Source organism: Shewanella cyperi (assembly GCF_017354985.1).
GTDB classification, from domain to species: domain Bacteria; phylum Pseudomonadota; class Gammaproteobacteria; order Enterobacterales; family Shewanellaceae; genus Shewanella; species Shewanella cyperi.
Map to the genome: position 1 here is coordinate 1,879,439 of NZ_CP071501.1, position 56,875 is coordinate 1,936,313.

General features: G+C 56.7%; 51 protein-coding genes, 1 tRNA gene and 1 riboswitch (2 of these 53 cut by a window edge). Of the genes, 33 read left to right on the plus strand and 19 right to left on the minus strand.

Features of this window, described 5'->3' with window-relative positions; genetic code table 11:
* The 7 genes from recC to rmuC all read right to left on the minus strand — a co-directional run.
* Positions 1–2,297 carry the 5' portion of an exodeoxyribonuclease V subunit gamma gene (gene recC, locus JYB84_RS08085; RefSeq protein WP_207322892.1) on the minus strand. The gene continues 1,210 nt to the left of window position 1, outside the view, so the window shows 2,297 of its 3,507 coding nt (coding positions 1–2,297); the start codon lies at positions 2,295–2,297; its stop codon lies beyond the left edge, outside the window.
* A gap of 84 nt (positions 2,298–2,381) precedes the next feature.
* Positions 2,382–4,400: a transglutaminase TgpA family protein gene (locus tag JYB84_RS08090; protein WP_207322893.1), complete on the minus strand. Its 2,019-nt coding sequence runs from the start codon at positions 4,398–4,400 to the stop codon at positions 2,382–2,384.
* Positions 4,397–5,353, minus strand: coding sequence for a DUF58 domain-containing protein (locus JYB84_RS08095; RefSeq protein WP_207322894.1), 957 nt, complete (start codon positions 5,351–5,353; stop codon positions 4,397–4,399). Before JYB84_RS08095 ends, JYB84_RS08090 begins: the two co-directional genes overlap by 4 nt.
* Before the next feature lie 2 nt (positions 5,354–5,355).
* Entirely contained in the window at positions 5,356–6,282 is a 927-nt protein-coding gene (locus JYB84_RS08100) for an AAA family ATPase (protein WP_207322895.1), read from the minus strand.
* Between the two features lie 70 nt (positions 6,283–6,352).
* A complete protein-coding gene (locus JYB84_RS08105; protein ID WP_207322896.1) occupies positions 6,353–7,066 on the minus strand; it encodes an EAL domain-containing protein in 714 nt (237 codons plus the stop codon).
* Between the two features lie 98 nt (positions 7,067–7,164).
* A complete protein-coding gene (locus JYB84_RS08110; protein WP_207322897.1) occupies positions 7,165–9,075 on the minus strand; it encodes a transglycosylase SLT domain-containing protein in 1,911 nt (636 codons plus the stop codon).
* A gap of 83 nt (positions 9,076–9,158) precedes the next feature.
* Complete coding sequence (gene rmuC / locus JYB84_RS08115; protein ID WP_207322898.1) at positions 9,159–10,637, minus strand: DNA recombination protein RmuC; 1,479 nt, start codon at positions 10,635–10,637, stop codon at positions 9,159–9,161.
* 178 nt (positions 10,638–10,815) lie between these two features.
* On the opposite strand from rmuC, the gene msrP reads away from it, so the two are divergent.
* Both msrP and msrQ read left to right on the plus strand, forming a co-directional pair.
* Positions 10,816–11,838 carry a protein-methionine-sulfoxide reductase catalytic subunit MsrP gene (gene msrP / locus JYB84_RS08120; RefSeq protein WP_207322899.1) on the plus strand — a complete coding sequence of 341 codons (1,023 nt, stop codon included), beginning with the start codon at positions 10,816–10,818 and terminating at the stop codon, positions 11,836–11,838.
* Entirely contained in the window at positions 11,838–12,443 is a 606-nt protein-coding gene (gene msrQ / locus JYB84_RS08125) for a protein-methionine-sulfoxide reductase heme-binding subunit MsrQ (RefSeq protein WP_207322900.1), read from the plus strand. The genes msrP and msrQ overlap by 1 nt, the downstream gene beginning before the upstream one ends.
* A 1-nt stretch (position 12,444) precedes the next feature.
* Here msrQ and JYB84_RS08130 read toward each other — a convergent pair whose 3' ends face one another.
* The 3 genes from JYB84_RS08130 to JYB84_RS08140 form a co-directional block, all read right to left on the minus strand.
* Positions 12,445–13,773, minus strand: coding sequence for a diguanylate cyclase domain-containing protein (locus JYB84_RS08130; protein WP_207322901.1), 1,329 nt, complete (start codon positions 13,771–13,773; stop codon positions 12,445–12,447).
* The gene (locus JYB84_RS08135) at positions 13,770–14,762 is read right to left on the minus strand and encodes an ABC transporter substrate-binding protein (protein WP_207322902.1); all 993 of its coding nucleotides are present in this window, start codon (positions 14,760–14,762) and stop codon (positions 13,770–13,772) included. Before JYB84_RS08135 ends, JYB84_RS08130 begins: the two co-directional genes overlap by 4 nt.
* A gap of 309 nt (positions 14,763–15,071) precedes the next feature.
* Positions 15,072–15,389 (minus strand): hypothetical protein, encoded by a 318-nt coding sequence (locus JYB84_RS08140; protein WP_207322903.1) that lies wholly within the window; start codon positions 15,387–15,389, stop codon positions 15,072–15,074.
* A gap of 195 nt (positions 15,390–15,584) precedes the next feature.
* On the opposite strand from JYB84_RS08140, the gene JYB84_RS08145 reads away from it, so the two are divergent.
* The 3 genes from JYB84_RS08145 to JYB84_RS08155 are packed head-to-tail and all read left to right on the plus strand — an operon-like array spanning position 15,585 to position 18,495.
* Positions 15,585–16,076 carry a putative 4-hydroxy-4-methyl-2-oxoglutarate aldolase gene (locus JYB84_RS08145; protein ID WP_207322904.1) on the plus strand — a complete coding sequence of 164 codons (492 nt, stop codon included), beginning with the start codon at positions 15,585–15,587 and terminating at the stop codon, positions 16,074–16,076.
* Positions 16,077–16,096: 20 nt separating this feature from the next.
* Positions 16,097–17,914 (plus strand): AsmA family protein, encoded by a 1,818-nt coding sequence (locus tag JYB84_RS08150; RefSeq protein ID WP_207322905.1) that lies wholly within the window; start codon positions 16,097–16,099, stop codon positions 17,912–17,914.
* Positions 17,914–18,495 carry a BsuPI-related putative proteinase inhibitor gene (locus tag JYB84_RS08155; RefSeq protein WP_207322906.1) on the plus strand — a complete coding sequence of 194 codons (582 nt, stop codon included), beginning with the start codon at positions 17,914–17,916 and terminating at the stop codon, positions 18,493–18,495. The genes JYB84_RS08150 and JYB84_RS08155 overlap by 1 nt, the downstream gene beginning before the upstream one ends.
* Before the next feature lie 126 nt (positions 18,496–18,621).
* Here JYB84_RS08155 and JYB84_RS08160 read toward each other — a convergent pair whose 3' ends face one another.
* Positions 18,622–20,157 carry a LysM peptidoglycan-binding domain-containing protein gene (locus tag JYB84_RS08160; protein ID WP_207322907.1) on the minus strand — a complete coding sequence of 512 codons (1,536 nt, stop codon included), beginning with the start codon at positions 20,155–20,157 and terminating at the stop codon, positions 18,622–18,624.
* 104 nt (positions 20,158–20,261) lie between these two features.
* A complete protein-coding gene (gene gloB, locus JYB84_RS08165; RefSeq protein ID WP_207322908.1) occupies positions 20,262–21,068 on the minus strand; it encodes a hydroxyacylglutathione hydrolase in 807 nt (268 codons plus the stop codon).
* 158 nt (positions 21,069–21,226) lie between these two features.
* On the opposite strand from gloB, the gene JYB84_RS08170 reads away from it, so the two are divergent.
* A complete protein-coding gene (locus JYB84_RS08170) occupies positions 21,227–21,940 on the plus strand; it encodes a methyltransferase domain-containing protein (protein WP_207322909.1) in 714 nt (237 codons plus the stop codon).
* The gene (locus JYB84_RS08175; protein WP_207322910.1) at positions 21,937–22,839 is read left to right on the plus strand and encodes a LysR substrate-binding domain-containing protein; all 903 of its coding nucleotides are present in this window, start codon (positions 21,937–21,939) and stop codon (positions 22,837–22,839) included. The genes JYB84_RS08170 and JYB84_RS08175 overlap by 4 nt, the downstream gene beginning before the upstream one ends.
* Here the strand turns inward: JYB84_RS08175 and rnhA are convergent.
* On the minus strand, positions 22,824–23,300 hold the full coding sequence (gene rnhA, locus JYB84_RS08180; RefSeq protein ID WP_207322911.1) for a ribonuclease HI: 477 nt from the start codon (positions 23,298–23,300) through the stop codon (positions 22,824–22,826). The genes JYB84_RS08175 and rnhA overlap by 16 nt on opposite strands.
* A gap of 72 nt (positions 23,301–23,372) precedes the next feature.
* Between rnhA and dnaQ the strand changes: the two genes are divergently transcribed.
* The 12 genes from dnaQ (at position 23,373) to JYB84_RS08240 (ending at position 33,216) form a co-directional block, all read left to right on the plus strand.
* Complete coding sequence (gene dnaQ / locus JYB84_RS08185) at positions 23,373–24,101, plus strand: DNA polymerase III subunit epsilon (RefSeq protein ID WP_207322912.1); 729 nt, start codon at positions 23,373–23,375, stop codon at positions 24,099–24,101.
* 9 nt (positions 24,102–24,110) lie between these two features.
* Complete coding sequence (locus JYB84_RS08190) at positions 24,111–25,403, plus strand: TIGR03503 family protein (RefSeq protein ID WP_207322913.1); 1,293 nt, start codon at positions 24,111–24,113, stop codon at positions 25,401–25,403.
* A gap of 134 nt (positions 25,404–25,537) precedes the next feature.
* A tRNA-Asp gene (locus tag JYB84_RS08195) sits at positions 25,538–25,614 on the plus strand.
* 255 nt (positions 25,615–25,869) lie between these two features.
* On the plus strand, positions 25,870–26,394 hold the full coding sequence (locus JYB84_RS08200; protein WP_207322914.1) for a lipocalin family protein: 525 nt from the start codon (positions 25,870–25,872) through the stop codon (positions 26,392–26,394).
* A gap of 377 nt (positions 26,395–26,771) precedes the next feature.
* The gene (locus JYB84_RS08205) at positions 26,772–27,122 is read left to right on the plus strand and encodes a helix-turn-helix domain-containing protein (RefSeq protein WP_407696020.1); all 351 of its coding nucleotides are present in this window, start codon (positions 26,772–26,774) and stop codon (positions 27,120–27,122) included.
* Between the two features lie 145 nt (positions 27,123–27,267).
* Entirely contained in the window at positions 27,268–27,672 is a 405-nt protein-coding gene (locus tag JYB84_RS08210; protein WP_207322915.1) for a GFA family protein, read from the plus strand.
* Between the two features lie 111 nt (positions 27,673–27,783).
* Positions 27,784–28,515, plus strand: coding sequence for a glucose 1-dehydrogenase (locus JYB84_RS08215; RefSeq protein ID WP_207322916.1), 732 nt, complete (start codon positions 27,784–27,786; stop codon positions 28,513–28,515).
* A 95-nt stretch (positions 28,516–28,610) separates the two neighbouring features.
* Entirely contained in the window at positions 28,611–29,642 is a 1,032-nt protein-coding gene (locus tag JYB84_RS08220; protein WP_207322917.1) for a DUF2157 domain-containing protein, read from the plus strand.
* 122 nt (positions 29,643–29,764) lie between these two features.
* Positions 29,765–30,184, plus strand: coding sequence for a GNAT family N-acetyltransferase (locus JYB84_RS08225; RefSeq protein WP_207322918.1), 420 nt, complete (start codon positions 29,765–29,767; stop codon positions 30,182–30,184).
* A gap of 45 nt (positions 30,185–30,229) precedes the next feature.
* Positions 30,230–30,631: a GFA family protein gene (locus JYB84_RS08230; protein WP_207322919.1), complete on the plus strand. Its 402-nt coding sequence runs from the start codon at positions 30,230–30,232 to the stop codon at positions 30,629–30,631.
* 81 nt (positions 30,632–30,712) lie between these two features.
* Positions 30,713–31,234, plus strand: a complete 522-nt coding sequence (locus JYB84_RS08235; RefSeq protein WP_207322920.1) for a GrpB family protein — start codon at positions 30,713–30,715, stop codon at positions 31,232–31,234.
* 86 nt (positions 31,235–31,320) lie between these two features.
* Positions 31,321–33,216, plus strand: coding sequence for a cation:proton antiporter (locus JYB84_RS08240; RefSeq protein ID WP_207322921.1), 1,896 nt, complete (start codon positions 31,321–31,323; stop codon positions 33,214–33,216).
* Between the two features lie 119 nt (positions 33,217–33,335).
* On the opposite strand, the gene fadE is transcribed toward JYB84_RS08240, so the two are convergent.
* Positions 33,336–35,783 carry an acyl-CoA dehydrogenase FadE gene (gene fadE, locus JYB84_RS08245; protein WP_207322922.1) on the minus strand — a complete coding sequence of 816 codons (2,448 nt, stop codon included), beginning with the start codon at positions 35,781–35,783 and terminating at the stop codon, positions 33,336–33,338.
* A gap of 242 nt (positions 35,784–36,025) precedes the next feature.
* Here fadE and JYB84_RS08250 point away from each other — a divergent pair, with 242 nt between their 5' ends.
* Positions 36,026–36,814: a class II glutamine amidotransferase gene (locus JYB84_RS08250; protein WP_207322923.1), complete on the plus strand. Its 789-nt coding sequence runs from the start codon at positions 36,026–36,028 to the stop codon at positions 36,812–36,814.
* Between the two features lie 20 nt (positions 36,815–36,834).
* On the opposite strand, the gene JYB84_RS08255 is transcribed toward JYB84_RS08250, so the two are convergent.
* The gene (locus tag JYB84_RS08255; RefSeq protein ID WP_228289721.1) at positions 36,835–37,602 is read right to left on the minus strand and encodes a DUF3108 domain-containing protein; all 768 of its coding nucleotides are present in this window, start codon (positions 37,600–37,602) and stop codon (positions 36,835–36,837) included.
* A 13-nt stretch (positions 37,603–37,615) separates the two neighbouring features.
* Entirely contained in the window at positions 37,616–37,972 is a 357-nt protein-coding gene (locus JYB84_RS08260) for an MGMT family protein (protein ID WP_228290951.1), read from the minus strand.
* Between the two features lie 139 nt (positions 37,973–38,111).
* Between JYB84_RS08260 and imuA the strand changes: the two genes are divergently transcribed.
* From imuA to JYB84_RS08280, 4 genes are all read left to right on the plus strand, one after another.
* Positions 38,112–38,798, plus strand: coding sequence for a translesion DNA synthesis-associated protein ImuA (gene imuA / locus JYB84_RS08265; RefSeq protein WP_207322924.1), 687 nt, complete (start codon positions 38,112–38,114; stop codon positions 38,796–38,798).
* Positions 38,798–40,399 (plus strand): Y-family DNA polymerase, encoded by a 1,602-nt coding sequence (locus JYB84_RS08270; RefSeq protein WP_207322925.1) that lies wholly within the window; start codon positions 38,798–38,800, stop codon positions 40,397–40,399. Before imuA ends, JYB84_RS08270 begins: the two co-directional genes overlap by 1 nt.
* A complete protein-coding gene (locus JYB84_RS08275; RefSeq protein ID WP_207322926.1) occupies positions 40,399–43,497 on the plus strand; it encodes an error-prone DNA polymerase in 3,099 nt (1,032 codons plus the stop codon). The genes JYB84_RS08270 and JYB84_RS08275 overlap by 1 nt, the downstream gene beginning before the upstream one ends.
* Before the next feature lie 95 nt (positions 43,498–43,592).
* Positions 43,593–44,087: a DTW domain-containing protein gene (locus JYB84_RS08280; protein ID WP_207322927.1), complete on the plus strand. Its 495-nt coding sequence runs from the start codon at positions 43,593–43,595 to the stop codon at positions 44,085–44,087.
* 17 nt (positions 44,088–44,104) lie between these two features.
* Here JYB84_RS08280 and trhA read toward each other — a convergent pair whose 3' ends face one another.
* Complete coding sequence (gene trhA, locus JYB84_RS08285; RefSeq protein WP_207322928.1) at positions 44,105–44,764, minus strand: PAQR family membrane homeostasis protein TrhA; 660 nt, start codon at positions 44,762–44,764, stop codon at positions 44,105–44,107.
* Positions 44,765–45,317: 553 nt separating this feature from the next.
* Here trhA and JYB84_RS08290 point away from each other — a divergent pair.
* The 9 genes from JYB84_RS08290 to JYB84_RS08330 all read left to right on the plus strand — a co-directional run bounded on the left by JYB84_RS08290 (position 45,318) and on the right by JYB84_RS08330 (position 55,026).
* Entirely contained in the window at positions 45,318–46,454 is a 1,137-nt protein-coding gene (locus JYB84_RS08290; RefSeq protein WP_207322929.1) for a hypothetical protein, read from the plus strand.
* A gap of 152 nt (positions 46,455–46,606) precedes the next feature.
* A riboswitch (TPP riboswitch) is annotated at positions 46,607–46,705 on the plus strand.
* Positions 46,706–46,829: 124 nt separating this feature from the next.
* A complete protein-coding gene (thiC, locus tag JYB84_RS08295) occupies positions 46,830–48,824 on the plus strand; it encodes a phosphomethylpyrimidine synthase ThiC (protein WP_207322930.1) in 1,995 nt (664 codons plus the stop codon).
* Between the two features lies 1 nt (position 48,825).
* Positions 48,826–50,409 carry a bifunctional hydroxymethylpyrimidine kinase/phosphomethylpyrimidine kinase gene (locus tag JYB84_RS08300; RefSeq protein ID WP_207322931.1) on the plus strand — a complete coding sequence of 528 codons (1,584 nt, stop codon included), beginning with the start codon at positions 48,826–48,828 and terminating at the stop codon, positions 50,407–50,409.
* Complete coding sequence (locus JYB84_RS08305; RefSeq protein WP_207322932.1) at positions 50,396–51,208, plus strand: HesA/MoeB/ThiF family protein; 813 nt, start codon at positions 50,396–50,398, stop codon at positions 51,206–51,208. Before JYB84_RS08300 ends, JYB84_RS08305 begins: the two co-directional genes overlap by 14 nt.
* A complete protein-coding gene (thiS, locus tag JYB84_RS08310) occupies positions 51,189–51,392 on the plus strand; it encodes a sulfur carrier protein ThiS (RefSeq protein WP_207322933.1) in 204 nt (67 codons plus the stop codon). The genes JYB84_RS08305 and thiS overlap by 20 nt, the downstream gene beginning before the upstream one ends.
* A 1-nt stretch (position 51,393) precedes the next feature.
* Positions 51,394–52,161: a thiazole synthase gene (locus JYB84_RS08315; RefSeq protein WP_207322934.1), complete on the plus strand. Its 768-nt coding sequence runs from the start codon at positions 51,394–51,396 to the stop codon at positions 52,159–52,161.
* Positions 52,158–53,351 (plus strand): 2-iminoacetate synthase ThiH, encoded by a 1,194-nt coding sequence (gene thiH / locus JYB84_RS08320; protein WP_228290920.1) that lies wholly within the window; start codon positions 52,158–52,160, stop codon positions 53,349–53,351. The genes JYB84_RS08315 and thiH overlap by 4 nt, the downstream gene beginning before the upstream one ends.
* A gap of 101 nt (positions 53,352–53,452) precedes the next feature.
* Complete coding sequence (locus JYB84_RS08325) at positions 53,453–53,704, plus strand: chemotaxis protein (RefSeq protein ID WP_207322935.1); 252 nt, start codon at positions 53,453–53,455, stop codon at positions 53,702–53,704.
* Between the two features lie 5 nt (positions 53,705–53,709).
* Positions 53,710–55,026, plus strand: a complete 1,317-nt coding sequence (locus tag JYB84_RS08330; protein ID WP_207322936.1) for a putative metalloprotease CJM1_0395 family protein — start codon at positions 53,710–53,712, stop codon at positions 55,024–55,026.
* 14 nt (positions 55,027–55,040) lie between these two features.
* On the opposite strand, the gene JYB84_RS08335 is transcribed toward JYB84_RS08330, so the two are convergent.
* Positions 55,041–55,979, minus strand: a complete 939-nt coding sequence (locus JYB84_RS08335; RefSeq protein ID WP_207322937.1) for a LysR family transcriptional regulator — start codon at positions 55,977–55,979, stop codon at positions 55,041–55,043.
* 126 nt (positions 55,980–56,105) lie between these two features.
* Positions 56,106–56,875 carry the end of a M3 family metallopeptidase gene (locus tag JYB84_RS08340; RefSeq protein WP_207322938.1) on the minus strand. Its footprint extends 907 nt past the window's final position, so the window shows 770 of its 1,677 coding nt (coding positions 908–1,677); its start codon lies beyond the right edge, outside the window — the gene reads right to left on this strand; its stop codon occupies positions 56,106–56,108.

Below are 56,875 nucleotides of genomic sequence, written 5' to 3' on the forward strand. Positions count from 1 at the left end.
CAGCAATCCAGCAGCTCCGACACCAGCATGGACGGCAGGCGTTCGCTGTTATCGCGCTCGCTGTGACCGATATAGCTGATGTAGCACTGGCGTCTGGCGGACAACAGCGCCTCGAGGAACAGGTATCTGTCATCCAGACGGCGGGAGCGGTCGCCCCGTCTGGGGCCAAGCTGGGCCATCAGATCGAATCCCACGGGATGCTGCACTCTGGGATACAGGCCATCGTTCATGCCGAGCAGGCACACCACCTGGAAGGGAATGGAGCGCATCGGCATCAGGGTACAGAAATTGACCGCACCGGAGAGGAATCTTTGTCCTACTCGTGACTGACCCAGCTCAGAGCGGAAGTACTGGGCCATGACCGCCAATGGCAGCTCCTGGTCAAAACCACTGCCGCTGAGGTTGTCCGAGAGCTTACCCAGGCATTCACGGATGAGCTGCAGATCGTCGCGGCTGTCGTCGCTGTCCTGGTACAGTTGCTCCAACAATCCGGCCAGCAGCGCAAGACGCTCTGGCGCCCTGGCTTGCTTGGCCATGGACAGGCGGAATTCGTCGAGCATCTCGATAAAGTCCAAAAGCTTACCGAGCGCCTGTGCCTGCTGGCCTTCTATGCCGGACATGGGCAGATTGCCCAGATACAGCTCGCTGTCATCGCCCAGTGCGTAGCCCAGGATAAGGCGGCGTACCCCGAAGGCCCATGAATGCTTGTCAAAGGCCGGCAGCGCCAGGCGCTCACGACTGGCACCGTCGCGCCCCCAGCGTACCCCGGCATCGCGCAACCATTGGCGAATTCGTGCCAGTTCATCCTCATCCAGACGCCACCTGGCCATCACCGCCGGCACTTCCAGCATCCCAAGAATATCCGACAGACCAAAACGGCTGTTATCCAGGTCCAGGGCGGTCAAAAAGCTGTTGACCAGGGGGGATTCTTCGCGGGCGCCCCTGTCGGCAATGGCGTAGGGAATGGCGTGATCGCCGCGGCGGGAGGAAAAGACCGCATCTATGTAGGGAGCGTAGGCGGCGACATCCGGCAGCATCACCACTATGTCCTTGGGCGTTAAGCCTTCATCGGTGGCTAAGAGTGCCAGCAAATGATCATGCAGGGTTTCCACTTCCCTGAGGGGACTGTGGCAACTGCGGATGCAAAGGGAGCTGTCATCCGGGCGCAAGGGCCGGCGTTTGGCGGCCTGCTGGTACAGGTGCAGATCCGGCCCCAGCGGTTCATCGTCCAGAATTTGCATCTCCAGAATGTCCTGTTGCAGCAGGTGCAACAGGCAATCCTGACCCGGTTCCACATAGAGGGCTTCATCCGTATCCAGGTGTTGCTCCGGCAAGCTGAGGATAAGATCGAGCAGCTCGCGGCCCATTTTGCCGTTGGCCGCCAACAGCGGGTTGCCCACCTCCAGACTGTCTTCCCAATGCTCGGGCAAGAGTTTGTTTTCGCCGTATTTCAGCGCCAGACGGGCCCGCTGACGCGGATCCACTATATCGCCCCAGTATTGGCGACAGGGACTGAGATTAAACATCAGCACATCTATGCGCCCGGCAAGGGCGTGCAGCACCTCCAATGTTTGGGGCGCCATTGAGGAGATGCCAAAGACAAACAGCCGCTTGGGCAGTCCGGCCAGGGAGGTATTGGGATCGGCGAGGGCCTCCAGCAGACTCTGATGCAGATTGGCCCTGTGCCAGCGACTTTGGCGCAGGTGCTTATTGTTGAAGGCCTGTAATTGGCGCCACAGCGCCGGTTGCCACAGGGCGCTTTGCGGCAGGGACTTGCCATCGGGCAACGGATTATCCTGGCCACTTTCCCAGGCCAGGATCCAGTCCGGGCGGTACACCAGATATTGGTCAAAGATGTCGGCGATGCGCCCCGCCAGTTGATACAGCTTGAGCGGCTGGCTTGTTTGCTCAGTGGCCTTATCCTGCGTATCCGCTGCGGCCAAATAGTGCCCGAGGGGTTGGTATAAACCCTGGGTGTCGGCATCCAACAACCCCGGCAGCAATTGCATCAGCTTCCAGGTCATGGCCTCCTTGGTGAAGGCGTTGTCCATGGGTACCCCGGGCAGCAGGGTATGGCACAGTGACCAAATGAAACTCGAAGGCAGGGGAAAGGCCAGCGCCGCCGCTATGCCATTGTGGGCCGCCAGTTCCAATCTGAGCCAGGTGGCCATACCCGGGCTTTGCACCAGGATCTGCTCTTCGCCAAGGGGGGGGCTGCCGGGGGCTGGGAAGCGCACCAGATCCGCAAGCCGCGAAGACAGCACTTCCATCTGGTTGGATTGAATGAGTCTGAACATAAGCCCCGGCCAGTGAGATAAAAAATTTGAAAAATCATTCTAAGTGACTGACTTAACGCATTCAACCGCCGCGCAAAGCCTGGCTCAGGAATTGAGCTGTGCGTTTCTGAGCAGCAGCCGCAGCCGCCGGGTGTCACGTTTGAGTTTGCGCAGTGATTGATGGTATCCCCGCGGCAGTGCCGGGCCGTATCTGAGCCTCAGGAACAACTGCTGCCAGGCTTTGAGATCGTCGGCCATCGACGGGAAGGCGCTGATGGCCCGATCGCAATAGTCACGCGGCCCTTCGCCCTGGCTCCGTTTCAGTCCCCGCTTAGCCAGGCTCTGCTCCAACGCAGTAAAGGCGGCCAGCAGAGGGTCTTTCTTCTTTGGCTGGCGCAGCAGTCCGGCCTGCCAGGCCACCAACAGCAAAATACCGCCCAGCCCTATCAATACCAGCAATGCCAGGCGGGCAATGGAAAAACCGCCCAGCAGGTTGGACAGCAATTGCCGCTGACGATCACCGTCAAAACCCAGTACCCACAGGCTCCAGTAGTAATCCAGGCTGGCCATCCTCAGCCTTAATTCATTGAGCCAGGGATACTGCTTCAGATTCAACGGACTCAGGGGAGAATTTTGCAGATAGGCCTCATCCGGGTTGAATGTGGCGTCAAAGCCATCAAGGATCCGTGACGGCGCTATCATGGCGGTGGGATCCAGCCGCTGCCAACCACGGCCCTCAAGCCAAACTTCAACCCAGGCATGGGCCATATACTGATAGACGCTGAGATAACCGCCGACACTGTTGAACTCACCGCCCTGATAGCCCGTGACCATGCGGGCAGGAATACCTGTAGCCCGGGCCAGAAACACCAATGCGGAGGCATAATGGGCGCAAAACCCGCGCCGGGTGTTGAACAGGAAATCATCTATCTGTTCTTCGCCCAGGGTGGGTGGAGTCAGGGTGTAAAAAAAGGCTTCCTTGTTGAACAGGTTCATCATGGCGTCAAGCCTGGCGTTTGGGGCCGGATACTGTTCCTGAAATTGCTGCGCCAATGCCAATGTGCGGGGATTGCTGTCTTGTGGCAGGGCAAGGTTACGCTGCTTCACCCCAAGACCCAAGCGCGGATCCATGGCGGCAGTGGCCACTGAACTGACTTGATAATGGAAGCGTCCCTCCAGGGAACGGTGGGCATAGAGGCTGAAGTCCGGCAGGTTGCTGACGCCCTGGGTTGGGGAATAGGCTACATCCAGGCCGAAAAGCCAATGCTCGCGGCTCGCCTCGGCAATGATCTCATAATCCAGGCTTGTGCCCTTGTTGGCTTCGCGAAGGGGCGGCAGGAAGGGGGCATCCTTTTGCAACTTTCTGGCTTCCGGTGCCAGGCGCCATTGGCGGCCATCGTAGTTTTCCAGTACCAGGGCTCGCCAGTAAAGCTGCGGGTTGGCCGGGATCTGGCCCTCAAAGGTTGCCCGGAACGCCAGGGCATCGGATTTGGTTAACTTGGCGATGTCGCCGGGATTGACTGTGTCGCTGAGGCCGGTTTGGCCGGTTTTTAACTGTGGTACCAGCCACAGGGGAGCGAGTCGGGGCAGTACCAGAAACAACAACAGTGCCAGCGGCAGGCTTTGCAGCAGCATTTTGAATGCCAGTGGTTCCCTGAGACTCAAGCGGTTGTGATACAAGGTCAGCAGCACCGAAGTGTTGACCCCGGTTAGCATTAGGATAAAGGCGGCATTCAGTATGCTTTGACTGTCAATGAAATTGAGCGCAATCAGAAAATAACCGGCAAGTACCACCACGCGGACATCGCGACGATTACGAATTTCTATAAATTTCAGTGAATAACCCAGCAACAGCAGATTAATCAGTGCATTGAGCAGGCCGATTTCTTTCGCGATAAGCCCCAGGGTTACAGCGGAGCCTATCCCCAGGGTGGTTACCAGGGCTCGGGGGGGCTTGGCGACCTTGCCAAGATAAATTCCCAGACGCCAGATAAAGCAAATGGCACAGATCCCCAGGCTCCAGGGGGTGGCATTATCTACCAGTGGCAGCAGCAAACCAATCTGGGCCACCAACAACCAACGCAGGCTGTGTCTGGCTATGACTTCCGTGCCCAGGGTTTTCATGGCCGCTCCGGATAAAGGGCTATGGTCAATTGGCAGCCGATCCTGTGTTGCTCTCCCAGAGCCGGCTCCAGCACTGTGTCACCCAGACGAAGGCCGAAAATTTGCTTGCTCCGGGTCAGTTCATCTACCTGCCAGGCCAACTGGGACAGGGCCGTTTCCAATGGCTCGTTGGCAGGAAGCGCCAGCCATTGGGGCAGGCCCTGGGGCTCGGCAAAATCCTTGCTTAACATGCCCCGTCCCTGGGCCAACTGTTTCCAGGCTACCCGTTGCAGTGACTCGCCCGGAACATAGCTGCGCAGCCCGGCAAACTCGTCCACGCCCGCCACGTGCTTTCCAAGGTCACTGCTGCTTGAGGCATCGCTGTCGGCACCCAGATGCACAGGAGCGGGCAGTGGCGAGGCAAACACCGGATGCGCTACGTCCATATCAAGCCAGGACCAGGTACGCAGCAGCCCCAGGGGATAGCGGGATTCCACCAGCAGTCGTCCGGGAAGCAGCAGGCCGCGCTTGCGGGTTTTGACCGGCACCAATACTTTTTGGGGCTCTTTGCCGCAATCGCACACCACCACCTCATTGCCGGGATAGCTCAGGTTGACGGCCATGGCACCATGGGACGACGTCAGCTCCATGGGCAGGGCCAGGGTTTCGCCGGCATAGATGTGTGGCGGTGGTAATCGGCTCAGGTTAAGCCCGGCAAGATTGCGAAAGCTGTAGATAATGCAGCTTAAAAACAGGCTCAACAGCACCAGGGCCAGGCCAATCACCAGATTGTTTTGATAGTTGGTACCAAACAGGTAAAGCAGCAATACCAAGCCCAACCAGGCGAAGCCGAAACCGCTGGGGAAGATAAAGATGCTTTTATGGGACAGCTCCTGACTGCTGGCCGGTGGCAGACGCCGGTCAAGGAATGCATCGAATCGGCGCCGTAAGCGCTCCGGTACGCTGAGTGCCATGGCTAGCCTATGGGATTAACCTGGGACAACAGGGTTTCGGCCAAGGTCTGGCCCTGCAATTGACTGCTGGCGCGGATCCTGTGTTGGGCTACAGCGACAAACACCGCCTGAACATCTTCGGGTACCAAATAATGGCGGCCATCGAGGAAGGCCCAGGCCTTGGCGGCCTGCAACAGCGCCTTGGTGGCCCTGGGTGACAGGCCATAACCTTCGCTGTGACTTCTCGATGCTGTTACCAGTGCCAAAATGTAGTTGAGCAGGGCATCGGAGGCACTGACCTCATCCACCGCCTGTTGCAGACTGACCAGGCTGCTGGGGCTGATGCACTGCACCAGTTTGTCCTGGGCTATCTGGGTTTGGCGCAACATGGCCATTTCTGCTTCCTTGGCGGGGTAACCGATGGAAATGCGCATCATGAATCTATCGAGTTGGGACTCCGGCAGCGGAAAGGTTCCCGATTGTTCGGTAGGGTTTTGGGTGGCTATCACGAAAAAGGGGCGGGGCAGGAAATGGGTGTTGCCATCCACTGTGATTTGACCTTCGGCCATGGCTTCAAGCAGGGCACTTTGGGTCTTGGGACTGGCGCGGTTAATTTCATCGGCCAACACCATTTGCCGGAAAACCGGGCCGGGATGAAAGACGAATTGATTTTCCTGTTTGTCGAAAATGGAGACCCCGAGAATGTCCGCCGGCAACATGTCGCTGGTGAACTGGATCCTCTGGTAGCTGAGCCCCAGGCTGATGGCCATGGCATGGGACAGGCTGGTTTTGCCCATGCCGGGAAGATCTTCGATAAGCAGATGGCCTCGGGCGAGAATGCAGGCAAGTGCCAGGCGAATTTGCTCTGCCTTGCCCAGCAGTACCTTGTTGAGTTGATCCTTGATGGCCTGAATTTCGAGATGTGCTGTACCGCTTTGCCGATCGGCCATAATAAACTCCTCCAGACTGGTCTTTCTATCCTCTGGCAAAATCGCTGCCGATGCAAACCCGGCCAAACAATTAATCCGGCTGGGCCTGGAAATTCAGCTCCAGCGGCGTATCCGGAATTTGCCTGATAAATCGCTCACGGAACAGGAATCCCTGCACCATATCGAGTCCCAATCTGCGCGCCAGAGTCAGCTGTTCCTGGGTTTCAATGCCTTCCAGTACTGTGTTTTTGCCGGTTTCCCTGGCAAAGCCCAGCAGATGCTCAAGTAATGTACGCTGACAGTCGTCCTGCAGCAGATCCAGCCAGTGACGATCGAACTTGATGCAATCAACCTGTGCCAGCAAAGGCAGACTGAGCAGGGCATGGGGCGCACCGGCGTCATCCAATGCCACTCTGATGCCGTGATGCTGAAGCCTGTGCGCCAACTCAGTGGCTATCACAGCGTCATTGATGCAGGTATTTTCAATCAGCTCTATGGTGATATTGCCGCGCTGTGCCAGCGCCTCGAACCAGTCATCATCCAGTCCCTGCAGGCTGTGGGGATCGATATTGAGAAACAGCTTGTCAGCATGGGGGGCGTGCCTGAGTTGGCAGGCTTTGGCGGCCAGCTCAACCCTGGCCAGTTGCGCAGGATTGTGGTGCAGCCGTTCAAACAGGCTGTTGGGGGCCACAGCCTGACCCTCAAGGGTTTGAAAACGCGCCAGCGCTTCATAGCCAAGGGTATCGCCGCTGATGGTATCCACCAGCGCCTGATATTCGCATCCCATCAATAGCCTGGTTTTCATCGCCGCATTCCAATTTTATCGTGTAAATGCTAATTATTCGCATTTACTCGAGAAGATCAATCGCCCCGGCACTAACAGGCGAAAGAAACAGCGTACTGTCAGTAGCCGGATTGCAATTCCACCGAGTTGAACAGGGGCGTGTCTTTACCGCTGCGATGCTGATATATCATCCTGTAACTGAATACCGCCTGGACATATTCCCGGGTTTCCCTGAACGGAATCGACTCGATAAAGGCCATGGGATCCAGTTCCCCCTTGGTGCGCTTGCGCCAGGCATCCACCCGCTCAGGGCCGGCATTATAGGCCGCAGTCGCAAAAATTCGGTTATTCTTGTATCGCTTCAGCAGGCTGTTGTAATAGGCGCTGCCAAGGGCAATGTTGGTGGACGGATCGTCCAGTTGCTCAATCCGTTGATATGGGACGTTATGGCGTTTGGCCGTTTGCTTGGCGGTGGCCGGCATCAGCTGCATCAAGCCACGGGCACCCACGGAGGAGCTTGCCAAGGGGTAAAAGGCACTTTCCCGACGGGCTATGGCCATCAGTTCGGCTGCGTCCACCCCCAGACCTTTGGCATGGCGCTCGAAATGCTTCAGTTCGGCCGCGGGGAAGCGCATGGCCATATCGTCCCAGAGTTTGGCCTGGATAGAGGCATCCACCGCCAGGAAATCCCAGCCTCGGTCCATGGCCAGGCGTCCAAAATGGCCCTGGCGTTCCCGTGATTGACGGCCAAGCAACGACAGCCATTCACTGCGGGCATCCTGCAGGCGGCCGAGCGCCAGTAATTCGGTGATCCTGGCGAGCGCCGGCGTCGCCTCCAACGCCGCCCCCGGTTCTGCCGTCGCTGTGGGGATATCTTCCAGGTTAACGTTTTGGTTCAGCAATGCGGCTGCCTGGAAACCATAAAAGCTGCGTTGCTTCACCAGTTCCGACAGCAGCCGCTTTGATTCGGTTTTATCTTCGGTATTGACGGCAAGCCAGTACTGCCAGCGGGGCTCGGCGGCACCTTCACTGCTCAGCAGGGGTAAAAAGCGTTTCAGGGCTTCGGGATCATTGTCCCTCAATGCCCAGCGCAGGCGCATTTCCACCAGATCGTCGGAAACCAGCTGCGGCAACAGGGCATCGGCGAAGCTTTGCAGCTCCTGCTCCTGACGCAGCAAAATGCGCCTGCTTAAATGGCGCTGCAGTTGGCGACTGGTGAGCGGATTGAAGCGCTTGGCCTTGTCGTAGCGCTGAAACAGAGACACGGCTTCCTTGAGATCCCGGTATGACAGGCGCCTGAGTCCGGCCGCAACCATATCCGCCATCACCGGAGCCTTGTCTTGCCAGCGTTCCAGGTGCCGCAAGTTGCGCGGATCCCGGTAGATATCCAGCAAGCGTTGGGCTTCCTTGTGGTATTTGGTGACCTTTTTTGCCAGGAAGGCCAACAAGGAGCCTTCATCTGCCTCAAAGGCCAGAAACATGCGTGACCAGATCAGTTCCTGGGTGCGGTGGCCGGCTTTTACCCAGGCGGTAAACAGGGGATCGCATTCCTTGGGACGGGAATAGCCATAAAGCCACAGCTCCTTGGCCCCCTGGAATGCCAACTGCTTGTCGCCCTGGTGCAATTGGGCCTGATAGAAATAACACTGCAGCACCAGATCTTTGGGCTGGGTGGGGCTCATAGCCAAAAAGTCCTGCCAGCGATCTTCTTTGCCGGCCCTGCGCAGGTACCTGTGGCGGGCACGGGCCAAAAGCGGAGTGTCCTTGACCAGCTCCAGCTCTGGGCCGAGCTTGGTGGCGGGCAGTTGTAACCAGTGGTCAACCCTGGCGTTATAGTCGAGATAAATCGCCAGGGGGTAGCTGTCCAGCTTTTGCCGCAGCCGCTGGTAGTCCTGTCTTTTCCCTGCAACCAAGGCTCTTTCGGCGGCAAGAAAATCGGTTTGTTGCTGGGTCAGCTGCGCTGCCTGTGTGGTTGTGGCGGGCGCGGCCAGTGCCAGGGTGATCAGTATGCCAAAAAACTGCTTCAGCATGATGGGACTTTCTCCCGTAGTAGTGCCTTTAAGTGCCCGCCGGATGAGCGGGCGTTCCGATTTTGCGGCTTTCTGGCAACTAACTACTCGGGTGGCTGCATGGTCTCCAGTGTGTCATCCAATGCCTTTTCCAACAGGGCGCGTTCCAGTTGCTTGCTGGTGTCCACCCCGAGTTCGCGCATCTGGTGTGCCTGACGAACCAAATTGCCTTTACCGCTTACCAGCTTGCCCATGGCGGCTTGAAAACTTTTTTGTGAACTCTCAAGCGTCCGGCCCAATTTGTCCATATCATCCAAAAAACCGCACAATTTGTCATAGATCCTGCCGGCGGCTTTGGCTATCTGCTGGGCATGTTGATTCTGGTACTCATAGCGCCAGATATTGTGAATTGTCCTCAGCGCTACCAACAGATTGGTGGGGCTGGCCAGCATGATATTATGTTCCAGTGCGTAATTCACCAGGGTTGGATCCTGCTCCAATGCCAGCAAAAATGCCGGCTCTACCGGGATGAACATTAGCACATAGTCCAGGCTCTGGAGTCCATGCAACTGCTGATAATCTTTCAGGCTGAGCCCCTTGATATGGTTGCGCACCGATTGCACATGCTCCTTCAGGGCCGCCTGGCGGCTGTCTTCGTCGCTGGCGTTGAAACAACGCTCATAGGCCAGCAGAGACATCTTGGCATCGATCACCACGTCCTTGTTGCCGGGCAGGTGCACCACCACGTCGGGTTTGAACAACTTGCCCTTGTCATCTTTATGCTGTGCCTGGGTGTGATATTCGTGACCTTCACGCAGGCCGCTTTCACTGAGTACCCGCTCCAGTATCACTTCTCCCCAATTGCCTTGTTGCTTATTGTCCCCTTTGAGCGCATTGGTCAGGTTAATGGCATCCTGGCTCATACGCAGATTGAGTTCTTTGAGGGTTTCCAATTGGTGCTTGAGGGCGCTGCGCTCACTCTGTTCCCGTGAATAGGATTCATTGACTTGCTGCCTGAATCCTTCAAGTTGTTGCTTAAAGGGCCCCAGTAGTGCGTTGAGTTGTTGATTGTTCTGGCCTTGGAACTGATTTGCCTTGTCTTCAAAGATTTTGTTAGCAAGATTTTCAAATTGCTGATTCAGCCGGGTCTCGGCATTTTCAAGTAACTGCAGCTTATCCGCGAGTGCCTGTTTTTCTGCATCGAATTTGGCGCTCAGGGTTTGCTGCATGGCATTGGACTTGGACAGGGCCAATTGGCATTCCATCAAACGGCGGCGATTGTCTGCCAGTTCCTGTTCCAGTGCAGGTATCCGCTCGGCCTCTGCCTTGGCCTGGCCATAGCTCTGGTGCAGCAACTCAAGCTTGTGGCGAGCCAGCTCCAGTTGCTGCCTGCCGGTGCCCAATTCCTGATTGAGCAATTCTTCCCGTTCAGCCCATTGCAGTTGCTGACGTTCACTGAGCATATCCCAACGGCTGCGGGTCAGTTTTTGGTTCAGCAAGGCACCCAAAAGCAGTGTCAGAAAGGACAGGGCGGCGATGGCAATCCATTGGGAAATACTGAAGTCAAGAGCGCTGAAAGCCATGGAAAATCCGAATAAGTCAAAACCCGGTTGCCAGCATGGCATGTCGGCCATTGGGCTTCAAGCACGGGCGCGCCAAACGGGCAAGACTTGTGCAAATGTGGGTACGACTGAAAGCATTTTGGGTTTTATGCTGTCTTATTGTCACAGGTCGCAATTGTGGGGCGTAGGGATGAAGAAAATGACATTCAGCCGCGGGATACTGACACGGGCACAGTGGCAGGAATCGGAAGCCGCGGTGACACCGGAAGCCGTGTTTCGTGAACGAAGGGCGCTTATCAAGGCTTTGGGTATGGGCGCCGTGGGCGCCAGTTTACCGGGCCAGGTGCATGCCGGCATATTGGATTTGTTTGGTGACAGCAAGCCGAAGGAGTTCAGCACTCAGGCGCTGGAGTACGCCAAGGCGAGCGGCTTTGTCACAGATGAAGCGTTAACGCCGGAAACCAAGGTGATACGACACAATAATTTTTATGAGTTCGGCACCGGCAAGCAAGATCCTGCTGCCAATAGTCAGGGCATGCGGGTCGACCCCTGGCAACTGACGATCGAAGGTTTGGTGGATAAGCCTCTGACCCTGGGATTTGACGATCTGTTACGCCGTTATCCCCTGGAGGAGCGCATTTACCGTCTGCGCTGTGTTGAGGCCTGGTCCATGGTGGTGCCCTGGGTGGGGTTCCCACTGGCAGCGCTGCTGAAGGAGGCCAGGGTCAAGAGCGGAGCGACACATGTGGCCTTTGAAACCCTGTTTGACCCCGAGCAAATGCCGGGACAAAAGAACCGCTTGATGGGCGGCGGCATTCATTACCCCTATGTGGAGGGCCTGACCCTGGCCGAGGCGATGAATGAATTGACGCTGATGTCTGTTGGGCTCTATGGCAAGACCTTGCCACCACAAAACGGCGCGCCGATTCGGTTGGTGGTGCCCTGGAAGTACGGCTTCAAGAGCATCAAGTCCATAGTGAAAATCCGCGTGCTTGCCAAGCAGCCGCCCACCAGTTGGAATCGCCTGGTGCCCCACGAGTACGGTTTTTACGCCAATGTGAATCCGCAAGTGGATCATCCCCGTTGGTCCCAGGCCAGTGAGCGCCGCATCGGTCCCGGTGGCTTGTTCTCCGCCGAGCGGATCCCAACCCGCATGTTCAACGGATATGGTGACTATGTCGCCGAGCTGTATCGGGGACTGGATCTGAGGACACATTTCTGATGCGGCTGACGCCAAAGCAACTTCCCTGGCTCAAGGCCCTATTGCATCTTGCTTGCGCCTTGCCGCTGTGTTGGCTGATTTTTCAGGTGATGAGCGATAATGCCGGCGGCGATCCGGTGCAATTTATTATTCATTACACGGGCAAGGGCACCCTCAATGCGTTGGCGGCGACCCTGTGCGTCTCACCGCTGGCCCGTTGGCTCAAGTGGCCACTGTTGATCCAGTGTCGGCGCCTGTTGGGGCTCTGGTGTTTTGCCTTCGGCGTGCTGCATTTGCTGGCATTCCTCAGTCTCGATCTCCTGTTTGCCTGGTCGATGTTGTTGTCTGAAATCGTCAAGAGGCCCTATCTGGTGGTCGGTGCCAGTGGACTGCTGATCCTGACGGCGCTGGCGCTGACCTCATTCAAGGCCGCGCAGCGAAAGATGGGGCGCCGCTGGCAGCAATTGCACAATTGGGTTTATCTGGCGGCCATGCTGGGTCCGGTGCATTATTTCTGGTCGGTGAAATCGGAAATCATAGAGCCATCCATCTACCTGGGGGCTTTTATACTCTTGCTTTACTTGCGTCGCGATCGGTTGATGCGCTGGTTGTCTATTACCGCCTGACTCAATCCTGGCAATCGGGGTGAGGCAGGCCGTGGATTTTTCCGGGTCGATCGTCGTCGGCCTGGCTGCGTTTGGCCTTGTACATGTGGGAGTCTCCCACCTCCAGCAGTGATTCCAGATCTTTACCATCTCTGGGGTACCAGGCCACGCCTATGCTGAGGTTCAGCAGCAGTTGCAGATTGTCTATGCTGACGGCCTGGTGTAGCTGCTGCAAGATCTTGTCTATGACCTTGGTGAGTTCTTCTTCGTTTTGCAGATCATCGAGCCAAATCACGAATTCATCGCCACCGTAGCGGCCGACTATGTCCGAACGACGCACCGAGTGCTGCAGCCGCTCGGCCATGGTCCTGAGCACTATATCGCCAACGCCGTGCCCATACATGTCGTTGATGGGTTTGAATTGATCCAAATCCACAAACAAGAGTGCACCGCGACCACCGTTGCATTCGAGCCGCACCAGTGCCTGCTCTGTCAGTTGCTTGAAGGCATAGCGGCTGTGGACCTGGGTCAACTCATCGTGTTCGGCGAGGAATCTCAGCTGTTCTTTCTGGTTTCTCAGTTCCCTGGTTTGGCGTTCCACTTCTTTCTGCAACTCATCACGCTTGATGGTGGTCTGATTGAGCATATGCTTCATGTAGTTGAAATGACTGACTATGTCACCTATTTCATCCTTGTTGTAGGTCTTGACCGGATTGGCAAGATCACCATCAGCCATGGCATCTATGCCGCTGTCCAGGGATTGCAGGCTATGGCGGAATTGGGTCAGGGTGCTGAAGGTAAACAGGGTCAGGATCAGGCTTGCCAGCACCAACAGGGTACCGGCGATAAAGAGTAAATTGCGTTGATTGACCGCAGCGTAATCCATATGCAGTCTGCGGTAACGCATCAACTCTTCGTCGATAGCCTGGATACCTGTGTTGAACCTCGCGTGCAACATGCCCTGCGGACTGGTGATGGACATGGATGCAGTGTCTTGATCGTGTCTTAAATAAAGCTGCAACAGGGTGTTGAGATCATCGTTTTTCTTGATGATGTTATTGATCATTTCGTGACGCAGGTTGTAGCCAAAGCCCTGCATGAAGGCGAGCTCAGCGGCAATGGATTGGCTGAGCCTGATGGCGCCGTTGATGGCATCCATGTCCTGATATTGCTGCAGCTGCCACAGCTGGCTGCGCAGCGCGTCCACCTCTTGCTGTACCTTTTGCACCTGCATCTGATGCCGATAATCCTGACTGTGCAGTTGGCCTATCCGCAGTAACGACAGCAACACCAGGGCAATAATGGTGGCGGAAAACAGCACCATGGTCTTGAGGCGGCTGGAGATGGTCATAGGCCATCTCCCGGTGTATTGGATTGCTCTAAAGCCGATAACGCCCTGCTATCGACAAATCTGCGGAAATCTGGAACTTGAAGAATGCTGGTGTAGCCGGACTGGGTCGCCCAATGGGCCTGGATCAGCATGTTCGCAATCAGGGTATTATCCAGCGTCAGACTGAAAACGTAATCAGGCCAGGTGTGTTTCAACTCATCGTCCGAAAGCTGCAGATATTCGCCGACCATCTTTCGGGATAACTCGGGATTATCGTTAATATATTGAATAGCCTGCTCCAGTGCCCTCAGGACCCGAGCTTGTATTTGCGGACTGATGGCAGTGTTGCGTTTGGCCAATAGGTTGAAAGAAAGGTTGTAGTAGCCTCTGGCGGGAAAATGGAATCCCCTGTCGCCCAGGGAGTCCAATAGCTGGAAAGCATGGGGTTCCCAGATGGAAACGGTATCCACATCACCCGCCAGCAGCGCCGGTGCCAGCTCCTCAATGGCCTCGTATCCAATCACTACCCCCGGCGATGACTCCCCCGACAGGATACTGAATGAGTAGAGGAAAAACTCGCTGGCACTGCCACTCACCACGCCAACGCGTTTACCCACCAAATCCGGTACCGATGTCTGCCCCGGTTGTTTGAGGCTGATAAGCTTCACATCATTGTTGGATGTGGCAAAGCTTGCCAGGACACTGAAATCATCCCGACTGAAGGCATTGAACATGACCACAGACTCAGAGCTGGTGGCCATATCCACATTATCATTGATCATCATGTCAAAGGTTTTGTTGCCGCCGCGAACGGGCAACAGCTCGACCCTGAGGTCCTGGGCATCAAATAGCCCAAGATGGCTCGCAATTATCAAGGGTGCAGATAAGGGGGTGGTGGATATCGCAATCCTGACTGTCTGCACCTGATGCCCGGTAATGGGACGGTTCCACCAGAGCACTGCGATGGTGGCCAGTATCAGTAGACAACCGGGGATCAGCGTTTTTTTCATTCCCAATTCAATAGTTTGTTGGTAGGGGTAGACTAAAGTGTAGTGGGTTTTCTATCGCTTACCATGACGGCGGTAAGATTTTGTCTTTGGTGAGGGGAATGCCAGTGCGCGCAGGGGAGGTAAGACGTCGCAGGACGAAAAGACGATAAAGAAGGCCTGCCTTGGGCAAGCCTTTCATTAACAATATCCGCCTTCTATTAAAAAAGGAAAGTGGGTTTTACTTTCTTAAAAAAGGCTGTTGGTCTTCATCAATGCCCGACGAAGTAGAGATATATTAATTGGACTTCTAAAGGATTGAGGTCTGAGAAATTACCGCTTGTCCATTCGTGCCATTAACTCCAGCACTTCGTTATAGGACATGTTCAATTCGCGGCTTAAATTAATCACCTTGGTCTTATAGGTCTGGATATTTTCCTGCAAAGCCAATTGCGATTTCTTCTCTTCAACCAATTCGTTGACTGCTTCCTGAAGGATCAGCATACGCCTCAGGCTGTAATCCAAAGACTGTAAATATTTGAGCATTTGCTGCTTATTTCTGGCTTGTTCAAGATCCGTTGATAACTTCTTTTCATATCCATATTCATCAAGTGCAGCAATAGCAGATTGTAAATCGATGTCAGTTGTCATGTAAGTTTCACTTTGATGCGATATGTGGGTAACGCAGGTTTGGAGAATTAAATTTCCCGGGGGTTAAACTGATTATAGAGGGTATTTTTAGCCGGGAAAAGCCCTTTGACATTAAGGCTTGTCGCTTTAGGGGCATAAGGCTAAAGTAATAATGTAAGATGATGTTTATTAACTGAATATAACACGGAGTGTACTATGTTGGACCTGCTGCCCGATCTGTTCGATAGTTTTCCGGATGAATTAACTTTATTGCCTGCTACCTGGCAGCATTTCGGTTGTCCTTCGCCATTTTGGGGCGAGATAGTGACGGTTCGTTGCTTTGAGGACAACTCCAGGGTCAAGGAACTATTGGCTACTCCGGGACAGGGGAAGGTGCTGGTGGTGGATGGTGGCGCCTCCCTCAAGAGGGCATTGCTGGGTGACATGATTGCCGAATCGGCCCAAAACAATGGCTGGGCCGGTGTCATTATTTACGGCGCGGTGCGGGATGTGGCGACCCTGAGGACTCTGTCTCTTGGCATTAAGGCTTTGGGAGTCGTGCCCATTAAAACAGACCGGCGGGGTCTTGGGGAGACGGATGTCGTCCTTGATATTGCCGGTGTTGCCATTGAACCGGGTTGGTATTTGTATGCCGATGAAAATGGCGTGGCGGTTTCCCGTGAGTTATTGTCAATAACTGGGGCGTAAGACTGAAAAGGACTGAAGTGATGAAATTTTTTAAATGGCTGGCCATAGGTATTGTGGTGGTGCTGGCGACATTGGTGGCCTACGTTACCCTGATATTTGATCTTAACGACTTCAAACCCCGTATTGTGGATCAGGTTAAAAAGCAAACCGGACGTGAGTTTACCATTGCGGATCCCTTGGGATGGACTTTTTTTCCTTCTATTGGCATCAAGCTGGGGGGCATAAGTCTCGGCAATCCCCAGGGCTTTACTCCGGCCGATATGGTCCGGATTGACGCGGCGGTAGCCGAAGTCAAGTTACTGCCGCTGTTGTCGAAAGAAGTGGAAATCGCAGAAGTCAGGATTGAGGGCCTTGAAGTGAATTTGGTCACCCTCAAAAACGGCGCGTCAAGCCTGGATGGCTTGGCCGGGAGTGCTGAGGAGCCAAAGAGCGCGGACGCCGGCGACACAGGTACGCTCAGCTTGGAAAAATTCGATATCGGCGGTGTGACCATCGAAAATGCCCGTATCAATATCCGTGATGACAGCGCTGATTCCGAGTCAAAACTGGCGCTGGAATCCTTCCGGCTGGGACAGTTCAGCCTTGGCAGCTTTGCCGACTTTTCCTATCGCTTCCAGGCGGATTTGGGGGATATGACCGCCAGCAGCGACGGTAAAGGTCAGTTGCTGCTGAGCAAGGATATGGCGCAACTGCAGATAAAGGAATTTACCCAGGAGCAGCTTCTTAAAGGTGCAGCCCTGCCCAAGGGCGAATTGAGCGTCAATTCAAAAAGTGCCCTGACAGCGCAGCTCAAGGACAAGAGCCTGAAGTTGATCCTCGAAGAACTCAACATCGGTGATATATCTGCCAAAGGTCAAATCGGGGCCAACTATGGTGCCAAGGTACCGTCTCTGTCATTGGTTCTGGAAGTGGGGGATCTTGATGTCGATGCCTGGTTGCCCGCAACCTCCGAAGCAGAGGCCAAGGCCGGGGAAGCCAAGGTTAAGGCAGAAGAGCCCGATCTGCGCGGTATGAAGGCGGTGGATCTCACTGCCGACATCAAGGTCAGCAAGGTTAAGGTCATGGGCGTCAGCAGCAGTAATTGGCTGATGAAAGCCAGCCTCAAAGGTGGGGTGCTGAACATCAGCTCAATGACCGCCGATCTGTATCAGGGCAAACTCAAGGCATCGGCCTCCATCGATGGCCGTAAACCCGTTGCCAGTTACAACTTTGAAAAAACCATTGAGGGTGTGCAACTGTTGCCGCTGCTCAAGGACGCCGCCGATGTGGAGCTGCTCGCGGGTACGGCCCATATAGAGGTTAAGGGCAAGGGCTACAGTCTGCTGCCGGACAATATCAAGCGTAATCTGCTGGCCAATGGCAGCTTCGACGTGGCAGATGGCGCTCTCTATGGGGTCAACATTCCGCAGATGGTAAGGAGTGCCGAAGCCAAACTTAAGGGTGGTACAGAGGCCGCTCCGGAGGAGCGCAAGACGGACTTTTCCAAGCTCAGTGGCAGCTTGAATATCAAGGATGGGGTGGCAAACAATCCGGATCTCAGTATGTTGTCGCCTCTGGTTCGACTGAGTGGTTCAGGGAATGCCAAGTTGGTTGAACAGGAAATCGATTATCGCCTGATGACACGCCTGGTGGCGACCCTGGAAGGACAGGGGGGGGACAGTGCGTTGAGCGGTGTCGATATTCCTCTCGCCATCACAGGCAGTTTCCAGGATCCCAAGTTTGCCCTCGATACCCAGGCACTGTTTGATGCCAAGCTAAAACAGGAAGCGGACAAGGCCAAAGACAAGCTGAAGGATAAACTCAAGGATTCATTGCTGAAAAAACTGGGGGGTAACTGATGCGCAGCCTTGCAGTTCTGATGGCATTGCTTTGTGGTTGTCAACAAGGCCATGACACTGCCAAAACCGCGGAAACCGTCGCACCTGAGGCCAGGCAACCACCGGCGCGCATGGCGCCACCAAGAGCCGAGGCCGAGGTGGCACCTTTGGCCAGGGAGGTCACCATGAACAACAGCCAGTTGCATCCCATCAAGTTGCCAAAGCAGGGCAGTATCAAGGTGAAGGGCTTGCTTGAGGCCGAACTGGTTATCCACGGCCTGGAGGAAAAGGGCTTGAAGGTAACCCTGGAAGTGAGCAACCCCAACCAATACGGGGTGCCGCTGAGGTTTAATTCGGGCATGACCGCCGATCTTTGGCTGTTGGCGGCGGACGGCAGACGGCTGTGGGCCTGGTCAAATGACATGATGTTCACCCAGGCGCTCCGGGATCTGGTGATGGCTGCCGGTGCCAGCTATCGATTGACCTTTATGGTTCCCAGGAAAGAACTCAACAAGGGTGGGACCATGTTGAAGGCCGTATTTGCCGGCAAACCCACGGAAAGCCGACTGGAAGCCTTGCCGGAAATCCTGTTGCCGCTGTAAGCCGGATGGCTTGGAAATAAAAAGGGCAGCCTCGGCTGCCCTTTTTCAATTACGTTGTTTCATTTCACCGTTCAGACCATAACTCAAGCCATAACTTAAGCTATAACACAGGCCATAACACAGGGCTTAACTGCTGACCTCAATCACATCCACATAGAGCTTCAGCATTTGCCCAGGTTTAAGGTATTTGTCCTCGCCAAGGCCGTTCCAGCTGATGAGATCGGCCACCTTGACCTTGAATTTTTTGGCGATACGGGCCAGAGAATCACCGCTGCGCACCTTATAGTTGACCGTGCGCAACCTGTCTGCCGCAGTGTTGCTCTGCTGCCACAGCACCAGGGTCTGGCCCGGTCTGACCGTGCCCTTGGCATCCAGACGATTCCACTTGATCAGTTGCTTGACGCTGGTCTTATGCTGCTTGGCTATCAGCCACAGGGAATCCCCATTTCTGACCTTGTATTCCAACCTGACCTTGCCTTTGGGCTTGCTTGCAAGCTGTGGCAAGGGCTGGGTTTCGGCCCGGGCCGAGGCGGGCACCATCAGGTGTTTACCGGCGCGGATCTGATTGCTTTCCAACTGGTTCAGCGACTTGATAACCGCCGCCGTGGTGTGAAACCTGTCAGCTATGGTGCTCAGGCTGTCACCGGGTTTGATTTTATACCTGAGCCAACTGATGCGCTCGTCTGCCGGAATCGCGGCCAATGCTCCGGCGACTTCGTCGGCCCTGTCCACCGGCAGAACCAGCTTGTGGGGGCCCTTGGGCGGCGTGGCCCAGCGATTGAAACCTGGGTTAAGGGCCTGCAATTCGCCAAGACTCATGTCGGCGGCTTCTGCCACCAGAGCCAAATCAATTTGGCTGCCGACATCAACAACCTTGATGGTCGCCTCGTTGGCGATGGGCGCCAGGGAAATACCATAATCGTCACTGTGACGGATAACGTCGGCCAGGGCCAACAGCTGAGGAACGTAACGCTCGGTTTCGGTTGGCAAGCTCAGAGACCAGAAGTCGGTTGCCAAACCTTTCTTTTTATTACGCTGCACCGCGCTCAGTACCCGGCCTTCGCCCGTGTTGTAGGCGGCAATGGCATAAAGCCAGTTGTTGCCGGTTTTGCGATACAGGTATTCCATCATGTCCAGTGCCGCCAGTGTGGCTGCGGGCACGTCACGACGACCGTCATACCACCAGTTCATCTTGAGCCCGAAGTAGCGGGCCATGGGAGTGGTAAATTGCCACAGTCCCGAGGCGGCGCCATGGGAATAGGCCATGGGATCGAATGCGCTCTCAACGATCGGCAAGAGTGCCAGTTCCAGCGGCAGACCGCGTTTGTCGAGTTCTTCAACGATGAAATGCAGATAGGGTTCGGCGCGGGCCGAGACCTGCTCCAAATGCTTGGGATGCTTGCGATACCAATTGCGGTAGTCATTGACCCGTTTGATGTCGGGAACCGGCAGGGCCATGCCGTCCCTGAGTCTTTGCCACACATCGGAAGCGGCCACAGGAAAGCGGATTTCTTCCGGTTGGATCTCAACCTTGGCAGTTGATCCCTGTAGCTGAATGTCTTCTTCGGTATCGCGGGCGTCGTTTTTGCCCGACAAATCAAGTGATTGGCAACCGCCGAGCAGGAACAGACTTCCTGCCAATAGATAACAAGATACTCGCATTGAAAATGGCAACCCTCATTTATGGCGACAAAATTGTCACCGGCCCTCCTTATGGAAAGCTTTGTTTATTGTTTGTTCAGAAGGCGGCTATTCTAAATCAGTTTTCAGAAGATGTCTTTCCATTGGCGCAAAAGTGCCAGGGTGTGCACATCATCCTTGGGCTTTATACCGCTGTGGTGGGCGACGGCAGCACGAATGCTGTCTGTGCCGGTGCGCAGAAAGGGATTTATCGCAAGCTCCCTTGCCAGCGAGCTTGGCAGTGAAGGCAGTCCTTCGGAGCGTTGCTGTTTTACCCAGTCGGCGTAGTCGGCGAGTGCGGTATTTTGGGGCTCTGCTGTCAGGGCAAATTTGAGATTGGCCTCTGTGTATTCGTGGGTACAAAACACCCGGGTATCGCCTGGCAGGGCCTCGAGCTTGGCAAGGGATTCATGGAGCTGTGCCGCTGTGCCTTCAAAAAGCCGGCCGCAACCGGCGCTGAACAGGGTATCGCCACAGAAAAGTGCATCGCCTATCAGAAAGGCAATGTGGTCAAGAGTGTGGCCGGGAACCTCCAGTACCTTTATTGCTGTAGCTGTGTCGCCCTCGGAAATCGATCCTAAATGAAGCGAGTCACCTTCGCTGACCCTTTCACTGACGTTTGCGATGGCGGGATTTCGGGGCCCGATCACCCGAATTTTGTGGCCGCCCTGAGTGTTGGAGGCATAGTCCAGCAAGGCTTCAATGCCGCCGGTATGATCCCAGTGATGGTGGGTAACCAGTATGCCTTCCAGTGTCAGTCCCCTGGCTGCCAGTTCGGTAATGACAGGTGCAGCATCCCCCGGATCGACCACCCAGGCGATTGAGCTGCCGGCGCGATTTAACAGCCAGATATAGTTATCCTTGAATGCGGGAATAGGGTAGACCTGCAACATAGGGGCGTCCTGTTTTTTCTGCTTCTGACTGTCAGTGTACCCAGCGCAGACTGCGCAGCCAAGCGTATGTTATCTGTAGATTTGTGATTAGACGGGGTTAGCGAAGCCGTCCCTATGGGGTATGCTTGAGACTAACAGGAACCACAGGGACAGAATTCATGTCGCTCAGCCCGGCGCATTGGCAACAACTTCCGGCACAACCCATGCTGCAACAGGCGGTCGAGCGCGCCCTGTCTGCCTGGTGGCCCAGGGTGTTCGGCTACCATTTGCTGAAACTCGGCCCCCTGAGCAGTCATCTCGACAGTCGAGCCTGCACCATAGCACACCAGATCCGTATCCATCCCGGCGACAATGCCGGCCTGGTGGCAGACTATGGCCAATTGCCGTTGAAAAATGCCTGTATCGATGCGGTGCTGATGAACATGCTGCTGGAGTTCGAGGCCAATCCCTATCAAATCCTGCGTGAAACCGACCGGGTGCTGATCAGCGGTGGCTATCTGTTTATCATAGGGTTCAACCCCTTGAGCACGGCGTTTATGGGTAAGCTCCTGCCGCGGTATCGGGAGCAATTGCCCTGGTGTGGCCATTTCTTTTTGCCGTCGCGGATCCGCGATTGGCTGGGGCTGCTGGGCTATCAGGTGTTGGCCGATGAACGCTTTTTCTACCACCCCCTAATCGGCAGCCCCGACAGGTTTGGATTCTGGCAGGAATCCCTGGAGGCCTGGCTGCCGGGCGCAGGCAGTCTGTACATGCTGGTGGCGCGCAAATTGGATTCGCCGCTGACACCCATAATGGAAAAACGCCGGGTGCGGCAACCCAAATGGTCCACCGCCACCACGGCGGGGCGTGCCGGCAGGGTTCAGGAGCCATGAGAGTTACCCTCAAGCAGCTCAGTGTCTTTGAAGCCATAGCCACCTCGGGTCAGGTGGCCAAGGCCGCCGAACGTCTGGGCTTGTCCGGGCCTGCGGCGTCTATGGCCTTGGGGGAGCTTGAAAAACAACTCAATACCCGCCTGTTCGAGCGGGTCGGCAATAGGCTGCGGCTCAATGCCCAGGGCAGCCAGCTGCTGCCGCTGGCGAGCGATCTGTTGGCGCGGGCCGAACAATTGGAGCAGGTTTTTTGCGGCAGCCATGCCATTCAGGGTGAACTCAAGGTCAGTGCCAGCACCACCATTGGCAATTACCTGCTGGCACGGGCGGCGGTGGCATTTGGTCAGCAACACACGGATGCCATGGTAGATGTGGCCATTCACAACACCAGCCAGGTAATTACTGAGGTGGCGGAGTTCCAGGCCGAACTGGGGTTTATCGAGGGGCACTGCGTTGACAGGCGCCTTAATGTCAGCCCCTGGCTCAGTGACAATCTCAAGGTGTTTTGTCATCCGGCCCATCCGCTGGCGGGTAAAACCGTCAGCGCAGCGGAAGTGGCCCAAATGCCCTGGGTGCTGCGGGAAGAGGGCTCGGGTACCCGGGAGTATTTCGTCAATGCGGCCCACAGTTTGGGGATCCATCCCCAGGCCCGTTATTGTTTCAGCACGGCAGATGCCATCAAGCTGGCGGTAAAGCAGGGGGCCGGCCTGGGAGTCTTGTCTGAATTGGCGCTGGAGCGGGAATTGCTGCGCCGGGAGCTGGCGCTGGTGGATATTGCCGAGCTGTCACTGTCGCGCCAGTTCTTCCTTATCAGTCACAGAGGCCGCAGCCGCACGGCACTGGCCCAGACCTTTGTGACTTTTTGCCAGAACTTCTTCAATATTCCTCAGGCACCGGGCTGATAGCCCGTATCCTGGGCCACTGGGTTGGCTTCGGCAGCCTGGCGTGCCAGGGTGTCGCAGCGCTCGTTTTCCTCGTGTCCTGCATGGCCCTTGACCCAGCGCCAATCGATATGGTGCCCCTGGCAGGCCTTGTCCAGTCGCTGCCAGAGATCGACATTTTTCACCGGGGTTTTGCTGGCTGTCACCCAACCCTTTTTCTTCCAGCCGTGGATCCATTGGGTAATGCCCTGACGCATATACTGACTGTCGCTGGTCAGTATCACCCGGCAGGGTTCCTTGAGGCTTTCCAGGGCAATAATGGGGCCCAGCAGCTCCATACGGTTATTGGTGGTAAGGGCAAAACCACCGGAAAGCTCCTTGAGGTGCTGTTTGTATTTCATCACTATTCCATATCCACCGGGACCGGGATTGCCAAGACAGGAGCCATCGGTGTAGATCTGGATCAGTTTCAGTTCAGTCATCAAGTTGATACCATAGTCAAAATGCACGGCGAGTATAACCTCAATTGCCCCCCAAAAGGCGAGTAAAATCCTATGAATATCATTTCTTCTGCCGAGCGGCAGATCATCCTGGATACCGAAACCACGGGTATGAACCAAGGGGCCGGAGCGGTTTATCTGGGACACAGGATCATCGAAATAGGCTGCGTCGAGGTCATTAACCGTCGCCTCACCGGGCGCTATTTCCACCAGTACATCAATCCCGGTCAAGCCATTGACGAGGAAGCGATACAGGTTCACGGCATCACCAATGAAAGGGTGGCCAATGAACCCAGGTTTCACGAAATCGCCGGTGAATTTATCGAGTTTATCCGCGGCGCCGAACTGGTGGCACACAATGCCTCGTTCGACATGAGCTTTATCAACCACGAGTTCTCCATGCTCAGCCCCAAAGGGCCCGTGGTGACGGATATCTGCGAGGTGCTGGACTCGCTGGCCATAGCCAAGTTTTTGCATCCCGGGCAAAAGAATAACCTGGACGCCCTGTGTAAACGCTATGGCATAGATAACTCCCGCCGCGAATACCACGGCGCTTTGCTCGACGCCGAGATCCTGGCCGACGTTTACCTGATTATGACCGGCGGCCAGACCAAGTTTAATCTGGTGGAAGAGCAGGCCGGACAACAGGAAGGCGGCATAGTGCGTCTGCCACAAAATCGTCCCGCCCTTAAAGTGATCGCCGCATCGGCCGATGAACTGAGTAACCATGAACAACGACTTGATTTGGTGGCCAAATCAGGGAAATGCCTCTGGCGGGGATAAAGCCATAACATGACCTCACGACTCTTAAGCGTTTTGCTCTTTGCCCTGTGCTGCCTGACGGCCAGGGCCGATGTCGTGCCCAAGGAGCAGGCATCCGAGCTCAAGAACCGTTTTCGCATCGATCACATGGTGGATGAACTGACCCTGGTGGTGCAGCGGGAGTACGGCTCGGCACCTGTGATAGTCGTGCAGCCGGACGGCAGTAAATGGTATGCGAGCCGCCATCCGCAGGAGGTGAAGTGGGTGGATGGGATCACGGGTGACATTATCACCATACCCCAGCCCCAACCCGGTCCCTGGCAGCTGCTGGGCAGGGTCGTCAAAGGCTCCAGGATCCTCAAGGTCAGTAAGCTCAACATAGAAGTTGACCCTTTACCCCAACCCCTGTTCCAGGGGGAGCGCATCAAGGTGGTGGCCAAGTTGATGGGCGATGAGCAGCGATTGCGTATGCCCGGATTGGACTACCTGGTGGAATGGACCGCCCGATTTGTCAGCGATCATCAACCCGGCGATGAGAACTTTGCCGCCGGCACTGTCACCGTCGGCAGTTATAAGGATGATGGTGAGGCATTGGATGAGCGCCCGGACGATGGGGTATTCACCGGTGACATTAACCTCAATCAACCCTGGGGCCGTTATGAATTCCAGGTGCGGGCCCGTAACAATGTGTTTGAGCGTGAGCTCGAAATGCCCTTCGTGCTGTCACCCATGCCGGTCAGCGCCAGAATGCTCGATCCCGAAGATCCCCAAAGCGGCCACTACCAGATGGAGCTGAATGTGGACGACACCCAACTGCGATTGGAAGATACCCATTTTGAATTCGAAATGGTGGGGCCGGCAGGGTTGCAATTGCCGGTCAGCATGCATGGCATGCCTGCTTCAAAGGCTGTATTGGATTTGCCCGTGGTCAGTCTGTTTGGCAGTTATCGCCTCAAGGGCCAGGTCTTTTCCACCAGTACCACAGGACGCGAACTGGTGATCAAGCTGCCGGAAATGTTTTTTAACCTGATTGAGCCTCCGGCCCCGCCCCCGAGTCCGGAAGAATTGGCCGCCCGGGCAGCTGCGGCCGCGGCACTGGCCGAGGAGCAGGCGAGGGCAGTTGCCATCAAGTGGATCATAGCTATCAATATTGTGCTGCTGGTGTTGGGTATAGTGGGCATCATTTTCTGGCGTAAACGTCAGGCCATGTTGATGGCGCTGGCTGCAGCTGAGGCCAAGTTACAGGAAGAAAAGGCAGCCAAGCAGACCAAGTCCAATACCGAACTGCTGGATGAAATTGACCTGACCATGCCGGAAGACTGAGTGATTTAATTGGAATTTCACTGAGCTAAGAGACACTCTTGGGCGCTGGTTAAAAAATGACTGATTGATTCGGCCTTGAACAAAAAGCCGTTGACCTGAGTTGGCGCTCATTTGTAATATTGCCGCCATCGAGTGGAGCGGTAGTTCAGTTGGTTAGAATACCGGCCTGTCACGCCGGGGGTCGCGGGTTCGAGTCCCGTCCGCTCCGCCACTACATTAAACCTCACAATTGCTTGTGGGGTTTTTTGTTTTATCCCTCCTCAAAAATGCCTCCCATTTGCGGCTCAAATACCATTCCCACTATCCTTCTCTAATTGCTGGCATGTTCCGGACCATTGATATTCTTTTTTAGCTGCTACGCTGTTATTACCTGAGCGGCAGTAACTCGGAATGCATGGCGTTGCTGCTTACTGCCGTGAGAGCATACTGTCCTGAATGCTGATGTGAATGAGGCCTGGAGGTGTGGATGAAAAAACTGCTGCTGATTATTGTTTCCATCGTTCTTTACGGTTGTTTGGGTATGCCGCCAACGGTTACGCCGGTGACCGGATTCAATTTGAATCACTACTTGGGTAAATGGTATGAAATCGCCCGCTTGGATCACTCATTCGAGCGCGGTTTAAGCCGGGTTACCGCTGAGTACAGTATTAACAGTGACGGCGGCGTAAGGGTGCTCAATCGGGGCTTTTCGGATGTCAAAAAACAATGGCAGGAGGCTGAAGGCAAGGCTTACTTTGTGAATTCAAAGGACGAAGGATATTTGAAAGTGTCATTCTTTGGTCCGTTTTATGGTTCCTACGTGATTTTTGGACTGGATCATGACAACTATGATTACGCCTTTGTATCCGGGCCGAACACAGATTATTTATGGCTTTTAGCCAGAACCCCCACTGTTGATGCCGACGTCATTAAAAGATTTACAGAGATGTCGGCGCAACGCGGTTTTGACACCAGCCGTTTGATATTCGTTGAGCATACTCCATCCCAATGACGGAACGATACCGGCGTATTTGCGCAGGTCTTGCCGCCGATCTTATCTATCGCCTTGCTCTACATGGTATTTTATGTTGCTGTCATATGATTGGCGGCTGATTGTCGTCACCGACAACGCTTGTTTTTAAGCACATTTGCTTTCGTTACGAGCGCAGGGGGTGTTAAGAGAGCTGGCGTCGTTAAAAGTGCAGGAGTCGTTATGATTGTCAGGACGTTACGTGAGAGACACCATTGGTCGCAGGAGCTTATGTTGCTGTCATATGATTGGCGGCTGACTGTCGTCACCGACAACGCTTGTTTTTAAGCACATTTGCTCTCGTTACGAGCGCGGGGGGTGTTAAGAGAGCTGGCGTCGTTAAAAGTGCAGGAGTCGTTATGATTGTCAGGACGTTACGTGAGAGACACCATTGGTCGCAGGAGCAATTGGCGCAACTGTCAGGGTTAAGCTTACGTACCATACAGCGGGTTGAAGCCGGTAATAAGGCCAGCTTGGAAACGCTCAAGGCCCTTGCCTCTGTACTCGAAATCGATATATCGACGTTAACGGAGGAAGTGACTGTGATTGATAAAGACGCGGATTATTGGAAAGCAGAACCAATCTATATTCGATGGCTGCTTTGGGGAGTGAATAAGCGTCCCAAAGAAATGGCGTACATTGAATATTTGCTGTTTGCTTATATCAGCGCCAAAGTGGTTGCCTACATGGACAGTAAGGGCTATTGGTAAGCCTAATTCGTCTGGCTCAGTTTAGATGATAAGCGCTACACTGGGCCGTTGATTTATATTGACGCCGCTGTTGAGTATAACAACGGGCAGTAAGAACCGTTTGTTAAGAAAGTTAAGAAAGTTAAGAAAGTAAAAAAGGAAAATTATGTACCAGGGAAGTTGTCTTTGTGGTGAGGTGACCCTGACGCTGTCAGGGCCCATTGATGCCATTATTCATTGTCATTGTTCAAAGTGCCGAAAAAACAGCGGCACCGCCTACGCCACCAACGGTTTTATCCGGACCCAAGATCTGCTCATTACCACCGGGCTGGACGCCATAGGCTTTTTTGAAACCTCACCCGGAAAGCGGCGCCACTTTTGTAAACTGTGCGCCTCACCCATCTACAGCAGTAATGCCTTGGCGCCGGATAAACTCAGATTACGGCTGGGAATTTTGGACTCGGACATAGTCGAAAGGCCGCTATCCCATAACTTTGTCTCGTCAAAGGCAAACTGGGACGATTTGGACGCTGAGCTGCCCAGATATGACGCCCACGAACCTGGGCGTTAATCAATCTCATGCTGGTGGGATGCCAACAAATTGAACCATAAAACATTCAAATATAAAAAATTGAAATAAAAAGAGTTTAAGTCAAATAATTGCAATCCGGCAGGAGCAGAGATGGATAAAGTTGTCATAGTCACAGGTGGTGGCCGTGGAATAGGTGCCGCCACCTGCAAATTGCTGGCCGGACAAGGTTATGCCGTGTGTGTGAATTACCGCGCGGATAAGACCAGTGCCGAACAGGTGGTGGCCGAGATACGCCGGGCTGGGGGCAGGGCATTTGCGTTTCAGGCGGACGTGTCGCTGGAAGCTGAAGTGGAGGCCTTGTTTGATGCCACGCTTAAGACCTATGGCAGCGTCACTCATCTGGTGAATAACGCCGGAGTGCTGTTCACCCAGATGCCTCTGGTGGAGATGAGTCTTGAGCGTTTTAACAAGGTGATGGCGGCCAATGTTGGCAGCTGTTTTTTGTGCTCAAGGGCCTTCCTCAGAAGAGTGCAGGGGCCGGGAGCCATAGTGAACGTGTCTTCGGCGGCGGCGCGCACCGGCTCGCCCTTTGAATACGTGGACTATGCGGCATCCAAGGGGGCCATGGATACCCTCACCAAGGGGCTGGCGCTGGAGGTGGCGGGCCAGGGCATTCGGGTCAACGCCGTCAGGCCGGGTTTTATCCATACCGATATGCATGCCGACGGCGGCGAGCCCGGACGGGTGGAGCGGCTGGCGGCGCAGATTCCGCTCAAACGCGGTGGCCAGCCACTGGAGGTGGCCAATGCCATACTCTGGCTGCTGTCGGACGAGGCATCCTATGTGACCGGATCTTTTATCGATTTGGCAGGTGGCAGATAAGGGCCTGAAATAATGGCCAAAGGCATCAAACCGATGCAGTTATGTGAGATAGCCGGCTTAAATGTCAGAGCGAATGAGCTCAAGGGAGACAAACCATGCAAGTGACCCGCAAACAGCTGTCGGATGCCGTTGAGGCGCAGATTATTTCCGCCGGGCAGGCCGATGCCCTTTATGCCTTCCTTAGTGCAAGGTCACAGGACGCGCCCAGGTTTTCCTTCACCCATGTGCTTTATTACCTCGGGGGCATGATAGCCATAGGCGCCATGACCCTGTTTATGAATCTGGGTTGGGAAAACTTCGGCGGCGCCGGCATAGTGCTGATTTCAATTCTGTATGCGGCGATGGGATTAACCATCACCCACCAGCTTGCCGCCCGCAGCCTCAATATTCCCGCCGGTATTTGCGCGGTATTTGTGGTGTGCCTGACGCCGCTCGCCATTTACGGCCTGCAGCAATGGCTTGGTGTCTGGCCAGATGACAGTGTGTATCGTGATTATCACAGGTATATCCGTTGGCACTGGTTGTATATGGAGCTCGGCACCTTGGCTGTGGGCACCCTGGTGGCTTGGCGCTACAAATACCCCTTCCTTATCATGCCTATAGCGGCGACGCTCTGGTATATGACCATGGATATCAGTGCCATGATTTCCGGCGGCGATTTTGATTGGGAATTGCGGTCTCTGGTGTCCATGTACAGCGGCCTGCTGATGATAGCCCTGGCCTTTTGGGTCGATATCAGGGCCAGACACAAGGCCGATTATGCCTTCTGGATTTATATCTTCGGGGTTATCGCCTTCTGGGGCGGACTCTCGATGCAGGACTCAGACAGTGAGTTATCCAAGTTTCTGTATTTCTCAATCAATCTGCTGATGATTGGCATCGGTGTTATTTTGGTTCGGCGGGTATTTGTGGTCTTCGGTGCATTGGGCGCCTGCGGCTATCTGGGCTATTTGGCCTCCGATATCTTCAAGGACAGCTGGCTATTCCCGGTGGCGCTGACGGCCATAGGACTCGGGGTGATATATCTGGGGATCCTGTGGCAGAAGCATGAAAAGAGCCTCACCCACAGAGCCAGGCAGTGGCTGCCCGAATCCTTGCGGGAGTTATTGGAAGCCAGAAGCCTGTGACTTTTGGCTGGGCAGCATGGCTCAGCAACATGGCTCAGATGCAATTGGCCGGCGAAATTGTTGAAGGATTGCCCGGACACTGCGCCTTAAATCGATTGGCTTAAACAGGACAGGATAAGCGTATGACCTCAATGACTTTTGAATTCAGGGATGCACCACCGGCAGTCGCCGAGTTTGCGGCACTGCGCACCCTGGTGGGTTGGAACAATCCCACTGCCGACCTGTTGGCCGCCAGCATAGAGAATTCGCGATATTGGGTATCGGTTTTCAGTGAACGGCAGTTGGTGGGAACTGGGAGGGTTATAGGGGACGGCGCCATGTATTTCTATATTCAGGACCTCATTGTGCATCCCGCGTATCAGGGGCAGGGCTTGGGCAAGCAGATGATGGACAGGATAGAAGCCTATTTGGCGTCGGTGTGCCGAAGCGGTGCCACCGTAGGGTTGCTGGCCGCCAGAGGCAAGGAAGGTTTTTACGATAGCTTCGGTTATGCCAGGCGCGATGGCGAGTCGCTTGGTTTGGGTATGTGCCGTTTTGTTTAACCTGTTAATGCCGAAAGGCTGTCGAGCCTCAAGTTGGAGTAATGCATGTATCGAAAAATCGGTGACACGGAAATCAACCCCCTGCACAGGGCCAGCTGCCATTGCGGCGCGGTTGAGTTGGAATTGACCTTGCCCTTTGGCGTGGAAAATCCGCGCCGCTGCGACTGCTCCATTTGCCGCCGAAAGGGCGCCATAGTGGCGTCGGTTAAGCTGGACGGCATCAGGATTATCAAGGGCGCCGAGGTGCTCAAGCTGTACCAGTTCAACACCATGACTGCCAAGCATTATTTTTGCTCCATCTGCGGCGTCTATACCCATCATCAACGCCGCTCCAACCCTGAGGAATATGGCTATAATCTCGGCTGCCTGGAGGGAGTAAACCCATTTGACCTCGGTGACGTCGTGACCAATGACGGGATCAATCACCCGGCGGACAGAAGCTTATGATCAAAATGCGATGGGCTTATGCGATAGCGTCTTGGCTCTCAGCCGATTATGCATAGGATTGAGAGAGGAAGAGTTAAAGCAATGGGGCACAGAGAGATTTCGGTGGTGAAATATGACCCTGCCTGGCCCCGATTATTTGAACAGGAGAAAGTGGCTCTTCAGCAGGCACTTGGTACCAATGCCCTGGAGATCCACCATATGGGCAGTACCTCGGTCGAGGGGCTCGCCGCCAAACCCATATTGGATATTCTGATAGCCGTTCATTCTCTGGCTGAGGTTGACGGCTGCGAGCACGCCATGACGGCCCTGGGCTATGAGGCCAAGGGTGAGAACGGCATCCCCGGGCGGCGCTACTTCAGAAAGGGCGGTGCCAGACGGACCCATCATATCCACGTATTTCGGGCAGGCGATGCGCAAGTGCTGCGCCATCTGGCCTTTCGGGACTATCTGAGGGCACATCCTGATGTGGTGCAGGCCTATGCCGGTTTGAAAATGGCACTCGCCGCCGAGCACTGGCACGACGCCAAGTCCTATCAGGCAGGAAAAGATGCTTTCATAGGTCAACACGAGACCTTGGCGCTGGCTTGGTATACCCGCCGCTAACGAAACCGCCTGGTCCCGGAAAAAGCGAAAATTGTCATCAGCTTCTGCTATCTTGACCGCTGAAGGCTTTTTCAGGGAGAGACCCCATGGTCGAACGTATTACCGCCATGTTGGCACTGATAGGGGTACTGTCACTGCTGTGCCAGTGGCTGGGATGGAAGCTCAGGGTGCCGGCGATCTTGCCTTTGCTGCTGTGCGGTTTGCTGCTCGGGCCCGGTGTGGGACTGCTCGATCCCGATGCCCTGTTCGGTTATCTGCTGTTTCCAATAATTTCCCTTGGGGTTGCCGTCATACTGTTCGAGGGGGCGCTGACACTCAATTTCAACGAAATCAAAGACTATGGCCGGATGGTGACCCACTTGGTCACTTTGGGCATGCTGATCACCTGGGGCTGTATCAGCTTGGCTACCCGCATTTTTCTTGAGTTTGACTGGTCGCTGGCGCTCTTGTTTGGCGCCCTGGTGGTGGTCACAGGCCCAACCGTGATAGTCCCCATGCTGCGCAGCGTCCGGCCCCATTCCCAGCTGGCCGGGATCCTGCGGTGGGAAGGGATAGTCATAGATCCCATTGGCGCCATGTTGGCGGTGCTGGTATTTGAATTTATCAGTGTCAGCAACAATCAAACCACACATTTGCTCACCGCTCTGGGATCCATGCTGGGGCTGGGGATTGGGCTCGGTGTCCTGTCGGGCTATGGCATTGGATGGGTGCTGCGGCGGGATCTCTTGCCCCATTACCTGAAAAATACCGCGGTATTGACTGTGATGCTCGGCACCTTTGTCGGCTCCAACCTGCTGCAGGAAGAGTCCGGCCTGCTGACCGTCACCGTTATGGGGATTTGGCTGGCCAATATGCGCGGGGTGGACATTGAATCCATTCTGGAGTTCAAGGAAACCCTGACAGTGCTGCTGATCTCGGCGCTGTTTATTTTGCTGGCGGCACGGCTGGATTCCAATGCCATGCTGGATCTGGGCTGGGGCGGCTTGGCCGTGTTGTTGGTGGCCATGTTGATAGCCAGACCGCTGTGCGTGTGGGTGTCCGGCATAGGCACCTCACTGGGGGCGAGGGAGAAGTGGTTTCTTAGCTGGGTGGCGCCACGGGGGATAGTGGCCGCGGCCGTATCTTCCCTGTTCGCCATCAAACTGGAGGCCAGGCAGGTGCCGGGGGCCGACAATCTGGTGCCCCTGGTGTTCCTTATCATCATAGGTACAGTGGTTATTCAGAGTTTAACCGCCGGGCGCTGGGCGCGGATGCTGAATGTCAGGGCGGGTTCTGCTCAGGGGCTACTTATCTTTGGAGCCTCCTCTTTTGCCCGGGATCTGGCCAAGCTGCTGTTGGCGCGCAATATCCGTGTGGTGCTGAGCGACACCAACTGGAACAACATCCGCCTGGCAAGGATGGACAATATCCCTGTGTATTTCGGCAATCCCGCCTCTGAGCATGCCGAAACCTATCTCGATCTGACCGGCATAGGCAGGGTATTGGTGATGTCGCCCTACAAGCAGCTTAACCCCTTGGTCAGCTTTCATTTTCAGGACTATTACGGCCGTAACAAGGTGTTTGGCCTGAATAATATGGAACCCGGCAGTGCCCGTCATCAAGCCTCCGAGGCTTATATGAAGCGCCTGTGCCTGTTCGGTGAGGGGGTTTCTTACGCCAAAATGGCCAGCCTGATGGCCAAGGGCGCCATTATCAAGAGCACCAATTTGCGGGATAACTTTACCCTGAGCGATTTCAAACAGCGTTATGGCGATACAGTGCTGCCTTTGGTGTATCTCAAAAATGACAAACTCTTTGTCGTCACAGGCACGGAGCAGTTGCCGCAATCTGGCATAGAGCTGCTGAGTCTGATCCCACTGGAAGCTCAGCAGTGTGCCAAAGAGCAGCAGGAGAAACTGCAGCAGGAATTGGAGCGGACGCAGCAAACGGAGGTGGAGCAGGCAAGGGCGGAAGACAGGGAAGGACAGATGCCCGCCGGCTGAGTTCATTTGTTTGCTTTGGAGTGAGAGTGCCTGAATATAAAAGCGGCGCCCTGGGGCGCCGCTTTTTCTTCACTTCAACTTTTTACTTCAATCGGGCTTGGCTTGATTTGGGGTAGGGATCAAGCAGCCTGCTCCTGGCGTTTGCCTGGCAGGGTTTGGGCCATCAACTCTTCGGGCGCAAAGTCATCCACGTTGATGGACTTGAGGCGACCAATTTCGGCTTTTTCCAGCAGGGCGATTTCTGCATCGCTCAACACACCCAGAGCCTTGCCTTCGGCTGCAACCTTATCCAGCCACATGAAGGGCAGACGCTTGCCGGCGGCCTTGCAGACTTTCTCGTACAGCGGCTCGGCGGCCAGTATGTCCTTGAAGGTCTGTTCCTGAACACCGACAGGGTTATTGTCGCAGTTTTCCCAGAACTGACCTTGGCCAAGACGTTCACGGCTGGCGCAAGGGGTCTGCATTATCTTGGCGACCTTGTGATCCAGCACATCGCTTGGACGCTTCAGCGGACGGCCGAAGGGGAACAGCAGTACCCGCAGAACACCACCCAAACCGGCAGGGAAGTTGTCCAGCAGTTCATCCAGTGATGATTGCAGCTTGTGCAGCGCATCTTCCACGGCCCATTGCACCAGTGGCAGATCGTCGCTCTGACGGCCTTCATCCTGGTAACGCTTAAGGGTGGCAGAGGCCAGGTACAGCTGGCTTAGCAGATCGCCGAGACGGGCAGAAATACGCTCTTTACGCTTGAGGTTACCGCCCAGGGTCGCCATCGCCAGATCCGACAGCAGGGCCAGGTTGGCACTGAAGCGGTTCATGTGCTGATAGTAACGCTTGGTCTTGTCACCGTAGGGCGCGTTGGAGAAACGGCTGCCGGTCAGGCCCATCCACACGCTGCGCACCAGGTTGCTGATGGTAAAGCCGATGTGACCGAACAGGGCGGCGTCGAACTTGTTCAGGCCCTGACGCACGTCGGTATCAAAGGCGGATTCCATCTCGGCCAGTACATAAGGATGGCAACGGATGGCACCCTGACCATAGATGATCATTGAGCGGGTCAGGATGTTGGCACCTTCCACCGTGATGGCAATGGGAGCTGCCTGATAACCGCGGCCCAGATAGTTGTTGGGGCCAAGGCATACGCCCTTGCCGCCGTGGATATCCATGGCATCGATAACACACTTCTGCATGCGATCGGTCAGGTGGTACTTAACTATGGCGGAGATCACCGAAGGTTTTTCACCCAGATCGATACCCGTAGTGGTCAGGGCTGTTACCGCATCCATCAGGTAAGCGTTACCGCCGATACGGGCCATGGGCTCTTCAATGCCTTCCAGCTTGCCGATGGGCAGCTTGAACTGGCGACGAATGCGGGCATAGGCACCGGTTGCCAGGGCGGCAGTCTTGATGCCACCGGCGGAGTTGGAGGGCAGGGTAATGCCACGACCCACGGACAGACATTCAACCAGCATGCGCCAACCCTGGCCGGCCATCTTGGGACCACCAATGATAAAGCTTAAGGGTACGAATACGTCCTTGCCGAAGGTGGGGCCGTTTTGGAACATACAGTTCAGCGGGAAGTGGCGACGGCCGGTTTCCACGCCTTCCACGTCGGTGGGGATCAGGGCGCAGGTGATACCCAGCTCTTCCTCGCCGCCCAGCAGACGCTCGGGGTCACGCAGTTTAAAGGCCAGGCCCAGCACAGTGGCAATGGGGGCCAGGGTGATGTAGCGCTTGTTCCAGGTGAGTTTCATGCCGAGCACTTCTTCACCTTTCCACATGCCTTTGCAGACCACGCCGTAATCGGGGATGGAACCGGCATCGGAACCCGCTTCCGGGCTGGTCAGGGCAAAACAGGGCACTTCCTGACCCTTGGCCAGGCGTGGCAGGTAGTAATCCTGTTGCTCCTTGGTACCGTAGTGTTGCAGAAGCTCACCGGGGCCGAGGGAGTTGGGTACGCCCACGGTCGAGGCCAGCTCACTGGACACGCCGGCCAGCTTTTGCAGAACCCGGGATTGGGCATAGGCAGAGAATTCCAGGCCACCGAATTTCTTCTTGATGATCATGGCGAAGAAGCCGTTGTCCTTCAGGTATTGCCACACTTCGGGGGGCAAGTCCGCCAGCTGATGGGACACCTGATGCTCATTGACCATGCGGCACACAGTGTTGACCGGACCGTCGATAAAGGCCTGCTCTTCGGCGCTCAGACGGGCCACAGGGTAATTGTGGAGCTTTTTCCAGTTGGGGTTACCGGCGAACAGATCCGCTTCCCACCAGGTGGTACCGGCTTCAATGGCTTCCTTTTCGGTGGAAGACATTTCCGGCATGATGCCGCGGTACAGTTTAAGCAGGGGACGGGTAAACAGGCTTTGGCGAATGCTGCTGATATTCAGTGGCAGGGCGATGGCCAGGAAGATAATGCCGCCTGTGGTGCCAACCAAATCCAGGGTCCAGCCTGCGGTCATCATTATGGCTGCCGCGAAGGTGGCAGTCAGCAGGGATACCCGCAGGTAAGCGCAGGCACCCAAGACCGCGATAAACGCGATGATCCAGAGTAGGGTAATCACTGTAGTTCTCCTTGTAACGCGACCTGTGTCCACCACGGGTCTGCAAAAATTAACGCGCTTCTGATCACAATTATAGTCTGTGGTCAGACCTGTGTTGCAGTAAAATTAAACCCAAGCGCAAGGGAACACAAGTGATTTTCAAACAATTGTTTAAATTTTTTGGAGGGTCACGGCTTTCCGATAAACAAGCCCAGGGGTTACAATCAGTTAATTGCATTTTTGCTGACAGGGTTTTGGAAAAGATGTGTGAATTGCTGGCCATGAGCGCCAATGTGCCCACAGATATTGTTTTCAGCTTTACCGGCCTGGCCGAACGTGGCGGCGTGACCGGTCCCCATGTGGACGGTTGGGGTATTACTTTTTACGAGGGTAAGGGCAGTCGCACCTTTAAGGATGCCCATCCCTCCAGCCAGTCCCTTATTGCCAGACTGATCAAATCCTATCCCATCAAGAGCGAGGTAGTGATCAGCCACATTCGTCAGGCCAACCGCGGTGAGGTGGCATTGGAAAATACCCACCCCTTCAGCCGCGAGCTGTGGGGTCGCTATTGGACCTATGCCCATAACGGTCAGTTGAGTGATTATCTGCCACATTTTCCCGTCAGCCGCTTCCGACCCGTGGGCGATACCGACAGTGAGTTGGCGTTTTGCTGGTTGCTGGAGCAATTGGTCAAGCGCTTTGGCGATACCCCGCCCGAGGATATGCAGTCGGTGTTTCGTTATGCCGCGGCGTTGGCTGAGCAGATCCGCACCCTGGGTGTCTTTAATATGATCCTCACCGATGGCGAGCACCTGCTGTGTTTTTGCAGCAATAACCTGTGCCACATCACCCGCCGCGCCCCCTTTGGCAAGGCCAAGCTGATAGACACGGACGTGGTCATAGATTTTGACAAGGAAACCACCCCCAAAGACGTGGTGACCGTCATTGCCACCCGGCCGCTGACCGACAACGAGGCCTGGCAGCTGATGACACCGGGGCAGTGGAAGTTGTTTGCCAGGGGTGAGCTTTTGTGTGAGGGGCAGCCGGGCTAATGCCCGCTGCCTGCCAAAGATCAGGACGCGGGACTATTGGCCAGTTGGGGAGGCGTGTCGCTGAACTGGTGGCTCAGCAGTTGGATGTCCAGCTGTTTGTCGCCCTTTTCGAAGTGGGTCAGACGTACTGGCAGATAGGCCAGTGATGGGGCAAACCAGATAAAGGTCTGACGTTTTTTGCTTTTACGAATCACTTCCAGTTTGACCGTGTCATAGCTGCCACTGGCCAGGATCAATTGCTCCTTGCCCACCAGTTTGAACTCGTAATCGTCAATTTCATTGTCCTTAACCAGGCGATACAGCATGTGCTCCTTGCCGGCACTGAGATCCAATCTCAGCTGCAACTGCACCGTCATGGGATCGTACAGTTCGCCCTCGTAGGGCAGTTTGGCTTTTTCATCCTTATAACGGCTGTGTACCACACCTTGGTTCTTGAGAAAGGCGGCCTGCTCATTGAAAGTCGGTCCCGTACCTTCCCGCTGGTGCATAAAGCGCACCGGGGTCAGATTGTTGCCTTCCAGGGTAAATTCGCTGCGGATATGGCGCATGTCGCTCAGCACCAAGAGGCTCAGGCTGGAATCGAATTGGTACTGGTAGAAGTTGCCATCGGGCGGCGGCAGTATGTATCTGGCCTGACCCAGTTCGATGTCACCGTAAAATACCTTGTACTCGGCACTTTGGGGGGCCAGTGGGCTTTGGGCCCAGGCTGCTGGAAGTGCCAGGCTCAGCAGCGCGGTCAGCGCAAACACCAATGCACGCATAAAAGTACGTATATAAGTAGTACGCATAAAACTCCTTGAGTCAGAAAGGCATGGCCATGACCAGAGTCGCCAGATCCGGGCGCCACTCATACTCAGACAAGGCAATCTTGCCCCGGTTCACTGTCACCCCCTCGGCCCGCAGTAATTCCTGCTGCTCACGGAAACCCTCAGTGTCGAGTGGAAAGGAGATTTTGCCCTGGCTATTAATGACTCTATGCCATGGCAGCCCCAGTGCGCAAGGCGCCAGCTTGAGTGCCTTGGAAACGTGGCGGGCCCGGCCAGGCAGGCCGGCATAATCGGCGATCCGGCCATAACTGCAGACCTTGCCCTCGGGGATCATGGCCACTATTAACCAGATTTTTTCGTTCATACCCAGGGTGGGTAAAGAGGAGTCCATGGCTGTTCCCGTGCTGTTGTCCTGTGGCGGCAGTGTAGCGGCTGCCATCCCGGCTGCCTAGTCCTGCAAGGGGCTTGGCGTTTCATGTCTGCTTATCTATACTGTATATAAATACAGTGCTTGATTGATGGGAGCCGATATGGGAGAGCGACAGTCAGTGCATGCCTTGCCATCACTGTTGGCACGCCAGGATATCTGGGTTGGGCAAGAGATAGCGCCGCTGGTGCCCGGCCATGGCAGCGGCTTTGACAGCCTTGATGCCCTGTTGCCTGACCGCGGCTGGCCGCGGCAGGGGTTGTGCGAACTCATCTGTCCCCATCCCGGCCTCGGGGAACTGGCGTTGCTGTCGCCTCTGCTGGCCACGCTCAGCCGGCAAAGCGATGCCCTGATGCTGCTGGTGGCGCCGCCGCTGTTGCCCGTCCCCCAATACCTGTTGCAGCAGGGCATAGCCATGGAGCGGCTTTACTGGGTCGATAGCCTGGATCGCAAGGAGCAGCTGTGGGCCATGGAGCAGGCGCTGAGTAGTGGCGGCTGCCAGCTGGTGCTCGCCTGGCTGACGCACCTGAGTCTGAGTGAGGCAAGGCGTCTGCAACTGGCCAGTGAAAAAGGCCAGAGTCTCGGCATAGTCTGCCTGCCATCCCAGCAAGAGGCCCATCCGGTGCCGCTCAAGCTGGCGCTGGAGCCCGGCGAAGGGGCGCAGGTGCGGCTCCGTCTGCTCAAGCGCCGTGGCGGCGCTGGGGAGGTGTCACTGAACCTGGCGCTCCATGACAGGCTGCTGCCCGCCAATGCACCTGTGGGCCAATTGATCCGGGGACCCTGGGGCTGATGCTGTTTCTGGCGCTGTACCTGCCTCATTGGCAGCTGGACTTTCTGCGCTATCGCCACGGTCTGGACTCATCCCGGGCCATGGTGCTGTACGACCCCGCCAAAGCCCGCATTGTGAGTCGCTGTGATATCGCCCGCGCGGCCGGTATAGCGCCGGGTCAGAGCATGGCTACCGCAGCCCTGCTGGCCCCGGCGCTGGAGGCCTTTCCCGGGTCGGCGGCTCTGGCGCAGCAGGCGCGGGAATTTCTTTGTCGCCAGGCCTACAGTTTCAGTGCCCGGGTGGTGCCCCCGGGGCAGGAGGGCCTTTGCCCCGACAGCCTGCTGCTGGAAGTGGGGTCCATGGTGCAGATCTTCGGCGGTCTCCCGCCCTTGCTGTTGGCTTGTCGCCGCCGCTTCGAGACGCTGGGGTTCAGCGTGTCCCTGGCGCTGGGGCCCACGCCGCTGTCGGCCCAGTTGCTTGCCCGTTACTGCCCCTTGACTGCATACGGCTTTGGCAGTGGTGCTGACAGTGGCTCAGGCAGTGGCTCAGGCAGTGGCTCAGGCAGTGGCTCCGGCAGTGGTTCCAGAGGGGGCTGGTGGCCGCCGGAGTCCAAATACCTTACCGCCGCCGATGCCGCACAAGCGCCGCCAAACGATTTCGCAGCGCAGGCAAAAGCGCTGACAAGGGCGCTGGGATCCGTGCCGGTTGAGATGCTGCCGCTGGACGATGACAGCCTGGCGCGTCTTGCCGGCATGGGCATAGTGCAACTGCAAACGCTGCTGGCGTTGCCCGCCGCCGAGCTTGGGATCCGCTTCGGCCCCGGGCTGCCCGGGCTGCTGGCCAGGATCCGGGGCGATCTGCCCCAGCCCCTGGAGTATTACCGCTTGCCGGAGCATTACAGGCACAAGCAGGAGTTGCTGTTCGAAGCCTGTGAATTGCAGGGACTGGTGTTTGTGCTGGGGCGCATGTTTACCGAACTGGCCCTGTACCTGCGCCAGCGGCAGTTGGCGCTGCAACAGCTGACGCTGAGCCTGCATTACCGGGATCCGGACACCGCCCCTTTGCAACTGGAGCTGAGCTATCCCTTTGCCGAGTATCAGGCCGAGGCGCTGCTGAGTCTGTGCCGGCTGCAACTGGAACGCCACAGCCTGAGTCAGCCCGTGGTGGCCCTGACCCTGGCGGCCAGGCGCTTTGTTCCCAGACGCCAGTTGACCAAGAGCCAGGGGCTGATGGCCAAAGAGCAGCAGCAGGAGATCCTGCTGGCGCGGCTGGAGGCAAGGCTTGGGGCCCGGAGCCTGAAGCGCCTCAGTTTCCGGGATGCCCTGTTGCCGGAATCCGCCTGGCAGGCACACGCTGCCGGGGAACCCTGCAAGGGTGGCGGACTCAGTTCCAGACAAAGACTGGCCTGTCGCCCGGCCTGGCTCTTGCCTGCGCCGAGCCCCATTGCCGCCGACGACATAACATTGCTGCGGGGGCCCGAGCGTTTTCGCAGCCCCTGGTGGCAACAGCAACCACAACAGCGTGACTATTACCTGGCCCGCCATCGGGATGGTGGCCTGTGCTGGGTGTTTCGCAGCCGGATCGACGGCGATCTCGGCCTGTACCTGCACGGGTGGTTTTGATGTACGCCGAGCTGCATGCCATTTCCAACTACAGTTTCCAGCGCGGCGCCTCCCATCCTGCCGAGCTGGTGGCCGAGGCGGCGCGCCTGGGCTACCGCGCCCTGGCGCTGACCGACGAATGCTCTGTGGCCGGGGTGGTCAAGGCCCATGAGGCCGCCAAAGATGAGGCCGCCAAGGGGCTCGATATCAAACTCATCATTGGCGCCCACTTTCGCCTGCCCGAGGGCCTGCTGGTGCTGCTGGCCACCAGCCGCCTGGGCTATGGTCAGCTGTGCCGCCTGATAAGCCTTGCCCGGCGCCGGGCACCCAAGGGGGAATACCACATTGCCCTGACGGACTTTGTCGCCGATGGCGAGGCCCTGAGCCAATGCCTCTTGCTGTGGCGACCGCCCCGGGATTGCCTGCAGGCCGGGGAGGCCCTGCCGGCCACCTGGTTGGAAACGGCCGCAAGCCTGCAGGAGGTATTTGGCGAGCGGCTGTCGCTGCTGGCCGAGCACAGCCTGGCCGCCGCAGATAGCCTGGCATTGACGGCGCTCAAGACCCTGGCGGCCCGCAGCGGCATCGAGTGTGTGGCCGGCGGCGATGTGCGCATGCACTGCCTGGCACGCCAGCCCCTGCTGGATGTGCTGACCTGCATCCGTCACGGCACCAGTCTCGATCAGGCCCAGGGGCTGCTGAGTCAGAACGGTGAGCATTATCTCAAACCCTTATCCCTGCTGGCTCGGCGTTATCCCGCCCCCTGGCTGGCCCGCAGCCTGATGTTGGCCGATCTCTGTGACTTCAGTCTCGACGAGCTGAAGTATGAGTATCCCGGCGAGTTGGTGCCCCCCGGTATGAGTGCCGCAGCTTACCTGGCCCGGGAGGTGGCCCGCGGCGCCAGGCGCCGCTTTGGCCTCAAGGTGCCGGCGGCGGTGCGCAGCCAGTATCAACACGAGCTGACCCTTATCGCTGAGCTGGGGTATGAGTATTTTTTCCTGACCATTTACGATCTGGTGCGCTTTGCCAGGCGGCGCAGGATCCTGCACCAGGGCCGGGGCTCGGCGGCCAATTCCGTGGTTTGCTATTGCCTGGGGATCACCGAGGTGGATCCGACCCGGGTCAATATGTTGTTTGAGCGCTTTATCTCCCGCGAACGCCAGGAGCCGCCGGACATAGACGTGGACTTTGAACATGAGCGCCGCGAAGAAGTGATCCAGTACATTTATCGCAAGTACGGCCGCGAGCGGGCGGCCCTCGCCGCCAGCGTGATCAGCTACCGCTTCAAGAGTGCCATGGCCGATGTCGGCAAGGCCCTGGGGCTGGACCGGGAACTGCTGGCGCGGCTGGTGAAGGCGGTGGACAGGCGCGATCCCGCTAACCCCTGGCAACAGCAGCTGCAAGCCCAGTTGCCGGGGCAGGGGCCCGAGGCCCTGTTGCCGGGTTTGGTGTCCCAGCTGCTGGGCTTTCCCCGGCACCTGTCCCAGCATGTGGGCGGCTTTGTGATCTCCGCCGGTCCCCTGTGCGAGCTGGTGGCGGTGGAAAACGCCGCCATGGCGGACAGAACGGTGATCCAGTGGGACAAGGACGATCTCGAAAGCCTGGGATTGCTCAAGGTGGATGTGCTGGCGCTCGGCATGCTGACAGCCATAGGCAAGTGTTTTGCCTTGCTCAGGCGCCACGTTGGGCCCTTTGGTATGGGCAGCATAGTCCCGGAGCAGCCCGAGGTGTATGAGATGCTGAGCCGTGGTGACAGCATAGGGGTGTTTCAGGTGGAATCGCGGGCGCAGATGTCCATGCTGCCGCGGCTGCGGCCTGCCTGCTATTACGATCTGGTGATCCAGATAGCCATAGTCAGACCCGGGCCCATCCAGGGGGATATGGTGCATCCCTACCTGCGGCGGCGCAAGGGATTGGAGCCCGTGTCCTATCCCAGCGAGGCGGTGCGTGAGGTGCTGAGCCGCACCCTGGGGGTGCCGATATTTCAGGAGCAGGTGATCAAACTGGCCATGGTGGCGGCCGGTTTTTCCGGTGGTGAGGCGGATCAGCTGCGCCGTGCCATGGCCAGTTGGAAGCAGAGCGGCAAGCTGGAACTGTTCGAACACCAGCTGCTGAAGGGCATGCAGTCGCGGGGCTACAGCGAGGACTTTGCCCGGCAGATCTTCCGCCAAATACGCGGCTTTGGCGAATACGGTTTCCCCGAGTCCCATTCCGCCAGCTTCGCGCTGCTGGCCTATGTGTCTGCCTATCTCAAGCACCATTTTCCGGCGGCCTTTTGCTGCGCCTTGCTCAACAGCCACCCCATGGGCTTTTACAGCCCGTCGCAACTGCTGCAGGACGCACGGCGCCATGGGGTGACAGTGCTGGATGTGTGCATCAATCACAGCCAGTGGGATAACGATTTAACGCCGATTGCATCTGGTTTTGCCATCCGCCTCGGCTTTCGCATGGTCAAGGGCTTGAGCCGCCGAGCCATGGCAGCCGTGCTTGATAAGCGCCCTGCGGCCGGATTTGAGCAGTTGTCGCAGCTTGAACCCCTGCTTGGGCGCCGCGAGCTGGAGGCCCTGGCGGCAGCCGATGCCTTCAAGGCGCTGGCGGGGCACAGATACCAGGCCCGCTGGCAACTGGCTGCCCGCCAGGCGTCGTTGCCGCTGTTCGATGAGCCTTTGTCACGGGATACCCGGGTGCAGCTGCGGGCGCCCGATGAGGTGCACTGTTTACGGGCCGACTATGACAGCAAGGGTCTGAGCCTGGGACGCCACCCCATATTACTGCTGCGCGAGCGCAATCTGTTATCAAAATGTTTGACTGCAAAAGCGCTTGCAAACTGCCGTCACGGCCAGGTGGTGCGGGTGGCCGGTTTGGTGACCGGAAGGCAAAGGCCCGGCACTGCATCGGGAGTCACCTTTATTACCTTGGAGGATGAGACGGGCAATATTAATCTGGTGGTCTGGATGGGTACCGCCAGGGCCCAGAGAAAACCTTATTTGACATCAACAATTTTGAAGGTAGATGGGGTGGTGGAACACGCCGATGGGGTGACCCATGTGATTGCCGGGCGCCTGGAAGATATTTCCGCCCTGATGGCCGATTTGCTGGTAACATCCCGGGACTTTCATTAGCCGCAGGCGGGCCCCAATACCCTGGCTGCGACCATTCAACGGCTGATCCCATTCAATGACGGAGCCCTTTCAATAGCGGAGCCAAAGAGGAGCAAATGGAGATACTCTTGCTGACCCATGAGCGGGAGCTGGGGCGCAGCGACAACAGTGCGCAACTGGCGCTGCAGTTGTTTCCGCAGTTGTGTCGCCGCCTGCTGTGGCAGCGGCGTCAGCCCTTGGTGTTGCCAACGTCAGGCACCTATCTGCTGTATCCGGCCGACGCCGATGAACCCAGGATTGCAGCCGATGAATTGCGCGAGACGGATCAGGTGATCATTCTCGATGGCACCTGGCAGGAGGCCCACAAGATGCTGCGCCAGAGCCCCTGGCTGCAAGTGTTGCCACGGGTCAGCTTAAGCCAGCTGCCGCCGTCAAGATTCAGACTGAGGCGCAATCAAAGGGAAGATGGCCTCTGTACCGCCGAGTGCATCGCCGCCCTGTGGCAGGCCAGCGGTCGGCAGCAGCAAGCCCTGATCTTGATGGATCAGTTCGAACTGTGGCAGTTAAAGATGCAGGGCCAACCCAGTAAAGAGCCAGTAAAGAGCCAGTAAAGCGTAAAGCAGGGCGGTCAGACGGCGGTGGGCAGCACCGTCAGATAGATGCACAGGAAGTGGCTCAGGGCCCCCAGCAGCACAAACAGGTGCCAGATGGCGTGATTGAAGGGAATGCGTTTAACCGCATAGAAGATGACCCCCAGGCTGTAAAATAAGCCGCCACTGAGCAACAGCTGGAATCCCAGCGGGGAAAGCCCGGCAATCAGCTCATCCAGCACAGTCATGCACAGCCAGCCCATCGCCAGGTACAACAGCAGACTGATGGCCTTGAATCTGTGCAGAAACAGCACCTTGAATCCTATCCCTCCCAGGGCCAGCAACCAGATGGCCAGCAACACCCAGTCGGCGTTGGCCTTGGCCAGGCTTATCATCATCAGCGGGGTGTAGGTGCCGGCGATCAGCAGATAGATGGCGCAGTGATCCAACAATTTAAGTTTCTGTTTACGCGCGGGATCCTTAACCGAGTGATAAGCGGTGGAACAGGCAAACAGCAGCACCATGCTCAGACCATAGATAAACACACCCAGCAATTGGGCAGTGCTGAGCACGGACGAGCCCCGCAGCAGCATCAGCGCCGTGGCCGCAAGAGCGGCCAGTACCCCAAGGCCATGGCTCAGGCTATTGGCCAACTCTTCCCTGGGTGAATAGGCGGCCTGGGCCTTGGTTGGTGTCATGATGATCCTTATGGAATGTCTATGGGCTGGCGATGCCTTTGGGCTAACAAACCTGGCAGCAAAGTTACACAGTAAAAAAAGCCACACGGTAAAAATAGAGCAATGAATCTAACACCGACGGCGCCGCGGGGCAAGAATTAAGCTTACAAGTGTACGCTTAAATTTGGGCTGTGTCTTGTCTGAGGCAAATGGCTGGTTTTGCCATTGGTTGATAACTCGGACGAGTGCCTTGCACTTTCTATTCGGGATGCAGGACGGCTGCGCTATGGTTTCCCATTCGCTTCCCAAACAAACTGATTTTGTGGGTAAAAATGTGACCGCCCCATAGCGGCTGAACTTTTCTGCTTAAGTTGACTCGAACACCAGACTCAAGGAAAAAGGACAAGGAACCCCGAATAGCCTCACAGCTCCTGCTGACAGTTGGCCTTCAGTGCAATGCGTTTAAAGCAATTGGCTTTAAAGCCATTGGCTGTCAACGCAAGCAGTTCAATGCACGGCCTATGAATGTGTGGCTCAGCGCTGTGGCCTGGGGAAATTCGGGAAAGACGTTATTATGCGGACAAGCGTGTTTGGATTAATCAAGGACGACATAGAGGCAGAAATAGAGGCTGACACCGTCCTGCTGCCTGAGCATCTGCCAGCGGATCGGCTATCGCCCGGTTCAAACCGGCATATCGCCTTTGCAAGCGATGATGGACCAATCCTCAATCCCGCGGGCTTGAATGTCACTTTGCTGCCCATGGCTATTGGGGGCGATGAGCCAGAGCCCTTACATCCGGTGCCTTTACATCCAGAGCACGCATTGCCCGACTTGCAGCAAGAGGCTGAAGTGCAAGGGCCTGGGGAGGCAAAGCCGGCGCTAAAGATTTTTGGCAAAGGCCAATTGCTGGCCTTTTCCGCCTTGGCGCTGCTGCTGCACCTTGGCATTGTGGCTCTGCTGTCCACACTCAACTGGCAAATACCCCAATCCCTATCAAAGCAACAGCCAAAGCCCCCACCCCTGAAATCCTATTTGTATGTTGCGCCGCCTGCGCCAGTCATTGCTGAATTGCCGCCTGAACCTTCGGCGCCATTGCCGAACGAAGCACCAGTTGAACCCATTCAAGCCGATGCCAAGCCTGAGGTTGAGACTGAGCCCAAGCCCAATCCCAAGCCAAAGCTGGAGACTAAAAAGGCAGCCCAAATAGTGACTCAGGTAGAGGGGCTGGTGCAGGAGCAAGAGCCATTGCCGGAAGCGGAGCAGGACAAGCAAGCAGGGCAAGCGGCAGCGCAGAATCAATTTGCCCGAACGCCCGTGGATGCCCAGCCAAAGCTGGACTTTTCCACCTCCGCCAGTCGCTTCATTGCCAAACAAAATACCCAGGCGTTGACGGCATCGGGGCAGGAGTATGCAGACCGAAAGACCACTCCCGGCGGTATGTCCGAGATGTTGCCTGACATGGAGGTGCTGGAGGTGCCCAATGCCGATGACATTTATAAACCCAGTACCCTGGATCACAGACTCGATCCCAATCGCATTATCAAGAAAGGGGATACCTGCTATCGGATAGTGAAGGTGCCAACGCCGCTGAATCCCCATGCGGAAAATCCCGGCTTCCCCTTTAACTGTGGTGGAGACAAGGTAAAACAGGCCATCAAGGAAGGCATCAATCGCCATCTGGAGCGCATGGGGCGGAAAATAAACAGGTGAAACAATTAGATTGCAACATTCATATTGCATTAAATGATTTGTTTATTGCTATAAAATACAATGCGATAAAGGCTCTAAAAATTAGATTGGTTTATGATTTTTGGCGGCGCATAAACCCCCTTGTGTTTTAATTGCGCCCATGGTTATACTGCGGCCACTTGTCGGAGTGCCTTAGGGCTGAGACCGTTAATTCGGGATCCGTTGAACCTGATCGGGTTAAGACCTGCGAAGGAAACAAGCTGGGATCCCCCTGCAATGGGGGATCATTGGGATAAAGCCAACGGGCGCAATGGCCGTGGATTTTTCCCGACGCTGACTCAACTTCTCTCTGTTCCCCGACAAGCAAATTCATCTTTCAAAAGAGTGAGCTTGCTTATGTCAAACCGTCGTGAAACCCGTGCCGCCGCCCAGGCTTTTATTGAAAACCTCAAGCCGCTGGCCCATCCCAATTCAGAAAAAATCTACCTGCAGGGCTCCCGTGCCGATATCCGGGTTGGCATGCGGCAGATCCACCAGACTGATACCCGCATTGCCGCCGCAGATGGCAGCATTCGTTTGGAGCCCAACCCGGCAATCCGGGTTTATGATTGTGCCGGCGCCTACAGCGATCCGGCCGCCAACATCAATGTCCGTAGGGGACTGGCTGCACTGCGCAGCCCCTGGATCCTGGAACGGGATGATACCGAGGTCCTTGAAGGTGTCAGCTCCCAATTCACCCAGCAACGCCTTGCCGATGAGGGACTGGATCACCTGCGCTTCGATGCGCTGCTCAAACCGCGCCGCGCCAAGGCCGGCAAGAGGGTGACCCAGCTGCATTATGCCAGAGCGGGGATCATCACCCCCGAAATGGAATACATAGCCATTCGGGAAAACCTGGCCCGGGCCGCTGACACAAGCGGCGATGGGTGGGATGAACAACTCACGCGACGCAAACCCGGTGAAGCCTTCGGTGCTCTGGTGGGCCAGCCTATCACCCCTGAATTTGTCCGTGACGAAGTGGCCCGCGGCCGCGCCATCATCCCCGCCAATATCAACCACCCCGAGGCAGAGCCGATGATCATCGGCCGTAATTTCCTGGTGAAGGTCAATGCCAACATAGGCAACTCGGCGGTGACCTCATCCATCGAGGAAGAGGTGGAAAAACTGGTATGGGCCACCCGCTGGGGCGCAGATACTGTGATGGACTTGTCCACCGGTCGCTACATCCACGAGACCCGCGAATGGATAGTGCGCAACTCGCCGGTGCCGATAGGCACAGTGCCCATCTACCAGGCGCTGGAGAAGGTAAACGGCATAGCCGAGGATCTCAGCTGGGAAGTGTTCCGTGACACCCTGATTGAGCAGGCGGAGCAGGGGGTGGATTACTTTACCATTCACGCCGGTGTGCTGCTGCGTTACGTGCCCATGACGGCCAAGCGGGTGACAGGCATAGTGTCCCGCGGCGGCTCCATCATGGCCAAGTGGTGCCTGAGTCACCACAAGGAAAACTTCCTCTACACCCATTTCCGCGACATCTGTGAGCTTTGCGCCGCCTACGACGTCTCCCTGTCTCTCGGTGACGGAATGCGTCCCGGTTCAATCGCCGATGCCAATGACGAGGCCCAGTTTGCTGAGCTGGAAACCTTGGGGGAACTGGTGAAAATCGCCTGGGAATACGATGTGCAGACAATCATTGAAGGTCCCGGCCATATCCCCATGCAGCTCATCAAGGAGAACATGGACAAGCAGCTTGAGCACTGCGCCGAAGCGCCGTTTTATACCCTGGGTCCCCAGACCACAGACATAGCCCCGGGCTACGATCATTTCACCTCCGGCATAGGGGCGGCGATGATAGCCTGGTACGGTTGCGCCATGCTTTGCTACGTGACGCCGAAGGAACATCTCGGGTTACCGAACAAGGAAGACGTCAAACAGGGCCTAATCGCCTATAAGATTGCCGCCCACGCCGCGGATGTGGCCAAGGGCCATCCAAGCGCCCAGTTGCGGGACAATGCCCTGTCGAAGGCCCGATTTGAGTTCCGCTGGGAAGATCAGTACAACCTGGGGCTGGATCCCGACACGGCCCGTGCCTATCACGATGAATCTTTGCCCCAGGAGTCGGCCAAGGTGGCCCATTTCTGCTCCATGTGCGGTCCCAAGTTTTGTTCGATGAAGATCACCCAGGACGTGCGTGACTACGCCGCCGGCTTGGAAGCAGCCAAGACGGCTGGAACTGCATCACAGGCCATCGAAGTGCAGGCCATAGCTGTGCAGAGCAGCATTGCCCGGGACGGCATGGCGAAAATGTCCGGTGCCTTCCGTGATGCCGGTGGTGCCCTGTACAGCGAGCATCATGTGGATGGGGTGCTTGAGCCCATTTCAGGGGAATAGCATGGAAGCCAAAGCCAAATCCATTCCCGAGGCCTTTAAGAAACCGATAGTTTGGACCATAGCCGGTTCCGACAGCGGCGGTGGCGCCGGTATTCAGGCGGATCTGGCGACCATCAATGCCCTGGGTTGCCACTGCTGCACAATAATCACGGCGCTGACCGCCCAAAGTTCGGTGGCCGTGACCCTGGTGGAGCCGGTATCCGATGCCATGTTGCTGGCCCAGCTGGAAACCTTGCTTGCCGACATGCCGCCCGCTGCCATCAAGATTGGTCTGTTGGCAAATCAGGCCCAGCTCAACTTGCTAGCGGATTGGTTGGCTACCCATGTGCCCCAGGTAGCCTTGGTGCTCGACCCCGTGATGGTGGCCAGCTGCGGCGATACATTGCAACAGGGCAGTGGTCGGCTCGATTTCAGTCCCTTGTTCGAGCTTGCCACCATCATCACCCCCAATGTGGCCGAACTGGCGCAGATGACGGGCAAGGAAAAACTTCAAAATGAGGTCGATTGGCACCAGGCGGCCACAACGCTCAAGGCAAGGATCGGGGGCAGCCTGTTTGCCAAGGGTGGCGATCTTTCCCTTCATGGGCGATTGGCCACCGAGGCCGAAGATCTGATGTTGCTGGGCGAGCTCAATGACTGCTCGCCGCTGCACAGCAACATGGGCTTCAGGCTCACCAACCCAAGGGTACAGACCGATAACAATCACGGCAGCGGCTGCACCCTGGCGAGCGCGGCTGCGGCCTTTTTGGCCCAGGGCTATGTGGTGCCCGATGCCCTGGTGCTGGCCAAGGCCTATATCAACCACGCATTGGCGCTGGGTTACAGATCAGGCGCAGGCCCCGGGCCCTTGGGTCGTCCGGGTTGGCCTGAGTCCCTGGAAGATTTCCCGGCCATTTCGCCTTTGGCAATCGATGGAGCCCCCAAAGGGCAAACGGTAAACGAAGTGCCCTTTGCCACGCTTGAGGCCAATCTTGGGATCTATCCCGTGGTGGCCGATATTGAGCAGCTAAAAGTACTGTTGAAGGCGGGGGTGAAGACAATTCAGTTCAGGCTCAAACAGGCTGCCACCCCGGGGTCAGAGGCGGAGCTGGCCGTTATTCGAGCCATTGAGTTGGGACGTGAATATGGTGCGCAACTCTTTATCAACGATCACTGGCAGCTCGCCCTGGAGCACGGCGCCTTCGGGGTCCATTTGGGCCAGGAAGATTTGGCCGGGGCGCCCTTGGGCAGGCTTGCCGAGGCGGGGCTGGCCCTCGGCCTATCCAGCCACGGCTACTTCGAGGCCCTGCTGGCACTGGCTAATCAGCCGAGCTACCTGGCCCTTGGGCATATTTTTCCAACCCCCACCAAGACCATGCCCTCCAAACCCCAGGGCCTTGAACGGCTGAGGCGTTATGTGGCCACCTTTGCCCCAAGGCTGCCGACCGTGGCCATTGGCGGAATAGACAAGCATAACCTGGTGGATATCCGCGCCACCGGCGTCAACAGCGCCGCCGTGGTGCGGGCCATCTGTGCCCACGGTGCACCGGATGAAGCCCTTGCGGAGCTGACCGCTTTGTGGGAGGACGGCCATGGGACTTTCTGACCGGGATTTTATCCGCTATTCGCGGCAGATATTGCTGCCGGAATGCGGCGAGGCGGGGCAAGTGCGTCTGGGGCAAAGTCGCATCGCCATAGTGGGCTGTGGCGGTTTGGGCTGCTCTGTGGCCCATCAGTTGGCCGCCGCCGGAATTGGCCACATAAGCCTGTTTGATGGCGATACGGTTGAACTGTCCAACCTGCCGAGGCAGTTGGCCTATGACGACAGGGATCTGGGCCAAGGGAAAGCGCAGGTGCTGGCCGCCAGGCTCGCTCACCAGTACCCGGGGGGCACGCTCAGCGCCGCCGGTGCCATCACTGCGGAAAACGTCGATTCTGCACTTGCTGGTAATGATTTGGTGCTCGATTGCTGCGACAACTTTGCGACCCGCCACAGGGTTAACGCAAGTTGCCAGCGTTTGAATCTGCCCCTTATCAGCGCCGCCATCAGCGGCTTTGAAGGGCAACTGCTCCTTGTTACACCCGGTGAAGGACCCTGTTACCAGTGCCTGTATCCGGAAGATACCCAAAGCGCCGGCAATTGCGCCGCCCAGGGCGTGCTGGGGCCCGCAGTGGCTGTGATGGCCTCGATGCAGGCGCTGCTGGCGCTGCAGTTGTTGCTGGGGATGGACTACGCTGCCGGGCGTCTGCTGCGTTTCAATGGCCTAAGCCTCAGTTGGCATGAGGCCAGGCTGGAACCGGATCCCCTGTGTCCCATTTGCGCCTTAAGGCTTGGTACTTCTAAAACCCCAGACTCACAAGTTATCCCCCAAGGGAGAAAGAACCATGTTGACCATTCAGTTTAACGGCGAGTCGTTGCAGTTGCCTGCGGGACTCAGCCTGGATGCCTTTCTAGAGCATCAAGCAATCCGGCCCCAGCAGGTGGCCCTGGTGCTGAACGGTACTGTGGTGCCAAGGCATCGCTGGACGCACCTGCATCTTGCCGAGGCCGACCGCCTTGATTGCTTTGCCGCCGTGGCGGGAGGTTGAGATGCTGACCATTGCCAATCAGCAATTTTCATCAAGATTGTTTAGCGGTACCGGCAAATTTGCCTCTTCGGCGCTGATGCAACAGGCCATAGCCGCCAGCGGCACCGAGCTGGTGACCCTGGCGCTCAAGCGCATCGATCTCAGCCAGGGCCGCGATGACATTTTGCAGCCGCTGCTGGAGCGGGGCGTGAAATTGTTGCCCAACACCTCAGGTGCACGCAACGCCAAGGAAGCGATACTCGCAGCGAACCTGGCGCGGGAACTGCTGGGTACTCACTGGCTGAAACTGGAGATCCACCCGGATCCCCGATATCTGATGCCCGATCCCATGGAAACCTTCGAGGCGGCAAAGGAGCTGGTGTCCCAGGGCTTTGCGGTCTTGCCCTATGTCCACGCCGATCCTGTGCTGTGCCGACGCCTGGAGGAGATTGGCTGCGCCGCCGTCATGCCGCTGGCGAGCCCCATAGGCTCCAATCAGGGGCTGGAGAGCAGGGCGTTTTTAAAGATCATCATAGAGCAGGCCAACATTCCTGTGGTGGTGGATGCCGGCATAGGTTCGCCGTCCCAGGCCTGTGAGGCGATGGAGCTTGGCGCCGACGCCGTGCTGGTCAATACCGCCATTGCCTCCAGCGCCGATCCAGTGCGTATGGCGGCGGCCTTTGCACGGGCGGTGGAGTGTGGCCGTGAGGCCTATTTGGCGGGTCTAGGCGCCCGGGGCGTTCAGGCCAGCCACACCAGCCCCCTGACCGCATTTCTGGGAGTCGAATGATGCAACTCGCCAGCGGGATAGTGGTCGCTGAGACGCAGATCGGCAAAGTCCGATTGAATGAGTACCGCCCCGAGCAACCCGGGTTTTCCAGCCACTTTGATGCGCTTGATACGGACAGGCTGAGGCTTGGGATCTATTCGGCCACTGAGGCCGATGTGGAGCGGGCGCTCAGGCAGCCAGAGCGGCTTGAGAGCCTGATGGCGCTGCTGTCACCGGCCGCCGGGCCTTATCTGGAAACCATGGCACAGCTGAGTGTTGCCGCCACCCGCAAACGCTTTGGCGCCAACATTGGCCTGTATTTGCCGCTGTATTTGTCAAACCTCTGTGCCAACGAGTGCGATTACTGCGGCTTTACCATGGGCAACAGGATCAAACGCAAGACCCTCAATGATGAGGAATTAGCGCGGGAGATGGCCATTATCAAGGGCAGGGGCTTTGACTCTGTGCTGCTGGTGTCCGGCGAGCATGAGACCAAGGTCGGTATGGACTATTTCCGCCGAATTTTGCCCTCGGTCAAGCAGCAATTCTCACACCTGGCCATGGAGGTGCAACCGCTGGCGGAGGGCGAATACCGCGAGTTGGTGTCTCTGGGGCTTGATGCCGTGATGGTCTACCAGGAAACCTATCAGCGCCGCACCTATGCCGCCCACCACACCCGCGGTCGCAAGTCGGACTTTAACTGGCGCCTGGATACCCCGGACAGACTGGCCCGGGCCGGGGTCGATAAGATTGGTCTTGGCGTCTTGCTGGGGCTCGATGACTGGCGCCTGGATGCGCTGGTGATGGGCCATCATCTGCACTATCTGGAGCGGCGCCATTGGCGCAGCCGTTACAGTATTTCCCTGCCGAGACTCAGGCCCTGTGTCGGCGGTGTACCGCCCAAGGTGGAACTGAGCGATCGCGGCCTGGTGCAGCTCATCTGTGCCTTTCGCCTGTTCAGTGAGTCACTGGATATCAGCCTGTCGACCCGTGAAAGTCCTGAGCTCAGGGATAACTTGTTTTCCCTTGGCGTGACCCAGGTCAGCGCCGGCAGTGCCACCTCGCCGGGGGGCTATGCTGCGCCCCAATCACAGCTCGACCAGTTTGAGATAAGCGATGAACGGACCGTGGATCTGGTGGTGGCAGAGTTGCAGCTCAGGGGGCTTAATCCGGTATTCAAGGATTGGGAAAGAAGTTGGATAGCGGGATAAACCCACAGATGCGCTTATTTTGCTGGTCTTGATGGCGGTTCTGGTTAATAATTAACCCAGACTTTTTCCCGAACCACCCAGACTCTGCGAGGAGGTGCTGTATGCAGATCCCATCCGCGATCGCTTCCGGCATTAACGGTTTTAACAGTGCCCAAAACAGTCTGGCCCAGGCTACGGTCGACGTGGCCAGGCCCGAAGTACCTGCCGAACAGGCGGCGTTGCAATCGCCACCGGTGGACAAGACAGAGGCGCTGATCCAGGCCACCCAGGCCGTCACTCAGGCCGAAGCTTCCGCTGAAGTGATTGACAGGGCCGATGAGACCCTGGGAACCATAATCGATATCAGCGTGTAATTCCCATGGAACCATTGGCGCTGAACATCCCTGGCTCGGCGTCATTCGCCGCAACCCCCTTGCCGTCGACAACCGTGCGGCAAGGTGGAGCTGCAGCAACCCAATCAAACACCCCTGCGGTCATTCCCAAGCACATAAGCAAGCCTGCGCCAACCGCAGCGCCCACGGCAACCGTTTCCGAAAAAACCGTCACTCAGCAGACATTCGGAAAACCGCAAACCAATCAGTACAGCATGAATTTTGGTCCCCAATCGGCGGCGGCTATTCTCAGCCGCCAGGCAGCCAAAGAAGGGGACACAGATAACAGCGTTGCCGACAACGGAAACGCTGTTAAGCCTTTTGCCCCCGTTTTTGGCGGGCAGGGTAGCGGTGATGGTGCAGAACCTGCGGAAAGGGCGGTTGTCGATCCGTTTCAGCGATCAACACCGGCCCAGACATCACAATCAGAAGACGAAACGGCCGCTGTTTTTGCCGATGAAGCCGAAGCCGATCCTGTAAAGTCCGCTGCGGCGGCGAAGGAGCAAGCCAAACTTGCGCGAGAGCAGCAGGAAATTGAGCAACTTGAGGCCCGAGATGCTGAAGTCCGCACACACGAGCAGGCCCATGCCTCCGTGGGGGGCCAATTTGCCCGCAGTCCCAATCTGACCTTTGAGAAGGGGCCCGACGGCAAACGCTATGCCGTGGATGGCGAAGTGTCGATAGACATAGCCCCGGTGAACGGTAATCCCCAGGCCACCATCAACAAGATGCAGCAGGTGTATGCCGCCGCCATGGCGCCGGTCAATCCCTCTGCGGCGGATCTGCAGGTGGCCGCTGAGGCGCTGCGTAATATTGAAGTTGCCAAGCGTGAACTGAGGGATGCAAGGCTGGAAGCCGCGCCGGCACCGGAGCAATTGAAGCCGCTGTATGATGCCAAGAGCGACATTGAAGAACAGCCGGAATTGGAACCCGTCAAGCCGAGTCTCGGTGGTCGCAGCGTGGATGCCGAAGGTGAACTGGTATCGTCTGCACGGGACACCAATCCTGCCTCGGAACTCATCGATACCATAATGGCCAAAGTGGCCAATGAAAGGGGCCCTTTGTTTGAGGAGCGCAGTTCCGATAATGCCGCAGTAACAGCGGCCGCGAACAGCAGTATCAATCTCAGCCCGCCCAAAGCGATTTTGGCCTATCGCAATACCCAGCAAATGGGCCAGGGTAACCCGGCGCAGCCACTGCAGGGTGAACTTGGCACCTTGGTACGGGATGAAGATCTCTTTGGCCGGGCCTTCGGCCTGGATGAACGGGTGCCTTCAAGACAGGGATTGGGCGTTAGCGTCTGATTAGCCTGCACCGCTTAATCATTGGTTTCATCCCTTGTCTGTTCGGTCTCAACCGTTTCCTGCCCCTTGCCATGCCGCTCAAGGATCAATTGTTCCAACAGTCTGGCAGCCGGTCCCTGACGGTCACGATTGGGGATCACCAGAGACAAGGGAACCCGTCTGGCGCTGCTGCCCTGTAATTGCAATCGCACCAATTCGCCCATTTCCAATTCCTGTTCCACCAAATGCAGCGGCAACCAACAGAACCCCATGCCGCGCTTAAGGATGGCCAAGGCTTCGTGAAAGTTCGACAGGGTCCAGCGCTGCTCGGCCTTCAGCCAGCCAAGTTCCTTGGGGCTCTTGAGCGCCGTATCCTTGATAACCAATTGCAGGTGGCGGGCCAGCTCCTTGTCGTCCAGAGGGGCTGGCAAAGAGGCCAGCGGGTGCTGCGGAGAGCACAGCAGTATCATCTCTATTTCGCAAAGTGGCTCGGCCAGATAGCCCTTTGGCGGCTGACCACCGCATATGGCGATGTCGACCTTGTTCTCCTGGATAAGTTCGTGGGTGCCGGTGATCACCGAATCAAGCACAGTCACCCGGGTGCCACGGCAAAGGGGCAGAAAACGGGCTAGGGCACAGACCAGGTGCTCCATGGGGTAAATGAGTTCCCGGCCCACGGTCAGGCTGGGTTCCCAGCCCTGCTCAAGATTTCCTGCCAGCTGTTCCAGCTCTCCCACCATCTGGGTCAAATGGCGGGAGCGCCTGAGCAACACTTCCCCCTGTGGCGTCAGATGGGCCTTGCGGCCGCGCACTTCCAGAAGTTCGATACCAAGCTGGTGCTGCAGTTTGGCGACCGCATGGTTAAGGGAGGATTGGCTCTTGTTGAGTGCCTCGGCGGCCTGGGCATAGCCCCCGTGATCGACGACCGCCTGCAGAATACGCCATTGCTCCAGAGTGGATTTTGCTCGTGACATAGCATGTGCCTTGTGTGCAACTTCATTCGATTTTTTGCAAAGATCTGGCCAGATTCTGGCGTGATTCTTTCGTCAAGGCAATTGATTTTAACCTGAGACCGGGGGACTGTTGCTGCCCGGCAAACATTACCTGGCCACAGTAATCGGTTGTTTATCCGTGCCGGCTATTAATCTGCTGACCAGCGCCTTGGGGGATACGTCCCCACCCAGCAGGCTCGACAGGCGCTCAGGCAATGTCCGCTGCTGTTCATTGGCGGCCAGTTCCGCAAAGGTCGCTTCGGGGGACAGCAGACAGTATTCAAGCAGGTAAGTGGCCAAACTGTCGGTCAGCAGCCTGTCATAGTAGGCCGGGCCCTCGCTGATAAGACCGGTAAACTGGTGAGCGAACGTCGCCGGCAGCGGTTTGCGGCTATCAAAGGGATTCAGCAGAGAGGTTTGGGTAGGTGCGCTGTCCTCGTCGCTGCCATAAAACGACAGCGCCTCAATGGCGCGAAAACGGTGGAGTGCGCGCTGGTAATTGGTGGCCAACTGATCCCGCTCGTCCGGCCCATCCCCCTGTTCCCGGAGTAGCCAGGCTGTTAACCAGGCACTTGGCAAGCGGGCAAGATCGCTTTCTTCACCACCGCGATTAAGCAGGTAATGTTTGCCGCCGGCGGCGAACAATTCCAGGCACTCGGCAATGGCCCTTATCAAGGCCGCTTTCTTGCTGTAACCCGCAATAGCGGCCGGTGCCGTCAGCTGACCCTGGGCAAATTGGTGACCCACAACCGGTATGCGCAGCGGCGCGAAGCGGATTGTATTTTCCTCCCGCCAAAAGAGATCCCCCAGCAGCCGCGGGCCATGCCAAAAGCGGATAACGTGCCCCTGCAGCCACTCGGTGCGGATCCCAAGCTGGC

Excerpts from the sequence above, each read along its gene's own strand:
- JYB84_RS08190 (WP_207322913.1), top strand. The coding sequence starts at position 24,111 with ATGACCTCACGACTCTTAAGCGTTTTGCTCTTTGCCCTGTGCTGCCTG.
- JYB84_RS08095 (WP_207322894.1), bottom strand. The coding sequence starts at position 5,353 with ATGGCACTCAGCGTACCGGAGCGCTTACGGCGCCGATTCGATGCATTC.
- gloB (WP_207322908.1), bottom strand. The coding sequence starts at position 21,068 with ATGTTGCAGGTCTACCCTATTCCCGCATTCAAGGATAACTATATCTGG.
- JYB84_RS08280 (WP_207322927.1), top strand. The coding sequence starts at position 43,593 with ATGGAGATACTCTTGCTGACCCATGAGCGGGAGCTGGGGCGCAGCGAC.
- JYB84_RS08200 (WP_207322914.1), top strand. The coding sequence starts at position 25,870 with ATGAAAAAACTGCTGCTGATTATTGTTTCCATCGTTCTTTACGGTTGT.
- JYB84_RS08135 (WP_207322902.1), bottom strand. The coding sequence starts at position 14,762 with ATGAAAAAAACGCTGATCCCCGGTTGTCTACTGATACTGGCCACCATC.
- JYB84_RS08090 (WP_207322893.1), bottom strand. The coding sequence starts at position 4,400 with ATGAAAACCCTGGGCACGGAAGTCATAGCCAGACACAGCCTGCGTTGG.
- JYB84_RS08175 (WP_207322910.1), top strand. The coding sequence starts at position 21,937 with ATGAGAGTTACCCTCAAGCAGCTCAGTGTCTTTGAAGCCATAGCCACC.
- JYB84_RS08130 (WP_207322901.1), bottom strand. The coding sequence starts at position 13,773 with ATGACCATCTCCAGCCGCCTCAAGACCATGGTGCTGTTTTCCGCCACC.
- JYB84_RS08170 (WP_207322909.1), top strand. The coding sequence starts at position 21,227 with ATGTCGCTCAGCCCGGCGCATTGGCAACAACTTCCGGCACAACCCATG.
- JYB84_RS08100 (WP_207322895.1), bottom strand. The coding sequence starts at position 6,282 with ATGGCCGATCGGCAAAGCGGTACAGCACATCTCGAAATTCAGGCCATC.
- JYB84_RS08210 (WP_207322915.1), top strand. The coding sequence starts at position 27,268 with ATGTACCAGGGAAGTTGTCTTTGTGGTGAGGTGACCCTGACGCTGTCA.
- rnhA (WP_207322911.1), bottom strand. The coding sequence starts at position 23,300 with ATGACTGAACTGAAACTGATCCAGATCTACACCGATGGCTCCTGTCTT.
- JYB84_RS08240 (WP_207322921.1), top strand. The coding sequence starts at position 31,321 with ATGGTCGAACGTATTACCGCCATGTTGGCACTGATAGGGGTACTGTCA.
- thiC (WP_207322930.1), top strand. The coding sequence starts at position 46,830 with ATGTCAAACCGTCGTGAAACCCGTGCCGCCGCCCAGGCTTTTATTGAA.
- JYB84_RS08105 (WP_207322896.1), bottom strand. The coding sequence starts at position 7,066 with ATGAAAACCAGGCTATTGATGGGATGCGAATATCAGGCGCTGGTGGAT.
- JYB84_RS08305 (WP_207322932.1), top strand. The coding sequence starts at position 50,396 with ATGGGACTTTCTGACCGGGATTTTATCCGCTATTCGCGGCAGATATTG.
- JYB84_RS08150 (WP_207322905.1), top strand. The coding sequence starts at position 16,097 with ATGAAATTTTTTAAATGGCTGGCCATAGGTATTGTGGTGGTGCTGGCG.
- JYB84_RS08225 (WP_207322918.1), top strand. The coding sequence starts at position 29,765 with ATGACCTCAATGACTTTTGAATTCAGGGATGCACCACCGGCAGTCGCC.
- imuA (WP_207322924.1), top strand. The coding sequence starts at position 38,112 with ATGGGAGAGCGACAGTCAGTGCATGCCTTGCCATCACTGTTGGCACGC.
- JYB84_RS08330 (WP_207322936.1), top strand. The coding sequence starts at position 53,710 with ATGGAACCATTGGCGCTGAACATCCCTGGCTCGGCGTCATTCGCCGCA.
- JYB84_RS08255 (WP_228289721.1), bottom strand. The coding sequence starts at position 37,602 with ATGCGTACTACTTATATACGTACTTTTATGCGTGCATTGGTGTTTGCG.
- thiH (WP_228290920.1), top strand. The coding sequence starts at position 52,158 with ATGATGCAACTCGCCAGCGGGATAGTGGTCGCTGAGACGCAGATCGGC.
- JYB84_RS08215 (WP_207322916.1), top strand. The coding sequence starts at position 27,784 with ATGGATAAAGTTGTCATAGTCACAGGTGGTGGCCGTGGAATAGGTGCC.
- JYB84_RS08140 (WP_207322903.1), bottom strand. The coding sequence starts at position 15,389 with ATGACAACTGACATCGATTTACAATCTGCTATTGCTGCACTTGATGAA.
- JYB84_RS08275 (WP_207322926.1), top strand. The coding sequence starts at position 40,399 with ATGTACGCCGAGCTGCATGCCATTTCCAACTACAGTTTCCAGCGCGGC.
- msrP (WP_207322899.1), top strand. The coding sequence starts at position 10,816 with ATGACATTCAGCCGCGGGATACTGACACGGGCACAGTGGCAGGAATCG.
- JYB84_RS08110 (WP_207322897.1), bottom strand. The coding sequence starts at position 9,075 with ATGCTGAAGCAGTTTTTTGGCATACTGATCACCCTGGCACTGGCCGCG.
- JYB84_RS08290 (WP_207322929.1), top strand. The coding sequence starts at position 45,318 with ATGCGGACAAGCGTGTTTGGATTAATCAAGGACGACATAGAGGCAGAA.
- JYB84_RS08270 (WP_207322925.1), top strand. The coding sequence starts at position 38,798 with ATGCTGTTTCTGGCGCTGTACCTGCCTCATTGGCAGCTGGACTTTCTG.
- JYB84_RS08325 (WP_207322935.1), top strand. The coding sequence starts at position 53,453 with ATGCAGATCCCATCCGCGATCGCTTCCGGCATTAACGGTTTTAACAGT.
- JYB84_RS08205 (WP_407696020.1), top strand. The coding sequence starts at position 26,772 with ATGATTGTCAGGACGTTACGTGAGAGACACCATTGGTCGCAGGAGCAA.
- msrQ (WP_207322900.1), top strand. The coding sequence starts at position 11,838 with ATGCGGCTGACGCCAAAGCAACTTCCCTGGCTCAAGGCCCTATTGCAT.
- dnaQ (WP_207322912.1), top strand. The coding sequence starts at position 23,373 with ATGAATATCATTTCTTCTGCCGAGCGGCAGATCATCCTGGATACCGAA.
- thiS (WP_207322933.1), top strand. The coding sequence starts at position 51,189 with ATGTTGACCATTCAGTTTAACGGCGAGTCGTTGCAGTTGCCTGCGGGA.
- rmuC (WP_207322898.1), bottom strand. The coding sequence starts at position 10,637 with ATGGCTTTCAGCGCTCTTGACTTCAGTATTTCCCAATGGATTGCCATC.
- JYB84_RS08260 (WP_228290951.1), bottom strand. The coding sequence starts at position 37,972 with ATGGACTCCTCTTTACCCACCCTGGGTATGAACGAAAAAATCTGGTTA.
- JYB84_RS08335 (WP_207322937.1), bottom strand. The coding sequence starts at position 55,979 with ATGTCACGAGCAAAATCCACTCTGGAGCAATGGCGTATTCTGCAGGCG.
- JYB84_RS08145 (WP_207322904.1), top strand. The coding sequence starts at position 15,585 with ATGTTGGACCTGCTGCCCGATCTGTTCGATAGTTTTCCGGATGAATTA.
- JYB84_RS08230 (WP_207322919.1), top strand. The coding sequence starts at position 30,230 with ATGTATCGAAAAATCGGTGACACGGAAATCAACCCCCTGCACAGGGCC.
- JYB84_RS08315 (WP_207322934.1), top strand. The coding sequence starts at position 51,394 with ATGCTGACCATTGCCAATCAGCAATTTTCATCAAGATTGTTTAGCGGT.
- JYB84_RS08220 (WP_207322917.1), top strand. The coding sequence starts at position 28,611 with ATGCAAGTGACCCGCAAACAGCTGTCGGATGCCGTTGAGGCGCAGATT.
- JYB84_RS08160 (WP_207322907.1), bottom strand. The coding sequence starts at position 20,157 with ATGCGAGTATCTTGTTATCTATTGGCAGGAAGTCTGTTCCTGCTCGGC.
- JYB84_RS08250 (WP_207322923.1), top strand. The coding sequence starts at position 36,026 with ATGTGTGAATTGCTGGCCATGAGCGCCAATGTGCCCACAGATATTGTT.
- JYB84_RS08300 (WP_207322931.1), top strand. The coding sequence starts at position 48,826 with ATGGAAGCCAAAGCCAAATCCATTCCCGAGGCCTTTAAGAAACCGATA.
- JYB84_RS08235 (WP_207322920.1), top strand. The coding sequence starts at position 30,713 with ATGGGGCACAGAGAGATTTCGGTGGTGAAATATGACCCTGCCTGGCCC.
- JYB84_RS08155 (WP_207322906.1), top strand. The coding sequence starts at position 17,914 with ATGCGCAGCCTTGCAGTTCTGATGGCATTGCTTTGTGGTTGTCAACAA.
- trhA (WP_207322928.1), bottom strand. The coding sequence starts at position 44,764 with ATGACACCAACCAAGGCCCAGGCCGCCTATTCACCCAGGGAAGAGTTG.